Annotated in this window: 44 protein-coding genes and 2 pseudogenes (1 of these 46 running past the window's edge); 23 read left to right on the top strand and 23 right to left on the bottom strand. The window is 69.1% G+C overall.

The annotated features are described in order from the left end of the window. On the top strand, positions 1-4,050 hold the 3' portion of the coding sequence (locus tag AWC17_RS29350) for an ATP-dependent helicase (protein ID WP_085165614.1). It extends 549 nt beyond the left edge of the window; 4,050 of the gene's 4,599 nt are visible here — the last part of the coding sequence; its start codon lies beyond the left edge, outside the window; the stop codon is at positions 4,048-4,050. Between the two features lie 13 nt (positions 4,051-4,063). Then, positions 4,064-4,819, top strand: a complete 756-nt coding sequence (nei2, locus tag AWC17_RS29345; protein WP_085165613.1) for an endonuclease VIII Nei2 — start codon at positions 4,064-4,066, stop codon at positions 4,817-4,819. A gap of 5 nt (positions 4,820-4,824) precedes the next feature. On the opposite strand, the gene AWC17_RS29340 is transcribed toward nei2, so the two are convergent. Then, positions 4,825-5,754, bottom strand: a complete 930-nt coding sequence (locus AWC17_RS29340) for an extracellular catalytic domain type 1 short-chain-length polyhydroxyalkanoate depolymerase (protein WP_046186096.1) — start codon at positions 5,752-5,754, stop codon at positions 4,825-4,827. A gap of 161 nt (positions 5,755-5,915) precedes the next feature. Between AWC17_RS29340 and AWC17_RS29335 the strand changes: the two genes are divergently transcribed. Beyond that, positions 5,916-6,266, top strand: coding sequence for a DUF732 domain-containing protein (locus tag AWC17_RS29335; protein WP_085165611.1), 351 nt, complete (start codon positions 5,916-5,918; stop codon positions 6,264-6,266). 298 nt (positions 6,267-6,564) lie between these two features. Here AWC17_RS29335 and mgtA read toward each other — a convergent pair whose 3' ends face one another. From mgtA to phoU, 3 genes are read right to left on the bottom strand one after another with little or no spacing between them, the layout of a single operon-like run. Beyond that, the gene (gene mgtA / locus AWC17_RS29325; RefSeq protein ID WP_046186099.1) at positions 6,565-9,195 is read right to left on the bottom strand and encodes a magnesium-translocating P-type ATPase; all 2,631 of its coding nucleotides are present in this window, start codon (positions 9,193-9,195) and stop codon (positions 6,565-6,567) included. Next, positions 9,192-10,190 carry a magnesium transporter CorA family protein gene (locus tag AWC17_RS29320; protein ID WP_046186100.1) on the bottom strand — a complete coding sequence of 333 codons (999 nt, stop codon included), beginning with the start codon at positions 10,188-10,190 and terminating at the stop codon, positions 9,192-9,194. The genes mgtA and AWC17_RS29320 overlap by 4 nt, the downstream gene beginning before the upstream one ends. A gap of 36 nt (positions 10,191-10,226) precedes the next feature. Then, positions 10,227-10,892 carry a phosphate signaling complex protein PhoU gene (phoU, locus tag AWC17_RS29315; protein WP_046186101.1) on the bottom strand — a complete coding sequence of 222 codons (666 nt, stop codon included), beginning with the start codon at positions 10,890-10,892 and terminating at the stop codon, positions 10,227-10,229. 283 nt (positions 10,893-11,175) lie between these two features. Between phoU and AWC17_RS29310 the strand changes: the two genes are divergently transcribed. From AWC17_RS29310 to AWC17_RS29300, 3 genes are all read left to right on the top strand, one after another. Further along, positions 11,176-15,453 carry a cation-translocating P-type ATPase gene (locus AWC17_RS29310; protein ID WP_244193543.1) on the top strand — a complete coding sequence of 1,426 codons (4,278 nt, stop codon included), beginning with the start codon at positions 11,176-11,178 and terminating at the stop codon, positions 15,451-15,453. Between the two features lie 145 nt (positions 15,454-15,598). After that, complete coding sequence (locus AWC17_RS29305; protein WP_046186550.1) at positions 15,599-16,216, top strand: DUF5994 family protein; 618 nt, start codon at positions 15,599-15,601, stop codon at positions 16,214-16,216. A gap of 39 nt (positions 16,217-16,255) precedes the next feature. After that, positions 16,256-18,955 (top strand): cation-translocating P-type ATPase, encoded by a 2,700-nt coding sequence (locus tag AWC17_RS29300; protein WP_082123194.1) that lies wholly within the window; start codon positions 16,256-16,258, stop codon positions 18,953-18,955. On the opposite strand, the gene AWC17_RS29295 is transcribed toward AWC17_RS29300, so the two are convergent. Both AWC17_RS29295 and AWC17_RS29290 read right to left on the bottom strand, forming a co-directional pair. Continuing rightward, entirely contained in the window at positions 18,924-20,462 is a 1,539-nt protein-coding gene (locus tag AWC17_RS29295; protein WP_085165607.1) for an FMN-binding glutamate synthase family protein, read from the bottom strand. The genes AWC17_RS29300 and AWC17_RS29295 overlap by 32 nt on opposite strands. After that, entirely contained in the window at positions 20,459-20,863 is a 405-nt protein-coding gene (locus AWC17_RS29290; RefSeq protein ID WP_046187361.1) for a CBS domain-containing protein, read from the bottom strand. Before AWC17_RS29290 ends, AWC17_RS29295 begins: the two co-directional genes overlap by 4 nt. A 108-nt stretch (positions 20,864-20,971) precedes the next feature. Here AWC17_RS29290 and AWC17_RS29285 point away from each other — a divergent pair, with 108 nt between their 5' ends. Then, positions 20,972-23,344, top strand: coding sequence for a heavy metal translocating P-type ATPase (locus AWC17_RS29285; protein ID WP_085165605.1), 2,373 nt, complete (start codon positions 20,972-20,974; stop codon positions 23,342-23,344). On the opposite strand, the gene AWC17_RS29280 is transcribed toward AWC17_RS29285, so the two are convergent. The 7 genes from AWC17_RS29280 to AWC17_RS29250 form a co-directional block, all read right to left on the bottom strand. After that, positions 23,333-24,460, bottom strand: a complete 1,128-nt coding sequence (locus AWC17_RS29280; protein ID WP_046184921.1) for a PPE family protein — start codon at positions 24,458-24,460, stop codon at positions 23,333-23,335. The genes AWC17_RS29285 and AWC17_RS29280 overlap by 12 nt on opposite strands. Before the next feature lie 137 nt (positions 24,461-24,597). Continuing rightward, a complete protein-coding gene (locus AWC17_RS29275) occupies positions 24,598-25,740 on the bottom strand; it encodes a PPE family protein (protein WP_046184913.1) in 1,143 nt (380 codons plus the stop codon). 242 nt (positions 25,741-25,982) lie between these two features. Continuing rightward, entirely contained in the window at positions 25,983-26,339 is a 357-nt protein-coding gene (locus tag AWC17_RS29270; RefSeq protein WP_046184922.1) for a hypothetical protein, read from the bottom strand. Between the two features lie 161 nt (positions 26,340-26,500). Next, on the bottom strand, positions 26,501-26,791 hold the full coding sequence (locus AWC17_RS29265; RefSeq protein ID WP_046184914.1) for a CDGP domain-containing protein: 291 nt from the start codon (positions 26,789-26,791) through the stop codon (positions 26,501-26,503). 100 nt (positions 26,792-26,891) lie between these two features. After that, a complete protein-coding gene (locus AWC17_RS29260; RefSeq protein ID WP_046184915.1) occupies positions 26,892-27,767 on the bottom strand; it encodes a pseudouridine synthase in 876 nt (291 codons plus the stop codon). Next, positions 27,764-29,521 (bottom strand): glycerol-3-phosphate dehydrogenase/oxidase, encoded by a 1,758-nt coding sequence (locus tag AWC17_RS29255; RefSeq protein WP_046184916.1) that lies wholly within the window; start codon positions 29,519-29,521, stop codon positions 27,764-27,766. The genes AWC17_RS29260 and AWC17_RS29255 overlap by 4 nt, the downstream gene beginning before the upstream one ends. A gap of 66 nt (positions 29,522-29,587) precedes the next feature. Further along, the gene (locus AWC17_RS29250; RefSeq protein WP_046184923.1) at positions 29,588-31,003 is read right to left on the bottom strand and encodes an NAD(P)H-quinone dehydrogenase; all 1,416 of its coding nucleotides are present in this window, start codon (positions 31,001-31,003) and stop codon (positions 29,588-29,590) included. Positions 31,004-31,096: 93 nt separating this feature from the next. Here AWC17_RS29250 and AWC17_RS29245 point away from each other — a divergent pair, with 93 nt between their 5' ends. Further along, positions 31,097-31,576 carry a gamma-glutamylcyclotransferase family protein gene (locus AWC17_RS29245; protein WP_046184917.1) on the top strand — a complete coding sequence of 160 codons (480 nt, stop codon included), beginning with the start codon at positions 31,097-31,099 and terminating at the stop codon, positions 31,574-31,576. Positions 31,577-31,601: 25 nt separating this feature from the next. Here AWC17_RS29245 and AWC17_RS29240 read toward each other — a convergent pair whose 3' ends face one another. From AWC17_RS29240 to AWC17_RS29230, 3 genes are read right to left on the bottom strand one after another with little or no spacing between them, the layout of a single operon-like run. Beyond that, positions 31,602-32,780 carry an amidohydrolase gene (locus AWC17_RS29240; protein ID WP_046184918.1) on the bottom strand — a complete coding sequence of 393 codons (1,179 nt, stop codon included), beginning with the start codon at positions 32,778-32,780 and terminating at the stop codon, positions 31,602-31,604. After that, positions 32,777-33,967, bottom strand: coding sequence for a M20 family metallopeptidase (locus tag AWC17_RS29235; protein ID WP_046184919.1), 1,191 nt, complete (start codon positions 33,965-33,967; stop codon positions 32,777-32,779). Before AWC17_RS29235 ends, AWC17_RS29240 begins: the two co-directional genes overlap by 4 nt. A gap of 34 nt (positions 33,968-34,001) precedes the next feature. Continuing rightward, positions 34,002-34,619 carry a cutinase family protein gene (locus AWC17_RS29230; RefSeq protein WP_231614133.1) on the bottom strand — a complete coding sequence of 206 codons (618 nt, stop codon included), beginning with the start codon at positions 34,617-34,619 and terminating at the stop codon, positions 34,002-34,004. A 104-nt stretch (positions 34,620-34,723) separates the two neighbouring features. On the opposite strand from AWC17_RS29230, the gene AWC17_RS29225 reads away from it, so the two are divergent. Further along, a complete protein-coding gene (locus tag AWC17_RS29225) occupies positions 34,724-35,530 on the top strand; it encodes a purine-nucleoside phosphorylase (protein WP_141224852.1) in 807 nt (268 codons plus the stop codon). Between the two features lie 4 nt (positions 35,531-35,534). Further along, complete coding sequence (locus AWC17_RS29220) at positions 35,535-37,118, top strand: phospho-sugar mutase (RefSeq protein WP_085165624.1); 1,584 nt, start codon at positions 35,535-35,537, stop codon at positions 37,116-37,118. 1 nt (position 37,119) lies between these two features. Here AWC17_RS29220 and upp read toward each other — a convergent pair whose 3' ends face one another. Then, on the bottom strand, positions 37,120-37,743 hold the full coding sequence (upp, locus tag AWC17_RS29215; protein ID WP_046185243.1) for a uracil phosphoribosyltransferase: 624 nt from the start codon (positions 37,741-37,743) through the stop codon (positions 37,120-37,122). A gap of 120 nt (positions 37,744-37,863) precedes the next feature. Between upp and AWC17_RS29210 the strand changes: the two genes are divergently transcribed. From AWC17_RS29210 to AWC17_RS29200, 3 genes are all read left to right on the top strand, one after another. Further along, entirely contained in the window at positions 37,864-38,739 is an 876-nt protein-coding gene (locus AWC17_RS29210) for an alkaline phosphatase family protein (protein WP_046185251.1), read from the top strand. Between the two features lie 163 nt (positions 38,740-38,902). Next, on the top strand, positions 38,903-40,189 hold the full coding sequence (gene satS / locus AWC17_RS29205) for a protein export chaperone SatS (protein ID WP_046185244.1): 1,287 nt from the start codon (positions 38,903-38,905) through the stop codon (positions 40,187-40,189). Positions 40,190-40,231: 42 nt separating this feature from the next. Next, complete coding sequence (locus AWC17_RS29200) at positions 40,232-41,215, top strand: VWA domain-containing protein (RefSeq protein ID WP_046185245.1); 984 nt, start codon at positions 40,232-40,234, stop codon at positions 41,213-41,215. Between the two features lie 4 nt (positions 41,216-41,219). On the opposite strand, the gene AWC17_RS29195 is transcribed toward AWC17_RS29200, so the two are convergent. Both AWC17_RS29195 and AWC17_RS29190 read right to left on the bottom strand, forming a co-directional pair. After that, positions 41,220-42,227: a VWA domain-containing protein gene (locus tag AWC17_RS29195; RefSeq protein ID WP_046185252.1), complete on the bottom strand. Its 1,008-nt coding sequence runs from the start codon at positions 42,225-42,227 to the stop codon at positions 41,220-41,222. Between the two features lie 48 nt (positions 42,228-42,275). Then, positions 42,276-43,304 carry a cupin domain-containing protein gene (locus tag AWC17_RS29190; RefSeq protein ID WP_046185246.1) on the bottom strand — a complete coding sequence of 343 codons (1,029 nt, stop codon included), beginning with the start codon at positions 43,302-43,304 and terminating at the stop codon, positions 42,276-42,278. A gap of 153 nt (positions 43,305-43,457) precedes the next feature. Between AWC17_RS29190 and AWC17_RS29185 the strand changes: the two genes are divergently transcribed. Both AWC17_RS29185 and AWC17_RS29180 read left to right on the top strand, forming a co-directional pair. Continuing rightward, complete coding sequence (locus AWC17_RS29185) at positions 43,458-44,129, top strand: GntR family transcriptional regulator (RefSeq protein WP_046185247.1); 672 nt, start codon at positions 43,458-43,460, stop codon at positions 44,127-44,129. A 91-nt stretch (positions 44,130-44,220) separates the two neighbouring features. After that, entirely contained in the window at positions 44,221-44,505 is a 285-nt protein-coding gene (locus AWC17_RS29180) for a GlsB/YeaQ/YmgE family stress response membrane protein (RefSeq protein ID WP_046185248.1), read from the top strand. A gap of 48 nt (positions 44,506-44,553) precedes the next feature. Here AWC17_RS29180 and AWC17_RS29175 read toward each other — a convergent pair whose 3' ends face one another. The 3 genes from AWC17_RS29175 to AWC17_RS29165 are packed head-to-tail and all read right to left on the bottom strand — an operon-like array spanning position 44,554 to position 47,335. Next, positions 44,554-45,645 (bottom strand): adenosine deaminase, encoded by a 1,092-nt coding sequence (locus AWC17_RS29175; protein ID WP_046185249.1) that lies wholly within the window; start codon positions 45,643-45,645, stop codon positions 44,554-44,556. Further along, complete coding sequence (locus tag AWC17_RS29170; protein ID WP_047321976.1) at positions 45,642-46,940, bottom strand: thymidine phosphorylase; 1,299 nt, start codon at positions 46,938-46,940, stop codon at positions 45,642-45,644. Before AWC17_RS29170 ends, AWC17_RS29175 begins: the two co-directional genes overlap by 4 nt. Beyond that, positions 46,937-47,335, bottom strand: coding sequence for a cytidine deaminase (locus AWC17_RS29165; protein ID WP_046186127.1), 399 nt, complete (start codon positions 47,333-47,335; stop codon positions 46,937-46,939). Before AWC17_RS29165 ends, AWC17_RS29170 begins: the two co-directional genes overlap by 4 nt. Before the next feature lie 255 nt (positions 47,336-47,590). Here AWC17_RS29165 and sdhC point away from each other — a divergent pair, with 255 nt between their 5' ends. The 6 genes and pseudogenes from sdhC to AWC17_RS29135 all read left to right on the top strand — a co-directional run bounded on the left by sdhC (position 47,591) and on the right by AWC17_RS29135 (position 52,775). Beyond that, entirely contained in the window at positions 47,591-47,929 is a 339-nt protein-coding gene (sdhC, locus tag AWC17_RS29160) for a succinate dehydrogenase, cytochrome b556 subunit (RefSeq protein ID WP_046186126.1), read from the top strand. Further along, entirely contained in the window at positions 47,926-48,396 is a 471-nt protein-coding gene (locus AWC17_RS29155; protein WP_046186125.1) for a succinate dehydrogenase hydrophobic membrane anchor subunit, read from the top strand. Before sdhC ends, AWC17_RS29155 begins: the two co-directional genes overlap by 4 nt. A 3-nt stretch (positions 48,397-48,399) precedes the next feature. Then, entirely contained in the window at positions 48,400-50,154 is a 1,755-nt protein-coding gene (gene sdhA, locus AWC17_RS29150; RefSeq protein WP_046186124.1) for a succinate dehydrogenase flavoprotein subunit, read from the top strand. Then, complete coding sequence (locus tag AWC17_RS29145; protein WP_046186123.1) at positions 50,154-50,954, top strand: succinate dehydrogenase iron-sulfur subunit; 801 nt, start codon at positions 50,154-50,156, stop codon at positions 50,952-50,954. Before sdhA ends, AWC17_RS29145 begins: the two co-directional genes overlap by 1 nt. 117 nt (positions 50,955-51,071) lie before the next feature. Then, positions 51,072-51,713, top strand: a pseudogene (locus AWC17_RS29140) (carboxymuconolactone decarboxylase family protein); the annotation flags it as partial. Positions 51,714-51,899: 186 nt separating this feature from the next. Further along, the gene (locus AWC17_RS29135; RefSeq protein WP_046186121.1) at positions 51,900-52,775 is read left to right on the top strand and encodes an aspartate/glutamate racemase family protein; all 876 of its coding nucleotides are present in this window, start codon (positions 51,900-51,902) and stop codon (positions 52,773-52,775) included. Positions 52,776-52,799: 24 nt separating this feature from the next. Here the strand turns inward: AWC17_RS29135 and AWC17_RS29130 are convergent, their stop codons facing one another. Continuing rightward, positions 52,800-53,693, bottom strand: coding sequence for a sigma-70 family RNA polymerase sigma factor (locus AWC17_RS29130; RefSeq protein ID WP_085165602.1), 894 nt, complete (start codon positions 53,691-53,693; stop codon positions 52,800-52,802). Positions 53,694-53,770: 77 nt separating this feature from the next. Between AWC17_RS29130 and AWC17_RS29125 the strand changes: the two are divergent. Continuing rightward, positions 53,771-55,108, top strand: a pseudogene (locus AWC17_RS29125) (aspartate aminotransferase family protein); the annotation flags it as partial. Between the two features lie 173 nt (positions 55,109-55,281). Further along, a partial coding sequence (locus tag AWC17_RS29120) for an MMPL/RND family transporter (protein ID WP_085165622.1) occupies positions 55,282-57,671 on the top strand: 2,390 nt, incomplete at its 3' end.

The following is a 57,671-nucleotide window of genomic DNA, read 5'->3' as shown; positions in this document are numbered from 1 at the left end:
GGCAAGCGCGGCGCGCACCTGGCGCTGTCGCTGGAGCGGCTCGACGATTCACGAGAGGGGCCGCCCGCTCAGCGCATCGGGTTGTCGGCGACGGTGCGTCCGCCCGAAGAGCTCGCCCGGTTCCTGTCCGGTCAGCAGCCGACGACCATCGTGGCGCCCCGGGCGGCCAAGACCGTCGAGCTGACGGTGCAGGTGCCGGTGCCCGACATGGCCAACTTGGCCAACAACAGCATCTGGCCCGACGTCGAGGCGCGGCTGGTCGACCTGATCGAAGCGCACAATTCGACCATCGTGTTCGCCAATTCGCGGCGGCTGGCCGAGCGGCTCACCTCGCGGCTCAACGAGATTCACGCCGAACGCTGCGGGGTGGGCCTGTCGAGCGAGACCAACCCGAAGGTGGCGGGCGGGGCGCCCGCACACATCATGGGCAGCGGCCAGACCTACGGCGCCGACCCGATACTGGCGCGCGCCCACCACGGTTCGGTGAGCAAGGAACAGCGCGCCCAGGTCGAAGAGGACCTCAAGCGCGGGCTGCTCAAGGCGGTGGTGGCGACGTCGAGCCTGGAACTGGGCATCGACATGGGCGCGGTCGACCTGGTGATCCAGGTGGAGGCGCCGCCCTCGGTGGCCAGTGGCCTGCAACGCATCGGGCGGGCCGGCCATCAGGTCGGCGAGGTCTCCCAGGGGGTGCTGTTCCCCAAGCACCGCACGGACCTGATCGGCTGCGCGGTGACCGTGCAGCGGATGCTGGCCGGCGAGATCGAAACGATGCGGGTGCCCGCCAACCCGCTGGACATCCTGGCGCAACAGACGGTGGCGGCCGCCGCGCTGGAGCCGCTGGACGCCGACCGGTGGTTCGACACGGTGCGCCGCAGCGCCCCCTTCGCGACGCTGCCCCGCAGCGTGTATGAGGCCACCCTCGACCTGCTCTCGGGCAAGTACCCGTCCACCGAGTTCGCCGAGCTGCGCCCCCGCCTGGTCTACGACCGCGACGCCGGCACGCTGACCGCGCGACCCGGCGCGCAGCGGCTGGCCGTCACCTCCGGCGGCGCCATCCCCGACCGCGGCATGTTCACCGTCTACCTCGCCAGCGAGGCGGAAAAGCCGTCGCGGGTGGGCGAACTGGACGAAGAGATGGTGTACGAGTCCCGACCCGGTGACGTGATCTCGCTGGGCGCCACCAGCTGGCGAATCACCGAGATCACCCACGACCGGGTGCTGGTGATTCCCGCGCCCGGCCAGCCGGCCCGGCTTCCGTTCTGGCGCGGCGACGACGCCGGCCGCCCGGCCGAGCTGGGCGCCGCACTCGGCGCGTTCACCGGAGAGCTGGCCGGGCTGGACCGCGACGCCTTCAACACGCGGTGCGCGGGCCTGGGCTTCGACGCCTACGCGACCGACAACATGTGGGCGCTGCTGGACGAGCAGCGCACCGCCGCCGGGGTGGTTCCCACCGACACCACCCTGCTGGTCGAGCGGTTCCGCGACGAACTGGGCGACTGGCGGGTGATCCTGCACTCGCCGTACGGGCTGCGGGTGAACGGGCCGCTCGCGCTGGCGGTAGGCCGGCGGCTGCGCGAACGCTACGGCCTCGACGAGAAGCCGACCGCCTCCGACGACGGCATTGTGGTGCGATTGCCCGACACTTTTTCCGATTTCGCGTCCGACGCCGGCACCGACACCCCTCCCGGCGCCGAGTTGTTCGTCTTCGACGCCGACGAGATCGATCCCATCGTCACCGCCGAGGTGGGCGGTTCGGCGCTGTTCGCGTCGCGGTTCCGGGAGTGCGCGGCCCGCGCGCTGCTGCTGCCCCGCCGCCACCCCGGCCGCCGGTCGCCGCTGTGGCACCAGCGCCAGCGGGCCGCCCAATTGCTGGACGTGGCCCGCAAATACCCCGACTTCCCGGTGGTGCTGGAGACCATCCGCGAATGCCTGCAGGACGTCTATGACGTCCCCGCCCTGGTCGCGCTGATGGCCGGAATCGCCCAGCGCAAGGTGCGGGTGCTCGAAGCGGAGACGGCGCGGCCGTCCCCCTTCGCGGCGTCCCTGCTGTTCGGCTACGTCGGCGCGTTCATGTACGAGGGCGACACCCCGCTGGCCGAGCGCCGGGCCGCGGCGCTGTCGCTGGACAGCACGCTGCTGGCCGAGCTGCTCGGCCGCGTCGAGCTGCGCGAGCTGCTCGACCCCGACGTCATCGCCGCGACCGGCCGCCAGTTGCAGCACCTCGCGGAGGACCGGGCCGCGCGCGACGCCGAAGGCGTCGCGGACCTGCTGCGGCTGCTGGGTCCGATGACCGAGGAGGAGGTCGCCGCCCGGGCCGGCGGCGCCGAGGTGGGCGGCTGGCTGGAAGGCCTGCTCGCAGCCCGGCGGGCGCTCACCGTGTCGTTCGCCGGCCGCAGGTGGTGGGTGGCCATCGAGGACATCGGCCGGCTGCGCGACGGGGTCGGGGCGCCGGTTCCGCCGGGCGTGCCGGCCGCCTTCACCGAGGCGGTGGCCGACCCCCTGGGCGAGCTGCTGGGCCGCTACGCGCGCACCCACACCCCGTTCACCACGGCCGAAGCCGCCGCCCGGTTCGGGCTGGGGCTGCGGGTGACGGCCGACGTGCTGGGCCGCCTGGCGGCCGACGGCCGGCTGGTGCGCGGCGACTTCGTCGCCGCCGCGGAAGTTTCAGCGACCTCCGGCGCCGCCGGGAGCGAACAGTGGTGCGACGCCGACGTGTTGCGCGTATTGCGGCGACGCTCACTGGCCGCGCTGCGCGCGCAGGTCGAGCCGGTGAGCACCGCCGCCTATGGGCGGTTCCTGCCGGCGTGGCACCACATGTCGTCGCCTCAGTCGGGTATCGACGGGCTGATGTCGGTGATCGACCAGCTGGCCGGCGTCCGACTGCCGGCCTCGGCGATCGAACCGCTGGTGCTGGGCCCCCGGGTCCGGGGCTACTCCCCCGCCATGCTCGACGAGCTGCTCGCCACCGGGGAGGTGACCTGGTCGGGCGCCGGGTCGATTTCGGCCAGCGACGGCTGGGTCGCGCTGCACGTGAGCGATTCCGCGCCTTTGACCCTGACCGGGCCCGCCGAGATCGACTTCACCGACGCCCACCGCGCGATCCTGGACACGCTGGCCGGCGGGGGCGCGTACTTCTTCCGTCAGCTGGCCCAGGGCGGGATCCCCGATGCGGAACTGAAAGCCGCGCTGTGGGAACTGGTTTGGGCCGGGTGGGTCACCGGTGACACGTTCGCCCCGGTGCGCGCCGTGCTCGGCGGCGTGGGCAACCGCAAACGCTCGGCCCCGGCGCACCGGTCCCACCGGCCGCCGCGCCTGAGCCGATACAGCGTCGCGCACGCGCAATCCCGCCCCGCCGACCCCACCGTCGCGGGCCGATGGTCGGCCCTGCCGGCCCCCGAGCCCGATTCCACGGTGCGCGCCCACTACCAGGCGGAGTTGCTGCTGGGCCGCCACGGCGTGCTGACCAGGGGCGCGGTGGCGGCCGAGGGCATCACCGGCGGGTTCGCCACGCTCTACAAGGTGCTGAGCACCTTCGAGGAGGCCGGCCGGTGCCAGCGCGGTTACTTCGTCGAGTCGCTGGGCGGCGCACAGTTCGCCGTCGCGTCGACCGTCGACCGGCTGCGCAGTTACAGCGACGGGATTGACCCGGAGCGACCCGAATACCGGGCGGTCGTGCTGGCCGCCGCCGACCCGGCCAATCCCTACGGCGCCGCCCTGCCGTGGCCCGCGTTCGGCGGAGAGGGCACCGCGGCCGGGGCGCGGCCGGGCCGCAAGGCCGGCGCGCTCGTCGTGCTGGTGGACGGCCACCTGGCCTGGTTCCTCGAGCGCGGCGGGCGGTCACTGCTCACCTTCACCGACGACCCGGCGGCCCACCACGCGGCGGCCGCGGCGCTGGCCGACTTGGTCACTGCCCGGCGGGTGGCGTCGATTCTGGTCGAGCGCATCGACGGCGTGCCGGCGCTGCAGCCGCAGGATGGACCCGGCCGGGTGGGCAACGCGTTGCAGGAAGCGGGCTTCGCCCGCACACCGCGCGGGCTTCGGCTCCGGTAAGGCTGCGGTAACCATGCCCGAAGGTGACACCGTCTGGCACACCGCGGCCATCCTGCGCCAGCAACTGGTCGGGCGCACCCTGACGCGCTGCGAAGTCCGCGTCCCCCGTTACGCAACCGTCGACCTCACCGGGCAGGCGGTCGACGAGGTGCTCAGCCGGGGCAAGCATCTATTCATCCGGGTGGGCCAGGCGAGCATCCACTCGCACCTGAAGATGGACGGCAGCTGGCGGGTCGGCGACCGGCCGGTGCGTGTCGACCACCGGGCGCGAATCGTCCTGGAAGCCGGCGCCGTCCGCGCCGTCGGCGTGGATCTGGGCGTCCTGGAGATCCTGGAGCGCGACCACGACGCGGACGCCGTCGCGCATCTGGGGCCCGATCTGCTGGGCGATGATTGGGACGCCGCGCTCGCCGCCGCCAACCTGGCGGCCCACCCGGACCGGCCACTCGCCCAGACGCTGCTCGACCAGCGGGTGCTGGCCGGGATCGGCAATGTCTATTGCAACGAACTCTGTTTCGTCAGCGGACACCTGCCCACCGCGCCGGTGAGCGCGGTCGCCGACCCGCATCGGCTGGTCTCCCGCGCCCGAGACATGTTGTGGCTGAACCGATCCCGCTGGAACCGCTGTACCACCGGCGATACCCGGACGGGGCGGCAGCTCTGGGTCTACGGGCGAGCCGGGCAGAGTTGCCGTCGCTGCGGCACCAGCATCGACTACGACGGCTCGGGGGAACGGGTCACGTACTGGTGCCCGTCCTGCCAGCGCTGACGCGCCTAGTCCCGGGCGTGCGCCAGGAAGAACTCCGCGATGGCCTCCGACCCGTCGAGCGCGCGGGTGGTGGGCCCGATGATCGCCTTGGGCAGGTACTGCCTGCCGCCCGGCCAGGTGTGCCCGCCGCTGTCGATCTGGTAGAAGATCACCTCGGTGGACGCCGCGCACGCCGTGGAGTCGAAGCGGTGCACGACGGTGCCGTCCCCGACGTTGGGCAGGGCCTGCACCGCCGGATCGCCTTGGCACCCATCGGCCGATCGCCACTTGTTCACCATGCTGTTGGCGGAGATGGAGTGGCTGACCCCGCCGCGACCCCGGACGACCCCGCCCTGGAACGGCACCAGCGGGTCGGCGGTGCCGTGGGCCGCCCAGACCGACACCGGCCGCGACGGATTGCACGCCACACCGACGCCCAGGGTGCCCGCCACGGGTGCGACCGCGGCGAACACATCGGCGCGGTCACATGCCAGCCGGTTGGACATGAAGCCCCCGTTCGACATCCCGGTGACGAAGACGTGTCCCGGGGCGATGCCGTAGTCGTTCTGCAGTTTGCTCACCAGCCCCACCAGAAAGCCGACGTCGTCGACATGGCGGCGATCCGCCGGCGACGCCCCCCGCCCGTCGGCCCAGCTCTTGTCGTAACCGTCGGGATAGACCACCAGCAGGTTGTGGGCGTCGGCGACGGTGTCGAAACCGGTCAACCCCCGTTGCCCGTTCCCGGTACCGCCGCCGCCGTGCAGACTCAGCACCAGACCGACCGGGCTACCCGGCGGCACGTGCAACAGGTAAGTTCGGTCCATGCCGCCGGAACGGAAAGTCCCGGAAGTATCCCGAGCGCTGGCCGCCGACACATGCCGCACACCACAGCCCACCAGACACACCGCCACGCACACCGCCACAAGGGCCAGCGACAACCAACGCACGAACGGCATATCGTCAATACACCGACGGGGCCGACGCCGGAGCAAATTTGGGTGTGGCGATGATCGCAATATCATTGATCCTGCACCGTGCTACGCCGCAACGTGCGAATATTCGGGCAGCCCCCGCTGTCAGCGAGCAACGGCACTTCGATGTCACGGGAGTATCAGAAATGACGAGGACCCAGATACGCAACCCCAGCCTGCTGGTGTTGCTGTTGGCTGCCGGCAGTGTCCCGGCGGCCGGGCTGCTGGGCGTGCTGGGAGCGACCCCGGCGGCCCACGCCACCGCCGCCGATGACGCTTTCCTGACGGCGCTGACGGCCAAGGGCATCAACTACGAGTCGCCCGAGACCGCCATCCGGTCGGGTCGCTTGGTGTGCCAGCAACTCGATTCCGGCCAGGCGCCACAACAGGTGGCAAACGACGTCATGACCAACAGCCACCTCGACGGCTACCACGCGGGCTACTTCGTCGGCGTGAGCATCCGGGCGTACTGCCCGAAGTACGGTGCCCAGGCCTGAAAGTTAACGGCCAGTTGACAGGCTCGTGACAAGTGCGCCCGTAAAATTGGCCTTGAATTAATCTCGAGAACTCGAAGGCCAAATGATTCCTAAACTTTTGGTCGGCGTTGCACTCACCCTCGGCGCTGCTAGCTGGACCGCAGCATCGGCCAACGCCGACCCAAGCCCGTTCAGCACCCTCAGCTGCAGTTGCCAGGAGACGGCTCCGGCGGGCAGCTCGACCCTGACCGACAAGCTCGACTGGGGAATCCAGCAGGGTCTTTACGATCTGCCGGTCGTCCAAGTCGATAGTTAGAGCTCACTTCCGCTTCCGCATCCGCCGCTCGATGTAGTGGTAGCGCGCGGCCCGTCGGCGGATGCGATACGCGCTTCCGCGGGTGCGATGCGGCTGCCCATTAACGCGTATCGGCTCGCTGTAGAAGAGCAGCTTGCCGAGCTCCACCAAGACCAGGTAACTGACGACGAAGGTGCCCAGCACGGCGAAGAACTGCCACGGCAGCGGCGTGAAGCCCAGGGTGCGGGCCAGCGGGGAAATCGTCAGGCCGGCGCCGACGGCGACCACGGTGAGACTGGTGACGGCCAGCAACGCGCTGGGCCGGCTGCGAAAGAACGGCACCATGCGGGTGCGAATAACGAAGATGATGAGCGTCTGCGTCGCAAGCGATTCCACGAACCACCCGGTGCGAAACTCGATGGCGCCGGCGTGCAGCACGCCGAGCATCAATCCGAACGTCAGGAAGTCGAACAGCGAACTGATCGGGCCGAAGATCAGCATGAACCGGCGGATGAACGCGACGTCCCAATGCGACGGCGCCTGCAGCTGTGCCGCGTCGACCCGGTCGGTCGGGATCGCCAGCTGCGAGGTGTCGTAGAGCAGGTTGTTGAGCAGGATCTGGCTGGGCAGCATCGGCAGGAACGGCAACAACGCCGACGCGGCCGCGGCGCTGAACATGTTCCCGAAATTGCTCGACGTGCCCATCAGCACGTACTTGATGGTGTTGGCGAAGATCCGCCGGCCCTCGGCCACCCCGGTTGCCAGCACCCCGAGGTCTTTTTCCAGCAGCACCACGTCGGCCGCGTCCTTGGCCACGTCGGTGGCGCTGTCGACCGAGATCCCCACATCGGCGGCGTGCAAGGCCAGCGCGTCGTTGACACCGTCGCCCAAGAAGCCAACCGATCGCCCCCTGCGCCGCAGCGCGGTGATCAGCCGGGCCTTCTGCTCGGGAGAGATCCGCGCGAAAATGGTGTGGTTCTGCGCGATGTCGGTGAACGCGTCATCGTCCAACAGGTCGAGCTCTGCGCCGGTGATGGTGCCCTTGGATGCCAAACCAAGCTCGCCACATACCTTTTCGGCGACCCGCGGGTTGTCCCCGGTGGCGATCTTCAGCTCGATGCCCAGGTCGGCCAGTTGCGACAGTGATTGCCGCGCAGCGGATTTAGGTTCGTCGGCGAACACCAGGAATCCCGCGAGTGACAGCTCGCATTCGTCCGCACGGGTGAGCGTCGTCAACGCCGGCGCCGGTTTGGCGGCCACGGCCACCACCCGGCGACCCGCGGCGAACAATGCCGCAAGGGTCTCCTCCGCCACCGGCGCGACGGCTCGGCATTGGGCCAGCACCTGTTCGGGCGCGCCCTTGACCACCAGCATCCGATCGCCGTCGTCGTCGACCAGCGCCGACGTTGCCCGGCGTTCGTGGTCGAACGGCAGCATCGCAATCCGGCGCTCGGCACCGGTCACCAATTGGTGCGCCTGCGGGGACTCCCAGAGTGCGGCGTCGAGCGTATTGGCGCTGGCACCACCGGTTTCCGGGTCCACATCGGTGGCCAGCAGCCCCAGGCGGCGGACCGAGTCGCTGTGCGCGCCGGCGGGGTCGATCGTGTCCACCAAACGGAGCCGGCCTTCCGTCAGGGTTCCGGTCTTGTCGGTGATGAGGATGTCGATGTCGCCGAGGTCTTCGATGCACACCAACCGCTTCACGAGCACCTTCGCTTTGGCCAGCTGCCGTGATCCGGTCGCCAGGCCCGTGCTGACGACGGCGGGCAGCAGCTGCGGCGTGATTCCGACCGCGATCGCGAGCGAGAACAGCACCGAGTCGATGATCGGCTTCGCCAACAGCAGGTTGCTGATCAAGATGATCACCATCAGCGCGACGGCGACTTGCAGCAGCAGGTACGAGAACCGGCGCAGCCCGACCTGGAAGCCGGTTTCGGGCTGACGTTCGTCCAAACCCGCCGCGATTCGCCCGAATTCGGCGTTTTTTCCGGTGGCGTACACCACCCCGGTACCCTCGCCGGCGCTCACGATTGTGCCCATGAAGGCCAGGTCGGTCGCGTCGGCCAGGTCGGTCCCGGAAGGCACCGGTTGCGGCGATTTCTCCGATCCGGTCGATTCCCCGGTCAGGATGCTTTCGTTGCATTCCAGACCGCTGACGTCGATCAGCCGGACATCGGCCGGAACGGCCTCCCCGAGCGACAGCCGAATCACGTCGCCCGGCACGAGCGCGGTGACGGCGAGCGCTACGAACTCCCCGTCGCGGCGCACCACGGCGTTGTGGTGCACGCTGGCATGCAGGTCGGCGGCGGCGCGCTCGGCGCGGTATTCGTTGATGAAGCCCAGGCCGATGCTGGCCACCAGGATGATGCCGATGATGACCGCCTGCATGCTGTCGCCCAGAAAGTACGAGACGACGGCGGTGCCCGCCAGCAGGATGAGCACCGCGTTGCGCAGTTGACGACCCAGCACCGCAAGAACATTGACGTGATGGGTCCGCACCGCGTTGGGTCCGTAGCGTGCCAGCCGGGCCGCGGCCTCCGCGCTGGACAACCCGGCGGCCGAGCTGTCCAGCCGGCGCAGGACTTCGTCGACGGGGGCGGCGGCGACCCGCGTCGTGTTCGGGGCCGCAAGTTCCGGTAGCAGGTCAGCGGTCATAGCCAGTCCCGACGTTTGAACATCACGTAGATCACCACCATCAGGACGGCTATCAGGGTGGTACTGGCAAGGAATCCGGCGAGGTGGCCGAATCCCGGGTAGGGCACGTTCTGGCCGTAGAACCCCGTGATGGCGGTGGGGACGGCGATGATGGCCGCCCACCCGGTCAGCTTCTTCATGATGGTGTTGAGCCGGGCGTCTTGCAGGGACAGGTTGGTCTCGAAAATGGTTGTGACCATGTCGCGCAACGACTCCGTCCATTCCGACACGCGAAGCACGTGGTCATAGAGGTCGGCGTACAGCGGGTCCAGTTCCGGGGCCGTGCCGACCTCGTGGCGGTGGTGCTGAATCGAGTTGACGACCTCCCGCATCGGGAGCGCTACCCGCCGCAGGCCCACCAGGTCCCGTCGCATCTGAAATGTCCTGCGCTGAAAGCTCGCCTGGCCGGGCTTGCCGTCGAACAGGTCGTCTTCGATGGCTTCGACACAGTCGTCCAAGGCCTCCACCGCGGCGAAGTGACTGTCCACCACGACGTCGAGCAACCCGTGCACCAGAGCGCCCACCCCGTACTGCTGGGCGCCGATCTCCTCCCAGCGCCCCGCGACCGCAGCGATGTCGAAGTCGGGCGTCAGGCGCACCGTGATCAAACCGCGGGGAAGCACGAAGGCCGAAATCCGCTGCATGGACAGCATTCGCCGCGGCTCGTCGGTGGCTTCCGTTGCGATGTGCACGGCGTAGACGGTGAAGAAGGTGTGCGTCTCGTACGCGGTGGCCTTGACACGTTCGGTCGCCGCCACGGCGTCTTCGACGGCCCACGTGTTGAGGCCGAGTTCGGCGGCCAGTTCGCACAACGCGTCGTGGTCCGGCTCGCACAGATCAACCCAGACCAGGGCGTCGGGCTCGCGGAGGTATTCCGAGATGTCATCGAACGTGAAATCGTCTTGCGGCTTACCGTGGCGCCAGACGCGGCCCTGGACGTTCGGTGTGCCTTGCACGACGCAATCTTCTCAGCCCAGCGCAGCCGGCGCCTCTCAGTAGGTGGATATCTCGTCGGGCGCGGGCAGATCGCCGCTGACCATGAAGATGACGCGGCGCCCGACTTCCACGGCATGGTCGGCAAAGCGCTCGTAAAAGCGGCCCAGCAGCGCCGCGTCCACGGCAACGGGAACGCTGTCCGTCCAGTCCTGATCCAACAGCACCTTGAACAAATGCCGGTAGAGCTCGTCCATCGCATCGTCTTCCTCGCGAAGTCGGGCTGCCCCCTCCGGGTCGTGGGAAATCAACACCTGTTTTGCGCTGTCGCCCAAGGCGATTGCCACCTTGGCCATGTCCGCGAAACACGCGCGGACCTCGTCGGGAAGTACTCGATTCGGGTGCTCCCGCCGGGCGATCTTGGCGATGTGCACGGCCAATGCGCCCATTCGTTCGATGTCGGCGATGATCTGGATGGCGCTGAAGATCGCCCGCAACTCACCGGCGACCGGCTGTTGCAGCGCCAGCAAGGCGAACGCTTGTCGTTCCGCTCGCTCCCGCATCACCACCATTCGCTCATGATCATCGATGACCTGTTCGGCGGCGTCGAGGTCGGCCGATAACAGGGCCTCGGTTGCACCCCTCATGGCTTCGTTGGCCAGGCCGCACATCTCGCCGAGCTGGACGGTCAGCTCGGCCAGCTGGTGGTGATAAGCGGATCGCATAGCGCAACGGTGGCCAATGTGAGCGTTTTTGGCAAGGGACGAAAGCCACCCGAAATGGGCCCCAATGACTTTTTCCCGTGCGCGTCACCGCCCGTTAAGCTGCCGCTGTCACCCTTGCGACACCGAGGACACTCGGACAATCGACCTGAGCCGGGAGCACACGGTGAGCACACGACGCGGCCTGCCCGGCCTGGGCTTGCTGACGGCGCCGTTGCGCGTCGCCGCGGTGGGCACCGAGATCGCCGCCGGCACCGCCCTGTTGGGCGGCCATGTCGCGGTGACCATGGGGAGGTCCCTGGTGCGCGCCACGCCGGACGTTCCGGCGCTCACCCGCGCGGCCGCGGGTGCGGTGCTCGAGGCGGTGGGCGGCCCGCCGGCCAGGCGCGTCAGCGGCAACGGGCCGAGGCGCTGGATCGAGGTGCGCGGCCTGGAAAGCGAACACGGCACGGTGATCGCCGCCGACGTGCTGGCGGCCGTCCGGGCGCTGCCCGGCGTGCAGCAGGCCTACCTCAACCGCACCCTGGCGCGGGTGGTGGTGACCGTGGCTGACGACGGCCCCTCGGCGGCCGAGCTTTGCCGCATCGTCGCCAACGCCGAACGACGCGACCGGAGGAGCGCGGGCAGGCACCTCCCGGCCAGCCTGCCGGGCGACGACGCGCTGCTGATGGGCCGGATGGTCGCGGTCACGGCCGCCTCTGTCGGCCTTGGCCTTTCACTGACCGGCAGCCTGCTACGACTGCCCCGACTGCCGGACTTGGTGGCGGTGCCGCCGACGGTGGCCGACCACCTGCCGCGGCTGCGCCGAGAGCTGGAGCGACGCCTCGGGCCGGAGGGCACCGATGTGTTGTTCGGCATCGTCAACGCCACCACCGCCGCCTTGACGCTGTCGCCGACGGCGGCGGCCGCCGAGGCGGCCACCCGCATCATGCTGGTGGCCGAGGCGTGGAACGGCCGGCTGGCGTGGTCGCGGCACGAACCCGAGTTGGCCGGCCGCCCGGTGCCCGACGACGCGGTCGCGGCACCCATCGGCAACCCGGCTCCGCCGGACGGGCCCGCGGAACGCTACGCCAACCGCGCCGGCATGGCCGGCATCGGCGCCGCCGCCGCGGTCGGCCTGCTCACCCGCAACCCCGACGCGGCCGGCGCCGCCGCGCTGGCCGCCGTCCCCAAACCGCTGCGCACCGTGCGGGAAGCGTTCGGTTGCACGATGAACCGCGGCCTTTCCACCCGCCACGACGCGCTGGTGCTGCGCCCCAGGGTGTTGCGGACGCTCGACCGGATCGACGCGATCATGGTCGACCCGCGGGCGCTGTACACCGACGAATTGACGGTCAGTCGTGTGCTCGGGGTGGAGAATTCGGCGCGCGCCCACGCGTGGGAAGCGGTTCGATCCGCACTCGCCAATGACGGTCTGAAGCCGGGATGGCATCCGCTGGCCGAGATCGCCGGGGCCGGCAGCGTCGGCGAGGCGCTGATCAGCCCGGTCCGCGATCCGTTCGCGGCGGCGGTGCTGACCGAGGCGCGGCGGTCGCGGCCGCGCGTCTATTCCCTCGACGACGACGGATTACGTTCCCTGGCACAGGGTTTCGACCAGCTGTATCCCGCCGGCGAGCCCGGCGGGTCGGTCGACCACGCGGTGGTGGCGGCCGTCGCGGAACTGAAGGCCGCCGGGAACACCGTGGCGCTGTTGACCACGTCGGACATGCGGACCGCGCACCGGTCCGACGTGACGATCGGACTGCTGCGGCCCGGACATTCCCCGCCCTGGGCCGCCGATGTGATCGCGAACGACCTGACCGGCGCGTGGCGCGTGTTGCACGCGCTGCCCGCCGCGCGCGCCGCCACCGACAATGCGGTCCGGTTGTCGGCGTCGGCTTCGGCGCTCGGCGCGTTGATGCTGATTCCCGGCGTGCCCGGGCGCAGTTCGGCATCGGTCAATGTCGGCATGGCCGCGAGCCTGTGGTTCGGCTACCGGGCGGCCGTCAAGACTCTGCGGGATCCGCTGCCGGAGCCCGAAACCAGCCATGACTGGCACGCATTGCCGGTGGCCGACGTGCAGCGGCTGCTGCCCCGCCCGACCGAAGAGGACCGCGAGGAAACGGCCGCGTGGTGGCAGCAGCCGGCACCGGTGCGCGCGCTGCACAACGCGAGCGTGGCGTCGTGGTCAGTCGTCCGCGATTTCGCCGACGAGATGCGCGGTGACCTGGCCGACCCCATCACCCCGCTGCTGGCAACCGGCGCGGTGGCGAGCGCGCTGCTTGGCTCGCCGCTGGATGCGGTGCTGGTGGGCAGCGTGCTGTTGGTCAACGCCGCCTTGTCGGCCGAACAGCAGCTGCACGCCGAACGCACACTGAATCGCCTGCTCGCCGTGCAGGATCCGCCGGCGAGACGGCGGGTGGGTGCGCTGGACGCGCACCGCCGCGAGAAGGTGCCGACCAAGCGGCTGCGGCTGGGCGACATCATCGAAGTCCATGCCGACGAGGTGGTGCCCGCGGATGCCCGGCTGCTGCACGCCTCGAATGTGGAGGTCGACGAGTCGACCCTGACCGGCGAATCGCTGCCGGTGGCCAAGCAGATCGATCCCACGCCGGGCGCCCCGCTGGCCGAACGCACCTGCATGCTCTACGCCGGCACGACGGTGGTCGCGGGCACGGCGGTGGCCGTGGTCACCGCCGTCGGTTCGCGGTCGGAGATGCGCAGGGCGCTGGCGATGGCTCCGAGGAAGATGCAGGAGATCGGTCTGCAGCGGCAGTTGCGCCATATCACCCGCCGGGCCTTGCCGTTCAGTGTGGCCGGCGGTGGTCTGGTGGGACTGCTCAGCGTGGCGCGGGGCACCGGGTTGCGCGAGGCGGTGTCCAGCGCGGTCACGCTCGTCGTCGCCGCCATCCCGGAGGGCTTGCCACTGGTGGCGACTCTGGCCCAGCTGGCCGCCGCGCGCCGGCTCACCGGCGAATCGGTGCTGATCCGCAACCCCCACTCGGTGGAAGCGTTGGCCCGGCTGGACGTGGTGTGCTTCGACAAAACCGGGACGCTGAGCGAAAACCGGCTGAAGGTCAAGGCGGTGCGCCCGATGTCGGGCCACACCCCCGCCGCGGTGCTCGATGCGGCGTTGAGCACCAGCTATGCCAGGCACAGCCACCGAGTCGACCACGCCACCGACGATGCGATTCACCGTGCCGCCGCCGATCCCGCCACTCGCGGCGACGGCTCCGGGCCGCACCGACAGACCCGCGACGCGTTCCTGCCGTTCCAGTCCGGCCGCCCGTTCGCGGCCGCGCTCGTCGGCACCCGGCTGACCATCAAGGGTTCACCCGAGGTGCTCGCGTCGGCGTTGCTGAACGACGACCACCCGTTGACGCAAAAGGTCAACGAGATGGCGGCCAACGGGTTACGGGTACTGGCGGTGGCCGAGCGGCAGCTCAGCGCAAGCGAAGCGGCGGCCGCGGCGGCGGACCCCGACCGCCTGGAGGCCCTGTGCGCCTCCGGGCTCACCCCGATCGGCTTGCTCGGGCTGGCCGACACCCCGCGGCCGGCGGCCCCCGCCCTGCTGAAGGAACTTGGCGAGCGCGGCATCGGCGTTCGTTTGATCACCGGTGATCACCCGGCGACCGCGGCGGTGATCGCCCAGGAGCTGGGGATGGAGGTCGCCGCCGACCAGGTGATCACCGGCAGCGATTGGGAGGCGCTGTCCGCCGACGGACGGGCCGCCGCGGCGGCGTCGCGGGTGGTCTTCGCGCGGATGACGCCGGAAAACAAGATCGATGTGGTGCAGACCCTCGAGCGGGCCGGGCTGGTGACGGCCATGGTCGGCGACGGCGTCAACGACGCCGCCGCGATCCGGGCGGCCAGCGTGGGCATCGGGGTGGCGGCACGTGGCAGTGATGCGGCCCGCACGGCGGCCGACGTGGTGCTGCTCGATGAACGGATCGAGGGGCTGCTCGACGCCCTCGACGAGGGCGAGCAGCTGTGGCGGCGAGTGCAATCGGCGGTGTCGATGCTGTTGGGCGGCAACCTCGGGGAGGTGTGCTTCGCCCTGATCACCACCATCCTGACCGGGCGTTCGGTGCTCAATGCCCGCCAGATGCTGCTGGTCAACATGCTGACCGACGCGCTGCCGGCCGCCGCATTGGCCGTCAGCCCCCAGACGGGCTCCGCCGACGTCGACCGCGACGAGGCGGCGATGTGGCGGGCGATCGGGATCCGCGGGGCCGCGACCACCGTCGGCGCCACGGCGGGCTGGGCGATGGCCAGCGTGACCGGGCCGCCGCGCCGCGCGGCGACGGTCGCGCTGGTCGCGTTGGTCGGTGCGCAACTCACCCAGACTCTGATCGATTCGCGCGCCCCCCTGGTGGTGTTGACGTCGGTCGGCTCGCTGGGCGCACTCGCGGTGGTGATCAGCACCCCGGGACTCAGCCAGCTGTTCGGGTGCACGCCGCTGGACCCGTTGGCCTGGGGTCAGGGACTGCTGGCGGCGGCGGCGGCCAGCGGCCTGTCGGCGGCCGCACCCGATCTGCTGCTGCGCGCGTCGCACAGCGTCCAGCGACGTATGCTGGGCAGCTGATGGTGCGGTTGAAACTTGTTGCCATCACTTGTTGTTCACGTCTGGTAAACCCTGCGTCCACTCCTCTGGGTCGCGGGCCGGTCACGCTGGCCGTACCGTTTGCGGTACGACGGCACTCATCGAAGTAGGCGAGCAGGTGGTTGAGATGGAGCGCGACAATCGGTTGCGGCTCAAGCCATATCGGTCGGTATCGGAACACATTGACGGCGCCTGGTGGCCGGAGTCGACCAACCTGGTCGAGGAACTACCGAAATTGTTGGCGTCGTTGTCCGAACGGATGGGACGGGTCGTGGTGGTGGGCTACCGCCGCAATGGCTGGGACGAGACGCCGGCCCTGATCGAGGTCGCCGGTCACACGGTCGAACTGCTCGGCTTCACCAGCGACGAGCCGACCAGCGTCATCCTGATCGGCGAGAACGGCCGTCACATCACACTGCAGGTGATCCGGCCGGACACCGGCGAAGACGCCGCGCGGCAGGCGCTCGAGCGTGCGGGGATACCCGCTGACGCCGAGGCCGCCCCGGCCAGTCGCTCCACGGTGGCGCGATCCGTGGCCGACGTCGCGGACAAGCTGGCCCGTCATGAGGGCCTTGGCGACGAGCGACGGACCGCTGAGATCAAGCGCTGGAGCGAGGAGGCCGCCCTGCAGTTCGTCGATGCACCGGTGCAGACTTTCGTGCCGATCCTCGTCGAACACATCGTGCGGAACCGGATGATGGAATCGCGCCCGCACGATTATCAGCGACCATCATTGACGGCGTAGGCCGCTAAACCGCTGTCTGCATCGCGAAGTGGCGACCCGATGGGCATCCGGCCGCGGGACTGGCCGGAGCTCGCGGCTCCGGCCTCTGCCGCATTGATCGACCCCGATCCCGCGCTGCTCGACGCCACAGCCGTCGTCGAAAAGCTGCGCACCGACCCGACATTCGGATTGAGCGTGGCGGAAGCCGCCCGCCGGCTTGTCGTGGTGGGCGCAAACGATATCGAGAGCGTTCCGCCGGCGCCGACCTGGCGAAAACTACTGGCGCAGTTTCGCAGCCCCTTGATCTACTTGCTGCTCGCCGCGCTGATCGCCTCGCTCGCGGTCTGGGTCGTCGAGGGGGCCGGCGACTGGCCCGTCGACGCGGTGGTGATCGCGGTCATCCTCGTCCTGAACGCGCTCCTCGGTTACACGCAGGAGGAGCACGCGGAGCGCGCGGTCGGCGCGTTGGCGCGGATGGCCGCCACCTCGGCGACGGTCATCCGCGATGGGGCGCGTCACACCGTGCCCGCGAGCGAGCTGGTGCCAGGCGACGTGCTGCTGCTCGCCGAGGGCGACGCCGTGGCGGCCGATGCCAGGCTGCTCTCGTCCGCGGGGCTGGAGCTGTCCGAGGCCGCATTGACGGGCCTGAGCGAACCCGTGCTCAAAGATGCCCGGACGCTGCCGGAGCCGGCGGCGCTCGGGGACAGGGCCGACATGGTGTTCAAGGGCACCGCGGTCACCAGGGGCACCGGGCGGGCGGTGGTGACCGCCACCGGGATGTCGACCCAGACGGGTCAGATCGCCGGCCTGGTGCGCACCGTCGACAATGAGCCGACACCGCTGCAGCGTGAGGTGGCCCGGGCCAGCCGGCTGCTGGGGATCGCCGTGCTGGTGATCGCGGTGGTGGTGATCGCGACGATCTTTGTGGTCTTCGGCATCCACAGCGCCCACGACGCGGTGACGGCGGTGCTCCTGGGCGTCTCGCTGGCGGTGGCGGCGGTACCGGAAGGCTTGCCCGCCATCATGTCGGTCGTACTGGCTCTGGGAATGCGGCGGATGGCCGGTCTGAACGCCGTCGTCAAGGAGCTGTCTTCCGCCGAGACCCTGGGCTCGGCGTCGGTGGTGTGCTCGGGCAAGACGGGCACCCTCACGACCGGGGAGATGACGATCGTGCGGGTCGTCACCCCCCTGGGCGAGGTGAAGGTCACCAGCGCCGGATATCGGCCCGAGGGTCGTCTCGAGCATGGCGGCGCGCCGCTGGGTGAGGGCGACGACCTGTGGCGCCAGGCCGCCCTGGTGCTCGACGGGGGCGCCGCCGGCTGTGATGCCGCCCTCGACGTGCAGGACGGCCGGTGGACGATCCACGGCGACCCGATCGACGCGGCCTTCCTGGTTGCCCGCGGGAAGCTCGGCGACGGGCCCCGCCCGACTCCGGCTGACGTGACGACGGGTGACCCGGATGAGGTGATCGGCCGCTGCACGCACCTACAGGCCGGTGATCGGCTTGCTCCGCTCGACGCCTCGGCCCGGGCCACGATCCGAAGCGATGCCGAGCGTCTGGCGCTCGACGCCCTGCACACCGTGGCGGTCGCCTGCCGGTCCGACGGGCACCTGGTGTACCTGGGCATGGTGGGGATCACCGATCCACCCCGACCGGAGGCGGCGGCGGCGATCGCCGAGGCGCGCCGCGCCGGCGTCCGGGTCGTGATGATCACCGGCGACCATCCCCGGGTGGCGGCGCGGATCGCCCGGAAGCTGGGTATCGAAGACGGCGAGTCGGCCGTGTCCGGCGCTGAACTCGCGACGCTGGATGACGAGCAGCTGCGGGAAACGGTCCGCCTGCACTCGCAGTACACCCAGGTCGATCCGGCGGACAAACAGCGCATCATCGACGCGCTGCAGGCCGACCACGAGATCGTCGCCGTGACCGGGGAGGGGATCAACGACGCGCCCGCGCTGAAGTCGGCCGACATCGGCATCGCCATGGGCCACACCGGCACCGAAGTCGCCAGGGAAGCGGCGAACATGATCCTCGCCGACGACAACTTCGCGACCATCGTCCAAGCCATTCGCGAGGGCCGGGGCATCTTCTCGAACATCAAGAAGACGCTGCGCTACCTGCTCTCCTCCAACATGGGGGAAATCTTCACCGTCTTCTTCGGCGTCGTGCTGGCCGGGGCGATTGGCTTGTCGCAGGGCCATACCGTCGCGCTGCCGCTGCTGGCCACGCAGATTCTGTGGATCAACCTGCTGACCGACGGTGCCCCGGCCCTGGCGCTGGGCGTAGACCCACACACCGAGGACGTCATGGACCGGCCGCCGCGCTCGGTGTCGGACCGGGTCATCGATGGGCGGATGTGGAACAACATCATCGTGATCGGCGCGGCCGTGGCGGCCGCCACGCTCCTCACGATCCACCTCTACGCACCCGGCGGCCCCCTGCCGTCGTCTTTGGACACCGCCCGGACTGCGGGCTTCACCGTGCTGGTGATCGCCCAGCTGATCAACACCATCAACGCCCGCTCGGAGACCCGGACCGCCTTCCACCGGTTCTTCGCCAACCGGTGGTTGTGGGCGGCGATCGGGTTATCGGCGCTGCTGCAGGTGGCCGTTGTTCAGCTGCCCGTCCTCAACACGGCTTTCACCACCACGCCGCTGTCCCTGAGCCAGTGGCTGGTCTGCATTGCCGTGGCCAGCACGGTCCTGTGGGTGAGCGAGATCCGCAAACTCATCTTGCGCCGCTGGCCATCACGGCCGTGATCGCTGCGATGTCGGCCGGGCCGGGCAGGCCCCAGTCGGGCTGGTAGCCCAACAACTCGTTGACTTGCACCGTCTTCATGTCGATGTCGAGAAGTTCGATGGCTTCCAGCGGCACCAACGCCGGGTGGACGTAGCCACACGTGCGCGCCAGCTGGAGCAGTTCGAAGCGCAAGGTGGCTAGATAGTTGGCGCAGCGCACCGACTTCAGGTCCGGGTCGAGGCCGTGCTGCAGCCACGGCGACTGGGTGGCGACGCCCGAGGGGCAGCGGCCGGTGTGGCAGCGCTGGGCCTGGATACAGCCGATGGAGAACATCGCGGTCCGGCCGACGTTGATCATGTCGCAGCCGGTGGCCAACGCCAGCAGCGCGTTCTCCGGGATGCCCAGCTTGCCGGACCCGATGAACACCACGTCGTGGTGCAACCCGTGCTCGGCGAAGGCCCGGTAGACCCGCGGGAGCGCCCACTTGAAGGGCAGGGCGACGTGGTCGCTGAAGACCAGCGGGGCCGCGCCGGTGCCGCCCTCGCCGCCGTCGACGGTCACGAAGTCGACGCCGGTACCGGTGCGGGCCATGCGCGCGGCCAGGTCACACCAGAACCGTTCTTCCCCGACTGCCGACTTGATGCCCACCGGCAGACCCGTCTCGGCGGCGACGGTCTCCACCAGCTGCAGCAGCCCGTCGACGTCACGGAACGCGGAATGGCCGGCGGGACTCTTGCAGTCCACCCCGGCCGGCACGCCGCGGATGGCGGCGATTTCGGGGGTGACCTTGGCGCCCGGCAGCACGCCGCCCAGGCCGGGCTTGGCGCCCTGGCTGAGCTTGATCTCGATGGCGCGGATCGCCGGCGTGGCGGCCACCCGGTCGATCAGCCGGGGAAGGCTGAAGCGGCCGTCCTCGTCGCGGCAACCGAAGTAGCCGGTGCCGATCTGCCAGACCAGGTCGCCGCCATTGAGGTGGTACGGCGACACCCCGCCCTCCCCGGTGGTGTGCAGGGCGCCGGCCATCCTCGCGCCCTTGTTGAGGGCGGTGATGGCCGCGCCGCCGAGCGCGCCGAAGCTCATCCCGGAGATGTTGACCACCGACGACGGCCGGAAGGCCCTGGCGCGGCCGCGCGCGCCGCCGAGCACCTTCGCCGCCGGCAACGGCACGGCCGGATCGGGATGCTCGGGTTCGCCGACCGGCGCCGCAACGGGAAACGCCGCGTGCTTGATGATGGGATAGTTGTGCACCCGTTCCAGGTCGTTGTCGGTGCCGAAGCCGAAGTACCGGTCGGCCAACTTCGACGACGTGTACACCCAGCGACGCTGGTCGCGGCTGAACGGCCGTTCCGCGTCGTTGTCGGTGACGATGTACTGACGCAGCTCCGGGCCCACCGCTTCCAGCAGGAACCGCAGGTGCCCGATGATCGGGTAGTTGCGCAGGATGGTGTGACGGCGCTGCAGCAGGTCCCACCCCGTCAGGCCGGCCAGGCTCGCGCCGACCAACGTGGCCACCGCCCGCGATTTCAAGAATCGAAATCCGTGTAGACGCCCAGCAGGTCGCGGGCCGAGACGATGCCGACCAGCGCGCCGTCGCGCTCCACCAGCACGTGGCGGATGTAGCGGTCCATCATCCGGGCGGCGACCTGGTCGACCGAGGCTTCGGCGTCACACCACACCAGCTTGGTGCTGGCCAGGTCGGAGACCTTGGCGGTGGCGAGATTTCGTCCGGCGGCTACCGCCCGCACGATGTCGCGCTCGCTGACCAGCGCGGCGGGCCGCGGGTCGTCGCCGATCACAACGGCCCCCACGTCGCAGGTCACCATGGCCCTGGCGGCGTCGGCGATGGTGGCGTCAGCGGGGACGCGGGCCACGGGGTCGCCGGCGATGGCGCAGATCGGGAGGGACCCCGGCGGAGATATGTCAGTCACGTCCACCATGCTCGCCAGAAGGTGACGGGCCTTGCTAGTGACCTGAGTCCTCAATCCGCGTCCATCCGGCCCTAGCCATCGCCGGAGCGTCGCGCCAGGCTGGCAGGCATGGCTGCTGCGGCACGCGAGCGGTGGGCGCGGCCCGCTCAGTGGGTCGAGCCGGTCCTTGTCGCGGTGACCGTCGTCGCGTTGGCGGCCGGCGGGATCGCCTGGCTGGCCGGCGTGACCACGGTTGCCGACGGCTGCTGGATTGCGGGCACCGTGGTGGCGGTGATCCCCGCGGTGGTGTGGGTGCTGGCCGCGTTGCGCCGGGGCCGATTCGGGGTCGATGTGATCGCGGTGTTCTCGCTGGTCGGCACGCTGCTGGTGGGCGAGTATCTCGCGGGCGCGTTGATCGCGGTGATGCTGGCCGGTGGCCGGGCGCTGGAGGCGGCGGCCGCGCGCCGCGCCTCCCACGATCTGCGGGCGCTGCTCGAACACGCGCCGCGATTCGCCCGCCGCCGTGTCGGTTCAGCGGTGAACACGATCGCGCTGGATGAGGTGGCGGTCGACGATCGATTGGTGGTCGGCCCGGGTGAGGTGGTGCCCGTGGACGGGCGCATCACCGGGGTGGTCGCCGTGCTGGATGAGTCGGTCCTGACCGGCGAACCGCTGCAGGTGGAACGCGGCGTGGGCGAAAGCGTGCGCAGCGGCGTGGTCAACGCGGGCAGCGCATTCGAGATAGACGCCACCGCCACCGCGGCCGACAGCACGTACGCGCAGATCGTGCAACTGGCCGCGGAGGCCGGAGCGGAGAACGCCCCGGTCGTGCGGCTGGCCGACCGGTACGCGGCGTGGTTCTTGCCGTTGACCCTGTTGGTGGCCGGTGCGGCATGGCTGGTCAGCGGGTCACCGGTGCGGGCGGTGGCGGTGCTGGTGGTGGCGACCCCGTGCCCGCTGTTGCTTGCGGCACCCGTCGCGATCGTGTCCGGGCTGTCGCGGGCGTCGCGTCGCGGTGTGGTGGTCCGCGGCGGCGGTGCTTTGGAAAACCTCGGCCACGCAACGACTTTGGTGATGGACAAGACCGGCACCCTGACCATGGGGCAGCCCGTCGTCATCGACGTCGCGGCCGCGCCCGGCCGCGACGCGATCGAGATCCTCCGGCTGGCGGCTTCGGTGGATCAGCTGTCTCCGCATGTGCTGGCCGAAGCGATCGTCACCGCGGCGCGGGCCCGCGGTCTGCGGCTGTCGCTACCCACCGAGGTCATCGAGGAACCCGGCCGCGGCGTCGCCGCCACCCTCGACGGCCGTCGGGTTCACGTCGGCAAACTCTCGCACGACACCGTGCACACGGAATGGGCACGCGCGGTGGTGAATCGCGCCCTGCTCGACGGCGCCGCGGTCGCGTGGGTCTGCGTCGACGGGCGGCCGGCGGGCGCGGTGTTGCTGCGCGACCCGCTGCGTCGCCACGCGCCGCGCACCCTGCGCCGGTTACGGGAGGCCGGGCTGAACCGGTTGGTCATGCTGACCGGAGACCGTTCCGAGCCCGCCCGCGAGGTCGGGGCCGTGCTGGGTTTGGACGAGGTGTACGCGGAACAGAGCCCGGCCGACAAGGTGGCCGCCGTGCGCGCCGAGAAGGACCGCGCGGTGACCGTGATGGTCGGCGACGGGGTCAACGACGCACCCGCGTTGGCCGCGGCCAGCGTCGGCGTGGCCATGGGCGCCCGCGGTTCCACCGCGTCCTCGGAGGCCGCCAGCATCGTGTTGACCACCGATCGACTGGAGCGGCTCGCCGATGCGATGGACATCGCCCGCTGGTCGCGGCGCATCGCCGTGCAGAGCGCGGTCGTGGGCATGGCCCTGTCGCTGGCCGCGATGGCCGTCGCCGCCATCGGGTGGCTCCCACCGGCCGTGGGCGCGCTGGTGCAGGAGGGCATCGACGTCACCGTGATCCTGAACGCCCTGCGCGCCCTGCGCGGCAATCCGGACATCGAGGTCGACCTCCCCGCGCCGACCGAACAGCTGTTGCGGCGCTTCGACGCAGAACACGACGAACTGCGCGACGGCGTGGATCTGTTGCGCGACGCCGCCGACCGGTTGGCCGCCGCGGCCGATCAGCCGGCCCTGGCGGCGATCGGCCGCGCCCACGCCGTGCTCACCGAGCGGATCATCCCGCACGAGCGCGCCGAGGAGACGCAGCTCTATCCCGCCCTGGCCCACCCGCTGGGCACCAGCGAAGCGACCGCCCCGATGAGCCGCACCCACGCGGAAATCCAACGACTCTGCGACCGGATCGGCGCCCACCTGGCCTTGGCCCAAAGCAGCGCAGCGATCGGCCCCGATCAGGTCGACGACCTGCTCGCGTGCCTCTACGGGCTGCATGCCCTGCTACGCCTGCATTTCCTGCAGGAGGAGGAAAGCTACTTCACCCTGGCCGGGGACGAACCCGGCCCGCCAAAGCCGGATGGCCGCCAGGCCTTGGCGCACAAGCTATCCCGCTGACGGCGGTCGTTTCATGACCGTGCCGGGAAGCTCCGCGCCGTATTCGATGTCGTTGTAGTCGCGCCCGTCGCCCCCACGACTTCCCTTGCCGCCCAGCGGCGGCCGCACCGGTGCCATCGGAATCGCCGGCGGCTGCGACGCCCCCGGCGGAAGGGCGGACACCGCCGAGGCGAGCTGCACCGGCGGCTGCGAGCCCGGCAGCATCCCCACCACCGCGGGCGGCATGCTCAGCTTGCCCACCAACACGGAAACACCCATCGCCCCCCGAGGCGCCAGCGTCCCGGCGCCGAGTGCGTTCGCGAAGCTTGCCTCGGCCGACGCCAACGCCGCCGAACCCTCCGACATGCCCAGGCCGATGTCGGCGCCAACACCGTGAAGTGCGTGGGCCGCATGGAGTTGCGCGGTGTAGCTGAGCAGGTTGAAGGGAAATCCGCTGGCGGCGATGACTTGACTGCTCCACGTGCTGGCGAAACCGAACCAGCCCTTGTTGGGGTCGAAGGAAGTGGTCTGCGCCGCCAACGAGAGAGCGGCCACGGTACGGGTGGTGCCGGCGGCAGCGGGCACCATCGTGGCCTGGGTGGCTATGCCCGTCGGGTTGGCAACCGGTGGGGGTGAGGCGAATTGAGACAGCTTGACGGCGTTCAGTGAGGTGGCGCCGTAGCGATACATCGCCGTGGAGTTGTTCACCCACATGGCGTTGTATTCGGCTTCGGTTTCGGCGATGGCCGGAGCGTTGATCCCGAAGAAGTTGGTGGCCAGCAACAGCGCCAACCGCGCCCGGTTGGCGGCGACCACGGAGGGATGCACCACCGTCCAGTGCGTCAATTCGAATGCGGCCGTGACGGTTTCAACCGATACGGCGACTTCCTGGCATTGCGCGGCGGTGGTGCGCAGCCAGGCGAGGTAGGGCTCGAACGCCTGGGCCATCGCCGTCGACGAGGGACCGGTCCAGGTCCCGGCCAGCGACGCCAGCTCCGCGGCATAGCTGCTTGCGGCTTCCTCCAATTCGGCGCTCAGCTCCTGCCAGGCGCCGGCGGCGTCGATCATTGACCAGGCACCGGGTCCAGAGTGGATCAGCGCCGAAGTGATCTCGGGCGGCAGCAGCCCAAAATCGATCACGTTTCGCCCAACGAGATAGCAGGAACGGGGGACGCGTGAACCGCCGCGCTTGCGCGACAAGGCATTTGCGCCGCGATTGACCTATCCGGCGGCGAGATTCGGCTTCCGGAGTGGTGAGGGACCGTCATCGGCTCTCATCCCCCGCTTGGCGGTCGTTGTATCACCTTCTTCGGGAGTTCCGCCCCGTAGTCAAGGTCCTCGAACTTCTGCTGCTTCCGTTTGCGCCAACCGCTGCCCGCCGAGTTGGCCGCCGGCGCCATCATCGGCATCACCGGCATCCCGGTCAGCGCGGCGTCGGCCGGCAGGGGCGACGCCGCGGATGCGAGTTGCACCGGCGTTTGCGTCGCGGGCAGCAGCCCCACCACCGCGGGCGGCGCGGTCAGTTTGCCCAGCGAAACCCCGACACCCATCGCCGCCGCGGGTGCGCCCCCCGGCGCGGCTTGTAGGGCGCTGGCCAGTCTGGTCACCGACGACGCCAACGCCCTCTCGCCCTCCGAGAGCCCCAGGCCGATGTCGCTGCCCACGCCTTGCAGCGCCTGGGCCGAGCTGTTCTGCGCCAGGTAGCTGAGCAGGTTGATGGGGAACCCGGACGACATGAACTGGTTCCCCCAGGTGTTCGCAAAGTTGAACCAACCGGCGTTGGGGTCGAAGCCGGCCGTATTGAGCGCGTTGAGCGTCGAACTCACGCTCGAGGCGGTCGGACTGAGCGCGGCGTTACTGATCAGCGAGTTGGCTTGGTTGGCCGTCCCAGTCGGGTTGGTGATGGACAGCGGCGAATTGAATTGCGACAGCGACGTGGTCGCTTGTGACGACGCCGCCTGGTACCGGGTCATCGCCGCCGAATTGTTCGCCCACATGGTCTGGTATTCGTCCTGGGCCGCGGCGATCGCCGCCGTGTTCTGCCCGAACCGGTTGGTGGCCAGCAGTTGCGCGAGCAGCGTCCGGTTGGCGGCCACCACTGCGGGAGGGACCACCGCCGCGCGGACGGCGGTGAACGCCACCGCGGCGGACTCTGCCGAGGTGGCCATTTGCTGGGCCTGCTGCGCGGTCTCGCGCAGCCAGATGAGGTAGGGCTGCACGGCCTGCAGCATCGCCATCGAGGACGGGCCGTCCCACGACTCGATCAACGACGACAACACGGACGCATACACGGCGACCGAGTTCTCCAACTCGACGCCCAGACTCTGCCACGCACCGGCAGCCTCGATCAGCGAAGCCGCTCCAGGGCCGGAGTGGATAAGCGTCGAGGTCACCTCGGGCGGCGCGAATAAGTCCATCACATCTCACATTGTCTACGCCGGGTACGCGGCCGGAAAATTTCGTTTACCAGGATGCAAAGAGACCGGAAACATTACGCATTGCCCCCCCAGGGTGCCGCCAAGTTCCTTCCCCGTCGAGTCCCGGTTGTGACGAACGATATACCCGTGACGTTAGGGTGACCAAAGTATTTACCGGTTTCGGCGCCTCGAAGATAGCAGGCGGCGCCGGCCCAGAGATGCTCCAGACCTGGAAAATGCCACTACAGGCCGGGCAAGCAGATGGGGGCTCCGTAGCAGGGGGGCGGGCCTAGCGGGCGCCGTGGAGCGTCTCCCTCCCACACGAACTGGCCGACGTTGCCCATGCCCCCGACGGGGACCCAGTACCAGTGGTGGCAGACGCCCATGTCCCAGCGGACATCTGGCATGGGCAACGGTTGGCCCGGGCACCAGTCGTGCGGGACCGTGAAGTTGTCTAGGGGCACTGGGCGGTTGAATTGCGGCGCAAAACTGCGCTCCGCCTGGGCGGTGCCCGCGGCCAGCCCCATAACGGCCACCGCCACGCCGCCTGACAGCAGCGCCCCGGTGATGACCTTCCTGACCTTGTGATCGTGCGACATTGCCTCGCGCCTTTCCTCGACGCTGTGATGCTGGGGCTCAGTATCCGCTCGCACCGGCCCCCTCACATGGGAAGTGGACTACGCGAATCAGCAGACAACGAACGGTTCGCTACCGATCCCAGAAACGCCTTCACCAACCCGTTCCACGGAGGGGTTCCGGCTCAGCCGTCGATGTGCGTCGGAGGGTCGGCGAAGGCGAGGTCCGCAGGGCGGTGGTCGGGACCCATCACATCGCAGTGCTTGTCGGGCACCAGGTAGGAACTGGCGCCATTGGGAACCAAGCGGGTAATTGCCACGCAACGTTGCCAGGTGCCGTCAGGCTGAACGGGTCCATCGCACTTGCTGAGAACGGGTCCTCCGTACTGGCAGCCGGCGCCGGCCGGCGGCGCCGAGTCGATCAGCCCTGCGGCCATCAGCAGGGCAGCCAATCCTCCGACGATGCCGCGCTTCATGGTCGCCTCCCGTCACATCGCCGCTGGGGCGTTGCCGAGTGCCTGGGATGGCAAATGCCGTCGACAGCCCGGCCAGCAACCAATGACGCTACCGCTTATGTCACTGGTTTTCGCAGCCTTTGAGGTCGTGATCCGAAACGAATTCGCGGCGCGCGCCCGTCACCGGATCGTCGAACTCGATGCGCTGCGCCAGCAGCCGCAGCGGCGTGCCGAAGTCATCGGGCGGCACATCAATAATGTTGGGGTACAACGGATCACCGTCGATCGGCACCCCCAGTGCGGCCATGTGCACGCGCAGCTGGTGGGTGCGGCCGGTGCGCGGGGTCAGCCGGTACAGGCCGTCCGGGGAGAGAAGTTCCACCAGCGTCTCCGCGTTGGGCGCACCCGGTTCGCAGACGGCCTGTAAAACGCCCCGCCGCTTGACGATCCGGCTGCGCACCACGCGGGGCAACACCAGGGCCGGATCCACGGCGGCGCGCGCCAGGTACGTCTTGCGGACCAACCCACGGGCGAACAGCGTCTGGTATGCGCCGCGCACCTCGCGGCGCGTAGTGAACAGCAGCACCCCGGCAGTCAGCCGGTCAAGCCGATGGGCCGGGCTCAGCTCCGGCAGACCCAGTTCCCGGCGCAGCCGCACCAGCGCGGTCTGCGCCACGTGCCGCCCGCGGGGCATGGTGGCCAGAAAGTGCGGCTTGTCGACGACCACGATGTCCGCGTCGCGATGAAGCACCGGGATGTCAAAAGGGACGGGCACCTCTTCGGGCAGTTCGCGGTAGAGGTAGACGCTGGCACCGGCGGCCAGCACGGTCGCCTCGTCGACCACCGCTCCGCCGGCGTCGACCACCTCCCCGGCCAGCACCTTCAACCGCGCCGACGCGCCGAACCGGGCGGTGAGCTCAGCCAGGACCGGTCCGCCACGCAGCCGCACCCGCGCCGGGCCGAGCCCGTCTCGCACCGGGAGTGGGGCCGGCCTCAATTGAGCGGTACCGGCTCGAGGATCTCGGCGCGCGCCTCCGGGGCGCTCGCCCGCAACTCGTCGGCCGACACGTCGTCGGGCTGGGCCTGCGACAGGATCTCGGCCTCCACGCGCGCACAGTAGTTAGCCACCTCACGCTCGACGTCCGCCGCGGTCCAACCCAGCACCGGGGCGACCACGTCGGCAACCTCGCGGGCGCAGTCGACGCCGCGGTGCGAGTACTCGATGGAGATGCGCATCCGGCGGGCCAGGATGTCCTCCAGATGCAGCGCGCCCTCGGCGGTGACGGCGTACAGGGCCTCCACCTTCAGGTAGCCCGGCGCCTCCTTGATCGGGCTGAGCAGGTCGGCGTTTCCGGCCGCCAGGCCGAGCACGTCGCCGATCAGCGAACCGTAGCGGTCCAGCAGATGACGCACCCGGTACGGATGCAAACCCTGCAGCGCCGCAACGTGTTCGGCCTGATTGACCAGCGCGAAGTAACCGTCGGCGCCCAGCAGGCTGACCTTTTCGGTGATCGACGGCGCCACCCGGGCCGGGACGAACTGGGCCGCGGCGTCGATCGCGTCGGCGGCCATCACCCGATAGGTGGTGTACTTGCCGCCGGCGATGGCCACCAGGCCCGGCGCGGGCACCGCCACGGCGTGCTCCCGCGACAGCTTGGAGGTCTCCTCGCTCTCCCCGGCCAGCAGCGGCCGCAGCCCGGCGTACACGCCGTCGATGTCGGCGTGCGTGAGCGGGATGGCGAGCACGGTGTTGACCGTCTGCAGGATGTAGTCGATGTCGGCCTTGGTGGCCGCGGGGTGGGCCAGGTCCAGGTTCCAGTCGGTGTCGGTGGTGCCGATGATCCAGTGGGTGCCCCACGGGATGACGAACATCACCGATTTCTCGGTGCGCAGGATGATGGCGACGTCGCTGACGATGCGGTCGCGCGGCACCACCACGTGCACGCCCTTGGACGCGCGCACCTGAAATCGCCCGCGCTGCTTCGACAGCGCCTGAATCTCGTCGGTCCACACCCCGGTGGCATTGACGACGACGTGGCCGCGAACTTCGGTGACGGCGCCGTTCTCGGAGTCGCGGACCCGCACGCCGGTCACCCGGTCGCCCTCGCGCAGCATCGCCACCACCTGGGTGGACGTCCGCACCACCGCGCCGTAGTGGGCGGCGGTGCGGGCGACGGTCATGGTGTGCCGGGCGTCGTCGACGACGGTGTCGTAGTAGCGGATGCCGCCGATCAACGCGCTGCGCTTAAGGCCCGGGCTCAACCGCAATGCACCCGCCCGGGTCAGATGCTTTTGCGCGGGAACGGATTTGGCACCGCCCATCCGGTCGTAAAGGAAGATGCCCGCGGCGATGTAGGGACGCTCCCACACTCGATTGGTAAGTGGAAACAAGAACGGCATCGGCTTGACCAGATGCGGCGCCAGGGTGGTCAGCGACAGCTCCCGCTCGTAGAGCGCCTCGCGCACCAGCCCGAATTCCAGCTGCTCGAGATAGCGCAACCCGCCGTGGAACATCTTCGACGAGCGGCTCGACGTGCCCGACGCGAAATCGCGCGCCTCGACCAGCGCCACCTTGAGCCCGCGGGTGGCGGCGTCCAGCGCGCAGCCGGAGCCCACCACGCCGCCGCCGATGACGACGACGTCGAACTGCTCGGCGCCGAGCCGCTCCCACGCCAACGCGCGCTGCTGAGGTCCCAACGTGGAAGCCGCCCAGGTCTGTGCGCTTTCGGGCGCCTGGATGGGGTTGCTCACGGCAGAGGACTCCTCACCGGGAAACTCCTGTCGGTTACTCGCCAGTAGGACGATGTCGAACCAAGGCTAGTCCAGATCGTCGTGTGCCATCAGCCGACGAGCGGCCTCGGTGATCGAGCCGGACAACGACGGGTAAACGGCGAGCGTCTGGGCCAGCTCGGTGACGGTGATGCGGTTTTGGACGGCCACGGCGATCGGCAGGATCAGTTCGGAGGCGATCGGGGCCACCACCACGCCGCCGATGACCACGCCGGTGGATTTGCGGCAGAACATCTTCACGAAACCCTGTCGCAGCCCGGACATCTTGGCCCGTGCGTTGGTTCGCAGCGGGAGCATGATCGTGCGGGCCGACACCGAACCGTCGTCGATCATCGTTTGCGGTACGCCAACGGCCGCGATCTCGGGCCTGGTGAACACGGTCGCCGCCACCGTCCGCAACCGGATCGGGCTGACGCCCTCGCCCAGCGCGTGATACATCGCGATCCGCCCCTGCATGGCGGCCACCGAGGCCAGCGGCAACAGGCCGGTGCAGTCACCGGCGGCGTAGATGCCGGCCACCGAGGTCCGCGACACCCGGTCCACGGTCAGATAGCCGCCGCGGCCCAGCTCGATGCCGACCCGATCCAGGCCGAGCCCGCCGGTGTTGGGGACCGACCCGATGGTCATCAGGGCATGGCTGCCCTCGACGGTGCGCCCGTCGGCCAGGGTGACCAGCACGCCGTCGTCGGTGCGGGTGACGGACTGGGCGCGGGCGTTCTTGACCAACTCGACGCCGCGCTCGGAGAACGCCTCTTCCAGCACCAACGCGGCGTCGGCGTCCTCGTAGGGCAGCACCCGGTCCCGGCTGGCGACCACGGTCACCGGCACGCCCAGCTCGGTGTAGGCGTGCACGAACTCGGCGCCGGTGACGCCCGACCCGACCACGATGAGGTGTTCGGGCAGCGCCTCCAGGTTGTACAGCTGCCGCCAGGTCAGGATGCGCTCGCCGTCGGGCTGGGCCGACGGCAGGACCCGCGGGCTGGCGCCGGTCGCAATCAGCACGACGTCGGCCTCGTACTCGCCGGTGGTGCCGTCTGCGGCGGTCGCTTTGATGCGGTGACAGGCCAGCCCGGGCGTGGGGTCGATCAGCTCACCGTGACCGGCGACCACGTGCACGCCCATGCTGAGCAGCTGTTCGGTGATATCGGCCGACTGCTCTGTGGCGAGTTGCTTCACTCGGGCATGGATCCGCGGCAGCGAGATCTTGGCGTCGTCGATGTCGATGTCGAACCCCAGCCGCGGCGCCCGGCGCAACTCGGTCCGCAGCCAGGTCGAGGCGATGAACGTCTTGGACGGCACGCAGTCGTCCAGCACCGCCGCGCCGCCGATGCCGTCGGAGTCGATGACGGTGACGTGTGTGGTGTCGGGGTGCGAGGTGGCGGCCACCAGCGCGGCTTCGTAACCGGCCGGGCCTCCACCGAGGATCACGATGCGGGTCGCCACAGCCCCCAACCTAGCCGGGGTGGGCGGCACCATGCAGCACGGCGAAAGCCTCGGAAGCAGACCGCTCGTGCGTGTGACGTCTAAGATTTCCCCGTGCCGCTCTACGCCGCCTACGGGTCGAACATGGATCCTGAGCAGATGCTCAAGCGCGCACCCCATTCGCCGATGGCCGGAACGGGCTGGCTGCACGGCTGGCGCTTGACGTTCGGGGGCGAGGACATCGGCTGGGAAGGCGCGCTGGCCACCGTCGTCGAAGATCCGAATTCCAAGGTGTTCGTCGTCCTGTACGACATGACCCCGGCCGACGAGAACAACCTCGACCGGTGGGAGGGCTCGGAGTTCGGGGTCCACAAGAAGATCCGGTGCCGGGTGGAGCGCATCTCGTCGGACACCAGCACCGACCCCGTGCTGGCGTGGCTGTACGTGCTCGACGCCTGGGAGGGCGGCCTGCCGTCGGCGCGGTATCTGGGCGTGATGGCCGATGCGGCCGAAATCGCCGGAGCACCAAGCGATTACGTGCACAACCTACGGACTCGACCGGCCCACAACGTCGGTCCGGGAACCGGCTCCTAGGGCTTCCCCGCGAGCGGTACGGGCGCTACGGCAACGAGAACGCGGCCGACTGCTCGACGATGTTGACCATCACGCGCAGCCCGATCGCCAACGCCCGCTCGTCGAGGTCGAACGTCGGCTGGTGTAGATCCAGCTGCGGCCCCTGGCCCGGCCAGACGCCCAAGCGCGCCATCGCGCCGGGAATCTCCTCGAGGTACCAGGAGAAGTCCTCGCCCCCGCCGGACTGGCGGGTATCGGCCAGCGCGTCGGGGCCGATGGCCTCGATCGCGTGGGTGAGGATGCGCGTCGAAACGTCCTCGTTGACCACCGGCGGCACACCGCGCCGGTACTGCAGCGTGTGGTCGATGTCCAGCGGGGCCAGCAGCGCCGACACCGTCTCGCGGATGATCTCCTCGAGGCCCACCCAGGTCTGGCGGCTCGCGGTGCGGACCGTGCCGCCCAGCACCCCGCTCTGCGGAATGGCGTTGGCGGCCACCCCCGCGTTCACCGCGCCCCACACCAGCACGGTGCCATTGCGCGGGTCGATGCGGCGGGACAGCACACCGGGCAGCCCGGTGATCAGCGTGCCGAGCCCGTAGACCAAGTCGGCGGTCAGGTGTGGACGGGACGTGTGCCCGCCCGGGGAATGCAGCGTGATCTCGATCTGGTCGGCCGCCGACGTGATGGGGCCGTGCCGGACCGCGATCTGGCCGACCTCGAGCCGGGGGTCGCAGTGCAGGGCGAAGATCCGCGACACCCCGGTGATCGCGCCCGCGGCGATGGCGTCGATCGCGCCGCCGGGCATCAGCTCCTCGGCGGCCTGGAAGATCAGCCGCACCCCGACCGGCAGCTCCGGCACCGACGCCAGCGTCAGCGCGGTGCCGAGCAGGATCGCCGTGTGGGCGTCATGCCCGCAGGCGTGCGCGACGTTGGGCATGGTCGAGGTGTAGGGCGCGCCAGTCCGCTCGGCCATGGGCAGCGCGTCCATGTCGGCCCGCAGCGCGATCCGCGGCACGTGTTCGGGGCCGAGATCGCAGACCAGTCCGGTGCCGCCGGGCAGCACCTTGGGGTTGAGCCCCGCGTCGGCCAACCGCTCCGCGACGAACTGGGTGGTGGCGTACTCCTGCCGACCCAGCTCCGGGTAGCGGTGGATGTGCCGGCGCCACTCGACCAGGTCTTCGTGGTGTGCGGCCAGCCAGGAGGTGGCGGCGTCGGCGAGGCTCATGCGTGCGCCCCGCGGTGTCTGAGCTCTTGGGCCGCCAGCACGCGGTCGCGTTCGGCGGGCGTCTGGGCCAGCTGAACCACCGTGCGGGCCAGCATGATTGCGCCCTCGGTGACGGCGCGGTCCCCGCTGGGACTGGCGGCGGCGGCGGTGAACGCGCGCTGGTGCACCGTGGCGCCGCCGGCGTCGACCCCGACGATCGGATGGATCCCCGGCAGCACCTGGGTCACGTTGCCCATGTCGGTGCTGCCCATGGGCAACGTCGCTTCGAACTCGCGAGCCACCGGGTCGCGCCCGAGCCGGCGCATCTCCTCGCGGAAGGCGTCGGCCAACCATTCGTCGGGCGTGAGTTCGTCGTAAGCGGGTGCCGGATTGTCGATTTCGTATTCGCAGCCGGTGGCCAGCGCACCAGCGGCGAAGCACGCGTACATCCTGCCCTCCAGCTGTTTCAGCGAATCCGACTCGTATGCCCGCATCGCATACTGCAGCGTCGCGTGCCCGGGGATGACGTTGACCGCCTGCCCGCCGTCGGTGACGATCCCGTGCATCAGTTGGCCCGGGGCCAGTTGCTGCCGCAACAGCCCGACGGCCACTTGCGCGACGGTCACGGCGTCGGCGGCATTGATCCCCTGATGCGGCGCGACGGCAGCATGGGATTCCTTGCCACGGTAGTGCACCGTCGCTTCCGACAGTGCCAGCGAGCGGGCCGCGGCGATGTCGGCGGGGCCGGGATGCAGCATCACGGCCGCCGCGATGTCGTCGAACACCCCGGCCTTGAGCAGTAGCGCCTTGCCGCCGCCCGCCTCCTCGGCCGGGGTACCGATCAGTGCCACCCGCAGGCCCAGCTCGTCGGCGACCTCGGCCAGCGCCAGCGCGGTGCCCACCGCCGACGCGGCGATGATGTTGTGGCCACAGGCGTGCCCGATCTCGGGCAGCGCGTCGTACTCGGCGCATACCCCTACGGTCAGCGGCCCGCTGCCGAAGTCGGCGCGAAAGGCGGTGTCCAGGCCCCCGGCGGACGCGGTGATCTCGAAACCGCGTTCGGCGACCAGCGCCTGGGCCTTGGCGCAGCTGCGATGCTCGCCGAACGCCAGCTCGGGCTCGGCGTGGATGGCGTGGGACAGCTCAACGAGTTCGGAGCCACGTCGCCGCACGACATCCTCGACGTTGTCCAATGCGGTGGTGGGCATTCTCGCAGTATCCCACCGCAGCCTTGGGGCTGGGCTACACCAGTCCGGCGATGAATCCCGCCGCCTGTCCGGGGTAGGGCGGCACACCGTAATCGTGGTGGGCATCCCGGTCCCGACCGCCGACGACGCACACCGGGTCACCGGCACCGCAGATGTCGATGGCGCGGCCGGCGAACTGACCCGTCGTCGAAAGGGGCGTGTTGAAGCGGTTGCCGGGATTGCCGAAAACCGCAACCGCCGCAACCTTGTTGGCCAGGCCCGGGTCGAGCGCCGGAGCCGATCCGAAGTTGCCGATGCGCTCGCCCAGCGGCGGCACCCCGGCCAGCATCGAAACCGCGGCGGCGCCCTGCGAGAAGCCGCCGAGGACCAGCTTCGTAGCCGGGCACTGGTCGGCCATCTGGGCAATGTGGTCGCGCGCGTCGTTGGCGGCGTCGGCGGTTTGCAGGAAGTTGTAGCTGGCCGGATAGTTCACCGCGTACGCGTCGACGCTGCGCGAGCCGAGGTCGGGCCGCAGGGCGGCAAGCAGCGCATCCCCGGCGACCCCCAGGCCGGGCGGCTCGGCAGTGCCGCGGGCAAAGATGAGTTGAACGTCGGGACATCCGTCGGCCCGCGCCGGCGCCACCGGACCGCTGGCGATCCAAAGCACCGACACCGCAACGGCGACGGCCAGGCCGACAACCGGCCAGCTACGAAGAATCATGCGGCAAATCTTCACATATTCCGGCGCGCCTCGTCGCAGGGCTAAGGTCGATGGCTGTGGCCGAACCCCTGCCCGACCCCGGCGAACTGGCGCGGCGGGCGGCACAGGCCATCGGCGAGCGCACCGGCGTACCCGAGCATGACGTCGCCATCGTGCTCGGATCGGGATGGCGCCCGGCGGCCGACGCGCTCGGCTCCCCGACCGCCGTGCTGCCCCAGGCCGACGTGCCCGGCTTCGCCCCGCCGACCGCCGTCGGGCATACCGGCGAGCTGATGTCGACACGCATCGGCGAGCACCGGGTGCTGGTGCTGGTCGGTCGAATACACGCCTACGAGGGCCACGACCTGTGCCACGTGGTGCACCCGGTGCGGGCGGCCTGCGCGGCGGGGGCGCGCATCGTCGTGCTCACCAATGCGGCCGGCGGGCTGCGGCCCGATATGACGGTCGGCCAGCCGGTGCTGATCAGCGACCACCTCAACCTGACCGCGCGTTCGCCGTTGCTCGGCCCGCAATTCGTGGACCTGACCGACGCCTACGCGCCGCGGCTGCGGGACCTCGCCCGCCAGGGCGACCCGGCCCTGACCGAGGGCGTCTACGCCGGCCTGCCGGGGCCGCACTACGAGACGCCGGCCGAGGTGCGCATGCTGCGGATGCTGGGCGCTGACCTGGTGGGCATGTCCACCGTGCACGAGACCATTGCGGCGCGGGCGGCCGGCGCCGAGGTGCTGGGGGTGTCGCTGGTGACCAACCTGGCCGCCGGGATCAGCGGCGAGCCGCTGAGCCACGCCGAGGTGCTCGCAGCCGGTGCCGCGTCGGCGAGCCGGATGGGTGCGCTACTGGCCGACGTCGTCGCCCGGTTCTGATCAGATGACGCCCGAGGAGTGGATCGCGCACGATCCCGACCCGGCGACGGCCGCCGAGCTCGCCGCGTGCGGTCCCGACGAAATCGCCGCGCGCTTCGCCCACCCGCTCACGTTCGGCACCGCGGGCCTGCGCGGCCCGGTGCGCGGCGGGCCGGATGCCATGAACGTCGCGGTGGTGTCGCGCGCCACCTGGGCGGTGGCACAGGTGCTCAGCGGGCGCGGCCTGGCCGGCTCGACTGTGATCGTCGGGCGCGACTCCCGGCACGGCTCCGCCATTTTCGCCACCGTCACCGCCGAAGTACTTGCCGCTCAGGGTTTTTCGGTACAGCTACTGCCGGGATCGGTCCCCACGCCGGTCGTCGCGTTCGCCGTGCGCCACACCGGCGCCGCCGCGGGGATACAGATCACCGCGTCGCACAACCCGCCGACCGACAACGGCTACAAGGTCTACGCCGACGGCGGCATCCAGATCATCTCCCCCACCGACCGTGAGATCGAGGCCGCGATGGCCGCCGCTCCCCCGGCCGACGAAATAGGCCGGGCGCCCGTGGCGCCCGCTGTCACCGATCTGGTCGAGCGCTACATCGCGCGTGCCGCCGGCGTGCGGCGCGCCACCGGTTCGGTACGGGTGGCCCTGACACCGTTGCACGGGGTGGGCGGAGTCGTTGCCGTGGAAGCATTGCAGCGCGCCGGCTTCGGGCAGGTGCACACCGTAGGGGCCCAGTTCGCGCCGGACCCCGACTTCCCCACCGTCGCCTTCCCCAATCCCGAGGAGCCCGGCGCCGCGGACGCGCTGCTCGCCCTGGCCGCGGACGTCACGGCCGACGTCGCGATCGCGCTGGATCCCGACGCCGACCGATGCGCGGTCGGCATCCCCACCGGGTCGGGATGGCGGATGCTGTCCGGAGACGAAACCGGTTGGCTGCTGGGCGATTACATCTTGAGTCGGATCGCCGATCCCCGCGCGGCGGTGGTGGCCAGCACCGTGGTGTCGTCGCGGATGCTGGCGGCGATCGCGCGTCACCACGGAGCCACCCACGTCGAGACCCTCACCGGCTTCAAGTGGCTGGCGCGCGCCGACGCCAACGTGCCCGGCGGCACCCTGGTGTACGCCTACGAGGAGGCGATCGGGCACTGCGTCGACCCGGATGCCGTGCGCGACAAAGACGGCATCAGCGCCGCGGTGCTGGTGTGCGATCTGGTGGCCGCGCTGCGAGAGCGGGGCCGTTCGGTGTCCGATGCGCTCGACGAGCTCGCCCGGCGGCACGGTGTGCACGACGTCGCGGCGGTGTCGCGCCGTGTTGCCGACACTGCCGAAGCAGCCGAACTGATGCGGCGGCTGCGGGTGACGCCCCCGGAAACGCTGGCCGGGTTCACCGCGACCCGCACCGACATCACCGACGCGCTGATCTTCACCGGGGGTGTTGACGACACGTCGGTCAGGCTGGTGGTGCGGCCGTCCGGGACCGAGCCGAAGCTGAAGTGCTACATCGAGGTTCGCTGCGCGGTGACCGGCGGCCTGCCCGATGCCCGGCGGCGCGCCGGCGCGTTGCGCGACGAGCTGGTGGCCGAGGCGCAGAGCTGGTGAGCTAGCGGGGCCCGAATTGGCGGTCGCCCGCATCGCCGAGACCCGGCACGATATAGGCGTTCTCGTTGAGCCCGTCATCGACCGCCACGGTGAAAAGACGCGCTGCGGGCGCCGTTTTCTCAAGTGCGGCAACGCCTTCGGGCGCAGCCACCGCGCACAACACCGTGATATCGGTTGCGCCGCGCTCCAGCAGCAGGCCGACGGTGTGGCTCAACGACCCGCCCGTGGCCAGCATCGGATCCAAGACCAGCACCGGCAGGCCGGTCAGGTCGTCGGGCAGCGACTCGAAATACCCACTCGCCCGATGGGTTTCCTCGTTGCGGGCCACGCCGACGAATCCGACCCGGGCCTGCGGCAAGAGCGCAAGCGCCTGATCGACCATGCCCAACCCGGCCCGCAACACCGGCACCAGCAGGGGTGGCTTGGCCAGCCGCACACCCTGGGTCTCGGCCAGCGGTGTGCGGATCGGGAAGGTCTCTCGGGGCGCGTCGCGGGTGGCCTCGTAGACCAGCATCGCGGTCAGATCATGCAACGCCGCCCGGAAACCCTTGTTGTCGGTGCGTTCGTCGCGCATAGTCGTCAGCCGGGCCACCGCCAGCGGGTGATCGACAACGCGCACCTCCACGGTGTTCGACCCTATATAACGATCCGGCCGCATTTCGTTAACGCCCCGCTGAAACCGCCCGCGTCGGCGCCGCCGGCATGCCGCGTGCACCCATATGCTCCCGTAGTGCTGAGCGGATTCATGGGTTCAACAGGGCTGACGGGCAGAGCATTTCGAGTCCTTGGGGCGCTGGGCGCGGTGGCCTTGGTGGGGCTGGCGGCCAGCCCGCTGACTCCGCGGGTAGGCCTTGCGGCAGCGGCCATTCCGCAGCCCGCGCACATCGTGATCGTGGTGGAGGAGAACCGCTCCGAGGCCAACATCATCGGCAACAAGTCGGCGCCCTTCATCACCGCGCTGGCCGCGGGTGGCGCCAATATGGTCCAGTCGTTCGCCGAAACACACCCCAGCGAGCCGAATTACCTGGCGCTGTTCGCCGGCAACACGTTCGGGGTCACCACGGACCAGTGCCCGGTCAACGGCGGCGCCGCCCCCAATCTCGGTTCCGAATTGCTGGCCGCGGGCTACACGTTCGTCGGCTTCGCCGAAGGCCTGCCCGCGGTCGGCTCGCCGGCGTGCAGCGCCGGCAAGTACGCGCGCAAGCACGTGCCCTGGGCCAACTTCACCAACGTGCCACCGGCGAACTCGCTGCCGTTCTCGGCCTTCCCGATGGGCAACTACGCCAGCCTGCCCACCGTGTCGTTCGTCATCCCCAACAACGACAACAACATGCACGACGGCTCCATCGCGCAGGCGGACGCCTGGCTGAACCGGCAGCTGTCGGGCTACGCCAACTGGGCGGCGGCCAACAACAGCCTGCTGATCGTGACGTTCGACGAGGACGACAACGGGAGCCGCAACCAGATCCCCACGGTGTTCTACGGCGCGCACGTCCGGCCGGGCAATTACAGCGAACAGATCAATCACTACAACGTGCTCTCCACGATCGAGCAGATGTACGGGCTGCCCAAAACCGGCTACGCGGCCAGCGCGCCGCCCATCACCGATATCTGGGGCTAGGTACGACGGCCCGGCTCCTTGCTCGCGCCGTCCCGGCGCTCGCCGTCGCCGGGGTAGGTACGACGGCCCGGCTCCTTGCTCGCGCCGTCCCGGCGCTCGCCGTCGCCGGGCTAGCCGCGCCCGACGGCAGGCACCTTCCCCGGCCGTCGCTATTGTGTGCCGCATGGCTGCTGACCTCGTGCCCATCCGCCTGAGCCTGTCCGATGGTGACCGCTACACCGTGTGGGCGCCCCGCTGGCGCGACGCCGGCGACGAGTGGGAGGCGTTCCTGGGCAAGGACGAGGACCTGTACGTCTTCTCCTCCGTCGCCGACCTGGTCGCGTTCGTGCGCTCGGATACCGACAACGACCTGGTCGACCACCCGGCGTGGAAGGACCTGACCTCGGCGCACGCGCACAAGTTCGATCCGGCCGAGGACAAGCAGTTCGATCTGGTCGCGGTCGAGGAGCTGGTGTCGGAGAAGCCGACCGAGGAGTCGGTGACCGCGCTGGCGGGCGCGCTGGCGCTCGTCTCGTCCATCGGGTCGGTGTGCGAGCTGGCGGCGGTGTCCAAGTTCTTCAACGGCAACCCCACCCTGGGCACCGTGTCGGGCGGGATCGACCACTTCACCGGCAAGGCCGGCCTCAAACGCTGGAACGCGATCGGCGAGATCATCGGGCGCAGCTGGGACGACGTGCTCAGCGCGATCGACGGCATCGTCAGCACCCCCGAGGTCGACGCCAAGCTGTCGGCCAAGGCCGCCGACGAGCTGGCCGAAGAGCCCGAGGAAGAAGAGGCGGACGAGCCGGACGTCGAGGTCACCGAGGAAGAAGCCGATGCGGAGGCCGACGAGTCCGTGGAGACCGACGTCGAGGAAGTCGAGGAACCCCGCGCGACCGGCGACACCGTGATCCTGGGCAGCGACGAGGATTTCTGGCTGCAAGTCGGCATCGACCCGATTCGGATCATGACGAGTTCGGGCACCTTCTACACGCTGCGGTGCTACCTGGACGACCGCCCGATCTTCCTGGGCCGCAACGGGCGCATCAGCGTGTTCAGCTCCGAGCGGGCGCTGGCCCGCTACCTCGCCGACGAGCACGACCACGACCTGGCCGACTTGAGCACCTACGACGACATCCGCACCGCCGCCACCGACGGTTCGCTGGAGGTCAAGGTCACCGAGGACAACATCTACGTGCTCAGCGGGCTGGCCGACGACATCGCCGACGGGCCGGACGCCGTGGACCGCGACCAGCTGGACCTGGCCGTCGAGCTGCTCCGCGACATCGGCGACTATTCCGAGGAGGGCACGGTCGACAAGGCGCTCGAGACGGGCCGCCCCCTGGGCAAGCTGGTGGCCTACGTGCTCGAGCCCGGCTCGGTCGGCAAGCCCTCGGCCCCGTACGCCCCGGCGGTACGGGAATGGGAGAACCTGGAGCAATTCGTCGACGGGCGGCTCAGGCGCGAATAGCCCTGCGTTTGACGGGCCCCCGCGTCTCATCTTTACTGGCGGGTGTCGCTTCCCGGGATCGGCCCGTTACCGCTGTACGGCTTCCAACGCCCGGGCATGCTGTTGTTCGGCTTGCTCCCGCTGGCTCTGCTCGCGGTCTACATCCTGGTCCAGGCTCGCCGCCTGCGCCGGCTGCGCCGGTACACCGAGGCGAACGTGCCGCAGTCGCGGACGCGGCACCTTCCGATCGCCGTGTCGCTGCTCAGCCTGATCCTGTTGACCATCGCGCTGGCCACCCCCACCCACGACATGCGCATCCCGCGCAACCGGGCCGTCATCGTGCTCGTCATCGACATGTCGCAGTCCATGCGGGCCACCGACGTCCCGCCCAACCGGCTCAAGGCCGCCGAGGAGGCCGCCAGCCAGTTCGCCAGTCAGCTGACGCCGGGCATCAACCTCGGGCTGGTCGGCTTCGCGGGCACGCCGTACCTGCTGGTGCCGCCGACCCCGCAGCACCAGGCGACGATCGACGCGCTCAAGAAGCTCGACTTCGCCGACAGCACGGCCACCGGCGAGGCCATCTTCACCGCCCTGCACGCGGTGAGCGCCACCGCCATCAGCGGTGGCGACACCCCGCCGCCGGCCCGCATCGTGCTGCTCTCCGACGGCGGGGAGAACAAGCCGTCCAACCCCAGCGATCCGCATGACGGGGTCTACACCGCGGCACGACTGGCCCGGGACGAGGGGGTGCCCATCTCGACGATCTCGTTCGGCACCAAGACGGGTGAGATCGTGATGGACGGGCAGCGGGTCGCCGTCCCGGTCTCGACGGACCAGATGAAGATGGTCGCCAAGCTGTCCGGCGGGCAGTCCTACACCGCCAGCAACATCGCCGAGCTCAACAAGAGCTACAACGCCATCGAGAAGGACATCGGCTACCGCATCGTGCCGGGGCCGGGCAGCGCCGGATGGTTGCGCCTGGGCGTCCTCACCGCCTTGATCGCGACGGCGCTGGCGCTGTTGATCAACCGGCGGCTGCCGATCTGACCGCTCAGGCGGGCAGCCGGCGGTTCAGGAACAGGCCGGCCAGGATGGCGCCCGCCATGGCGACGGCACCCAGCAGCATCCAGGCCAGGCTGGCGTCGCCCTTGACGGTTTCGTAGCCGATCTGGCGCTGCAGGGTCGCGTAGACGTTCTTCAGCGACTCCAGGCTGTCGGCGTGGAACGACTGGCCGTCGGTGATCTCGCAGATCTTCTGCAGCGTCTGATCGTCGACGGGAACCGGGATGGTGGCGCCCTCGTACTCGACGGTGCCGTACGGCGTGCCGAAGGAGATCGTCGAGATCTGCACGCCCTCGGCCTTGGCCGCCCTGGCGGCGGTGAACGCGCCCTGCGGGGCGTTGGGGTCCAGCGGCACGTTCTCGGCGCCGTCGGACTCCAGCACGATGCGCGCCGGCGGCGGGCCGTCGCCGCCGCCCATCACCGAGCCGACCGTCGCTATGGCCTGCAGCGCGGTGAACAGGCCTTCACCCGTCGCGGTCTTGGGGGCCGGTTTCAGGTTGTCGATCGCCGCCTTCACCGCCGCGCGGTTGGTCGTCGGGGACACCAGTAGCGACGCGTTGGCCGCGAACTCCACCAGGCCCAGGTTGATGGCCGGCGTCAGCTCGTCGGCGAATTGCTTGCCGGCCACCTTGGCGGCGGTCAGCCGGTCGGGGGGGACGTCGGTGGAGGCCATGGACTCCGACACGTCGATGACCAGCATGACGACTGCGCGGTTGAGCGGGATCCGGACGTCAGACGTCGGCCCGGCCATCGCGGTGGTCAGCAACACCAGCGACGCGGCCAGCAGGATCGTCGGCACGTGCCGCCACCGGCTGGGATGCGCGGGCGCGACCCGCTCCAGCACCTCCATGTTGGCGAACCGCAGCACGCGGCGGCGGCGGGCGAACTGCTGCACGACGTAGATGCCCAGGACCAGCAGAACGACCAGCAGGACCAGGAAGAACCACGCGTTCTGGAAGCCGGTGACCGAGACGGGGCCCAGCAGGGGCAACTTCATGTCCAGCCACACTATTCGCCAAGTGTGGACCGTGCACGGCCCGCCGGGTCAGCCGGCGACGAGGTCGCGGCGCTGCGTGAACTTGATGTCGAGGCTGCGGAGGTGGGTCTGCAGCCCGGCGTCCTGGATCGGGATCAGGTGTGCGGGCTGGTCGGTCTCGTTGTAGTGGGCGTGCCACATGCCCGGCGGGGTGGTGAAGGCGCCGCCCGCCCGCCAGTCCACCCGGATGGGGTCGATGATGTCGCCTCGCTCGTCGAGGCGGGTGCCCAGCAGGGTGTAGCAGCCGCGGGCCGGCGCGTCGAGGATCAGGTCCAGGGCGACCGACTGGTGCCGGTGCGGGCGCTGCACCTGGTTCGGGGGCAGCACGCCGAACATGGCCCACAGCACGTGGGTGATGGTCAGCGTCTGCGCTTGGTTGGCGTTGGCCAGGAGCACGCTGACCCGGCTCTTGTCGTTGGCGCCCGGGCGCGACGCGATCTCCTCCAGCTTGGCCACCGCGTCCGAACGGCGGAATTTGGTCGCGCGGAACCGCGGGCGGGTGGCGTCGGCGCCCAGGTAGCGCATCAGCGGCTCGTCGTGCACCCAGTACATCGCCGTGTCGGCGGCCGCGTAGAACACTGAATGCATGCCCGCGGGCAGGGTCAGGAAGTCGCCCTTCTCCCACTGGACCAGCTGGCCGTTGACCGCCGCGAAGCCCCGCCCATAGAGCGCGTAATACAGCTGGGACGTGGCGTTGGGGCTGGTGTCGATCTGCTCGCCCGGGCGGATGCGCAGGAAGTTGGCCAGCAACGCGGGGCTGGTCGCCGCGCCGGTCTCGATACGCAGCTCCTTGGACAGATCCAGCGGGATCACACCGGTGGGCTGATCCGCGTAGACATCCGGATCGAACCGGGTAATCGGCACCTGCGCGACGTGTCCCGAACCGATGGGGTTGGCCGCCTTGGAGTACTCGAAGTACTCGGCGTCCTCGGCCCAGTCCTGAAAACGACCTTCGAACCCGTATTCGGCCACGTTGACCATCGGCGCGGGAATCGTCGGGTCCAGATTCGGGGTCAGGGCTTGTTCCGTGACGGGCATTTCGCGTCTCCTTCGAACTGCTCGAGCGCCTCTTGAGTGCATCTCATGTTTGTTTCGTATTTATCTTGTATCTCAGTTGCCAGGCTGTCAAGGCCGGGTTGGTGTACCGTCACCACACTGCTGGGATACGACTTAGCTACCAGGAAGGCTGCAGTGGCAACGAGTGAGCCGCGGCCGGGCACGGCCAAGGACCGCGCGCTGGATTACGTCAAGATGCAGGTGCTCTCCGGCGGATTCCCGGGCGGGGAGCTGATCAGCGAGGGCGACGTCGCCACGGCGCTGGGGATGTCGCGCACCCCGGTGCGCGAGGCGTTTCTGCGGCTGGAGGCCGAGGGCCTGCTGCGCCTGTACCCGCAGCGCGGCGCCCTGGTCGTTCCCGTTTCGCCCGACGAGGTCCGGTCGGTGATGGAGGCGCGGCTGGTTTTGGAGCAGTTCGCCGCGACCAAGGTGGTGGGCCGCGGGCCCGCCGCGTGCGCCGCGGTCTTCGAGCGACTGTCGGGTGAGCTGCAACGGCAGCGTGCCGCCGTCGACCGCACCGATTGGCCCGAGTTCCTCGATGCCGACCGCGCCTTCCACGCCATCACGCTGACCGAGTCGGGCAACGCCATTTTGTCGGGTTTCTATGGGTCACTGCGGGATCGGCAGATGAGGATGATCGGCGAATCGGCGCTGCGCGACCCCGACCGGGTGACGACGATCCTGCACGAGCACCGCGACATCGCCGAGGCGCTGCGCGACGGTGACCGCGAGCGAGCGCTGCGCGCGGTGCAGACCCATCTGGCGAGCACGGTGCGCGCCATCGGTCTGGCGGCGGACCTGATTTGAGTCCACGCGAATTGCGTTAGAAGTCGGTCGATTCGGGGAAGTCCGTCAAAGATGGTGCCCACCCCGGGCGCCGCTACGACAGGAGCTCGAAGTGATCACATCCATAATCCTCGCCATCGTCGTGGGGGCGATCATCGGTTTGGTCGCCCGTCTCGTGATGCCGGGAAAGCAGAACGTCGGCATGATCATGACCGTCGTGATCGGCGCCGTGGGCGGCTTGATCGGCTCGGCGGTGGCCAGCGCACTCGGATACCACAATGCCAACGGTGGGGTGGCGTGGATTCCGTTCTTCATCGGGGTGGGCGCCGCCATCGTGCTCATCGCCATCTACGAATCGCTGACCGGCCGTCGTACCGGCACCCGGCTGCCCCGTTAGCCACTTGGCCGAAAGCTGCGCCGCTCACCCGGTTTCGGGCGGGCGGTGTCAGCCTGCGATCAGGACCGCGTAGCGCGGCTTGATCACGTCGTCGATGATGGCCAGCCGCTCGTCGAACGGAAGGAACGCCGACTTCATCGCGTTGATGGTGAACCGCTCGAGGTCGCTCCAGCCGTAGCCGAAAGCCTCGACCAGGCGGCACATTTCGAGGCTCATCGTGGTATCACTCATCAGGCGGTTGTCGGTGTTGACGGTCACCCGAAACCGGGTGCGGGCCAGCAGGTCGAACGGATGGTCCGCGATGCTCTTCACGGCGCCCGTCTGCACGTTGGAGCTGGGGCACAGCTCCAGCGGAATTCGCTTGTCCCGCAGGATCGACGCCAGCCGGCCAAGTTGGACGCGGCCGTCGCCGAGGACGTCGATGTCGTCGACGATGCGCACCCCGTGGCCCAGGCGGTCAGCGCCGCAGAACGCGATCGCCTCGTGGATCGACGGCAGCCCGAACGCCTCGCCCGCGTGAATCGTGAAGCGCGCGTTGTGGTCTCGCATGTATTCGAAGGCGTCCAGATGCCGCGTCGGCGGGTTGCCAGCCTCGGCGCCGGCAATGTCGAAGCCCACAACTCCCTTGTCCCGGAACCGGATTGCCAGCTCGGCGATCTCCCGGGACACCGCGGCGTGCCGCATGGCGGTGACCAGCAGCCGCACCACGATCGGCCGGCCCGCGGCGGCGCAGGCTTTCTCGCCGTCCGCGAACCCGGCCAGCACCGCGTCCACGATCTGGTCGAAGGACAGCCGCCGGTCGATGTGCAGCTCGGGCGCGAATCGGATCTCGGCGTAGACAACCGAATCGGCGGCCAGGTCTTCCACGCACTCGTAGGCGACGCGATGCAGCGCGTCGGGTGTCTGCATCACCGCCACGGTGTGCGAGAACGGCTCCAGGTAGCGCTCGAGCGAGCCGCTGTGCGACTGGGTGCGAAACCAGGTGGCCAGCTCGTCGACGTCGGTGGTGGGTAGCCCGTCGTAGCCGATCTGGCCGGCGATGTCCACCACGGTGGACGGGCGCAGCCCCCCGTCGAGGTGATCGTGGAGCAGCGCCTTGGGCGCCTTCTTGATCTGCTCGAGGCCCAGTGGTGTGGTCACTTGACGATCCGATCGATGATCAGGGGCCGCGAAACCGGTGGGGTGTCGCCGACACTCCAGCCGCCGTCCAGCTCGGCCAGCGCGGCGCCGAAGCGCTCCGGAGTGTCGGTGTACAAGGTGAACAACGGCGCGCCGGGCGCAACCGGCTCGCCGGGGCGGCGGTGAATCCGGATGCCGGCGCCGGCCTGCACCCGCTCGCCCGGACGGGACCTGCCCGCACCGAGCCGCCAAGCCGCCAGCCCCACTGCCATCGCGTCGATATCGCCCATTGTGCCGCCCCGGGCGGCGGTCACGGTGTCGGAATGCGCACCGATCGGCAACGGAACCGACAAATCGCCGCCCTGCGCGGCGACGAGCCGGCGAAATCGGTCCATCGCGGTGCCGTCGCGCAACGTCTCGGCGGGGTCGCGGCCGTCGACCCCCGCCAGCTCGAGCATCTCTTCGGCCAGCCGCAGCGTCAGCTCGACCACGTCGGGCGGCCCGCCGCCGCCCAGCACGTCCAGCGACTCGGCGACCTCCAGTGCGTTGCCGACCGTCGCGCCCAGCGGGCGGTTCATGTCGGTCAACAGCGCGCGGGTGGGCACCCCGTACGCCTCTCCCAGCTCGACCATGGTGTGGGCCAGTTCGCGGCACCGCTCCGCGGAGCTCAGCAGCGCGCCCGAGCCGACCTTCACGTCGAGCACCAGCGCGCCCGTCCCCTCGGCCAGCTTCTTGCTCATCACCGAGCTGGCGATCAGCGGCAGCGACTCGACGGTGGCGGTGACGTCGCGGAGCGCGTACAGCTTGGCGTCGGCCCGCGCGAGCTCGCCGGCGGCGAAGATGGCCGCGCCGACATCGCGAAGTTGATCGCGCACCCGCCGGTTCGACAGCGCGGCGGTGAACCCGGCGATCGACTCGAGCTTGTCCAGGGTGCCGCCGGTGTGCCCGAGCCCCCGTCCCGACGCCTGGGGCACCGCCGCGCCGCAGGCCGCGACCACGGCCACCAGCGGCAGGGTGATCTTGTCCCCCACGCCGCCGGTGGAGTGCTTGTCCACGGTGGGCAACGGCAGGTCGCTGAAGTCCAGCCGTTCGCCGGACGCCAGCATCGCCGCGGTCCAGCTGGCGGTCTCGCCGCGGTCCATGCCGCGCAGAAAGATCGCCATCAGCAGCGCCGACATCTGTTCCTCGGCGACCCGGCCGTGGGTGTAGGCGTCGATGACCCACTCGATGGCGGCATCGGACAGCCGGCCCCCGTCGCGCTTGGTCCGGATCACCGTCGGCGCGTCGAATGCCGCGTCGAATGCGTAGTCGCTCAACGGGGTTCCCGTGGCAGGTCGGCGCCGAAGGCGTCGGGCAGTAGCTCGCCGAGGCGGCGGGGCCCGTCCGGATGGTCGATCAGCAGTTCGGGGCCACCGTGCTCCAGGAGCACCTGCCGGCATCGCCCACACGGCATCAGCGGGGCCCCCTGGCCGTCGACGCAGGCCAGCGCGATCAGCCGGCCGCCGCCGCTCGCGTATAGGGCGCACACCACACCGCATTCGGCGCAGAGACTAAGGCCATATGAGATGTTTTCCACATTGCAGCCGGTGACCACGCGGCCGTCGTCGACCAGCGCGGCGGCCCCCACCGGGAACCGCGAGTAGGGCGCATAGGCCCCCGCTGCAGCACTGATTGCCTTGTGGCGCAGTGCTTTCCAATCGACATCAGGCATACCCGACCCCGTTCAAAACCCCGTTCACCGATGGGCACGTACGACTGCCACCCTAGCGCTGACACGACACTTCGCTTGGCGGGCTGTTCGGCGCAGGCGGTCTCCCGGCCGGGTTAGGCTGAACTGCCCGGCTCGATGTCAGAAGGCGGTGAGGACTGGGTGACCACACAGGCGACAACCGCGGATCCGGCAACAGAATCTGCCCGCTCGCGCAAGCGGCGACCACCCCGAACCCTGTATCGGGGCGACCCGGGCATGTGGGCGTGGGTGTTGCACCGCATCAGCGGCGCGACGATCTTCTTCTTTCTGTTCGTCCACGTGCTGGACGCCGCGATGCTGCGGGTGAGCCCGCAGACCTACAACGCGGTGATCCACGACTACCAGACCCCGGTAGTCGGCCTGATGGAGTACGGGTTGGTGGCCGCGGTGCTCTTTCACGGGCTGAACGGGATCCGGGTCATCCTCATCGACTTCTGGTCCGAGGGCCCCCGCTACCAGAAGGTGATGTTCTGGATCGTCGGCATCGTCTTCCTGCTGCTCATGGTTCCGGCCGGCGTCGTCACGGGCATCCACATCTGGGAGCACCTCCGATGAGCTCCCCCGACCTGCAGCTCGGCCCAGGTCAGATAGCCCCGGTGCACCAGCGCAGCCACGACCGGCCGGCCAGCCTCGACAACCCGCGCTCGCCGCGGCGCCGGGCCGGCATCCCCAACTTCGAGAAGTTCGCGTGGCTGTTCATGCGGTTCTCCGGCGTCGCGCTGATCGTCCTGGCCGTCGGGCACCTGTTCATCATGCTGATGTGGGACAACGGCGTTTACCGCATCGACTTCAACTACGTGGCGCAGCGCTGGGCTTCGCCCTTCTGGCAGTTCTGGGATCTGGCGCTGCTCTGGCTGGCGCAGCTGCACGGCGGCAACGGCCTGCGCACCATCATCGACGACTACAGCCGCAAGGACAGCACCCGGTTCTGGCTCAACAGCCTGCTGCTGTTGTCGATGGGGTTCACGCTGGCGCTCGGCACCTATGTGCTGGTGACATTCGACCCGAATATCGGAGGCTGACCGGTGATCCAGCAACACCGATACGACGTCGTCATCGTCGGCGCCGGCGGTGCCGGCATGCGCGCGGCGGTGGAAGCCGGTCCGCGCGTCCGGACCGCGGTGTTGACCAAGCTGTACCCCACCCGCAGCCACACCGGCGCCGCCCAGGGCGGGATGTGCGCGGCGCTGGCCAACGTCGAGGACGACAACTGGGAATGGCACACCTTCGACACCGTCAAGGGCGGCGACTACCTCGCCGACCAGGACGCGGTGGAGATCATGTGCAAGGAAGCCATCGACGCGGTGCTCGACCTGGAGAAGATGGGGATGCCGTTCAACCGCACCCCCGAGGGCCGCATCGACCAGCGCCTGTTCGGCGGGCACACCCGCGAACACGGTAAGGCCCCGGTGCGCCGGGCGTGTTACGCGGCGGACCGCACCGGCCACATGATCCTGCAGACCCTCTACCAGAACTGCGTCAAGCACGACGTGCAGTTCTTCAACGAGTTCTACGCCCTGGACCTGGTTTTGACTCAGACCCCGAGCGGGCCGGTGGCCACCGGCGTGGTGGCCTACGAGCTGGCCACCGGCGACATCCACGTTTTCCACGCCAAGGCGGTGGTGATCGCCACCGGCGGTTCGGGCCGGATGTACAAGACGACGTCCAACGCGCACACGCTGACCGGCGACGGCATCGGCATCGTGTTCCGCAAGGGACTTCCGTTGGAGGACATGGAGTTTCATCAGTTTCATCCCACGGGCCTGGCCGGGCTGGGCATCTTGATCTCCGAAGCCGTGCGCGGCGAGGGCGGGCGGCTGCTCAACGGCGAGGGCGAGCGCTTCATGGAGCGCTACGCCCCGACGATCGTCGACCTGGCACCGCGCGACGTCGTCGCCCGATCGATGGTGCTGGAGGTGCTGGAGGGCCGCGGCGCCGGCCCGCAAAAGGACTACGTCTACATCGACGTGCGCCACCTCGGCGAGGACGTGCTAGAGGCCAAGCTGCCCGACATCACCGAGTTCGCCCGCACCTACCTGGGCGTCGACCCCGTGCACGAGCTGGTCCCGGTGTACCCGACGTGTCACTACGTGATGGGCGGCATCCCCACCACCGTCACCGGACAGGTGTTGCGGGACAACGTTTCCACCGTGCCGGGCCTGTATGCGGCCGGTGAGTGTGCGTGCGTGTCGGTGCACGGCGCCAACCGGCTGGGCACCAATTCGCTGTTGGACATCAACGTCTTCGGCCGCCGCGCCGGCATCGCCGCCGCGGATTACGCCGACGGGCACGACTTCATCGACATGCCGCCGAACCCGGCGGCGATGGTGGTGGGCTGGGTCGGCGACATCCTGTCCGAACAGGGCAACGAGCGGGTGGCCGACATCCGCGGCGCGCTGCAGCAGTCGATGGACAACAACGCCGCGGTGTTCCGCACCGAGGAGACGCTCAAGCAGGCGCTGACGGACATCCACGCGCTCAAGGAGCGCTACTCCCGAATCCGCGTGCACGACAAGGGGAAGCGCTTCAACAGCGACCTGCTGGAGGCCATCGAGCTGGGCTTCCTGCTGGAGCTGGCCGAGGTCACGGTGGTCGGCGCGCTGAACCGCAAGGAGTCCCGCGGCGGGCATGCCCGGGAGGACTACCCGAACCGCGACGACGTCAACTACATGCGCCACACCATGGCCTACAAGCAGGGCACCGACCTACTGAGCGACATCGCGCTGGACTTCAAGCCCGTCGCGCAGACCCGCTACGAACCGAAGGAACGGAAGTACTGATGTCCGACAGCATCGACGTCGAGGTGGACCGGGGACCGGCGCCGCCCTTGCCGCCCATCCCTGAGGGCGCGGTGATGGTGACCCTCAAGATCGCCCGGTTCAACCCCGACAACCCCGACGCTTTCGCGGAAACCGGTGGCTGGCAAAGCTTTCGGGTACCGTGCTTGCCCAGCGACCGGTTGCTCAACCTGCTGATCTACATCAAGAGCTACCTGGACGGGACGCTGACCTTCCGGCGCTCCTGCGCCCACGGGGTGTGCGGCTCGGACGCCATGCGCATCAACGGCGTCAACCGGCTGGCCTGCCAGGTGCTGATGCGCGACCTGCTGCCCGAGAAGAAGGGCAAGCAGCTCACCATCACGGTGGAACCGATCCGTGGCCTGCCGGTCGAAAAGGACCTGGTGGTCAACATGGAGCCGTTCTTCGACGCCTACCGCGCGGTCAAACCCTACCTGGTCACCAGCGGGAATCCGCCGACGCGGGAACGCATTCAGAGCCCCACCGACCGCGCCCGCTACGACGACACGACCAAGTGCATCCTGTGCGCGGCCTGCACCACCAGTTGCCCGGTGTTCTGGCACGAGGGCAGCTACTACGGCCCGGCGGCGATCGTCAACGCGCACCGCTTCATCTTCGACAGCCGCGACGAGGCCGCCGCCGAGCGCCTCGACATCCTCAACGAGGTGGACGGCGTGTGGCGATGCCGCACCACGTTCAACTGCACCGAGTGCTGCCCGCGTGGCATCCAGATCACCAAGGCGATCCAAGAGGTCAAGCGCGCGCTGATGTTCACGCGCTAGGGCGGTACAGCAACATCCGTCACACGAGTACCGCGCCGCCACCACCACAAGATCCTCGAACTCGATATCGCATGTGATATCGCTTTCGAAAGTCGGCTGATGGTCTCCGAAAGCCCGTCACACTTTCGCGCCCCGTCTCGTCTGCTGGGTATGACACAGAAAACCCGCATCGAGCCCCTGTCCCCCAAGCGCGCCGGGATGCTGACCCGCGCGATGTACCGGATCGCCAAGCGGCGCTACGGCCAGGTTCCCGAACCCTTCGCCGTGGCCGCCCACCATCGCAAGCTGATGGTCGCCGGGGCCGTGCACGAGACGATGATCGACCGGGCATCGAAGACGCTGCCGGTCAGCGTGCGTGAGCTGGCGGTGTTGTGGACCGCGCGCAGCATCGGCTGTTCCTGGTGCGTCGACTTCGGTTCCATGCTGCAGCGCCTGGACGGACTCGACATCGAGCGACTCAAAGAAATCGACAACTACGCCACCTCAACGGCATTCACCGACGACGAGCGCGCCGCGATCCGCTACGCCGACGCGATGACCACCGATCCGCACACCGTCACCGACGAGCAGGTCGCCGACCTGCGGGCCCGGTTCGGCGATGCCGGCGTGTTCGAGCTGACCTATCAGATCGGGGTGGAGAACATGCGGGCCCGGATGAACACCGCGCTGGGCATCACCGAACAGGGCTTCAATTCCGGGGACGCCTGCCGCATTCCGTGGGCCGACGAACGCGGCGATCGTCCCTTGCGGCGGACGTAGGGCCGCGCCGCCGGAAGGAACGTTCCCCCAATCGACGGACTCGCAGATCGTCCGATATGGGGAAGGACAACTCCTCCACCGTAGGAGCCAAATGGTGGAAAGACACCGCCCGAGCTGACGGGGGATAGTCGTCGTGTGCCCGAAAAGCGGACAACGCATCCAACGCGACCGGACTCGGAGATCGACATGGACCAACTGATTAGCCCGGCGTCGGATCAGTGGGCGCCGCAACGGCGGCTGGGTGTCGTGGATGGGCTGGGCCCCCATACCACCGCCCGGTTCTACGCGATGCTGTGCGAGAACCATCGGGCGCTGACGGGTGGTTCCTCTCCGGACGTGATGGTGCACAGCATCTCAGTGCAGCGGCGCCTTATGGAAGCGTTCTCGGCCGGCTCATTTCGACCCGGGCACCAGGAAGCGCTGCAGCATCTCGTGTCCCGGACATGTCGATCCCTCGCCGGAAGCGGCGCGGACGTGATCGCCGTCGCATGCAACGCCACCACCATCGACCCCGCGATAGTCGCGCCGACATGCATCGGGATGGTCGAAGCGACGTGTCGGACGCTGCGACGCCTAAACGTCCGCCGTGTCGGCCTTCTCGCGTCGAGCATCATGGTGTCGTCCGCGGCCTACGAGCGCGGCCTGGGCGAGGCGGGCATCACCGTCGTGGCACCGGCCCCACGCGATCAGGAGATCGTCGACCAGTTCATCGAGTTACAGCAATGGTCCCCGACTCGGGTCCCGGTCCCGGGAGAATTCCTTCGGGTCATCACCAAGCTCGGCGACGACGTGGATGCGCTGTTACTGGACTGCGCTGAGCTCCACGGCGTGGTCGACACCGAGATGGCAGGTAAACCTGTCATCGACAGCGTGCGCGCGCTCGTCGAGGAATCTTGTCGAGCGCTGCTGGATCCTGTCCCTGACACCACCGCGACGGCGGACGTCGTTCGATGCGTGGCCGCAGCGAATTCCGTTGCCGGGGCCCGACTGCCCAGCCGCTGGTCGCCATCGCGTTGGCGGCCCCGCCGGCCGCTGCGGTCAGCGTCCTTGGTGCCGCGGTGATTCGCGTCGTCATGCGACTCGGCCTCAGGACCGCCGCAGCGGAGAGCCGGTGAACTTGTCCGGGTTGGCGATATCCCATAGCGCGCAGACCTTTCCGTCGCGCACGGTGATCGCGAGAATCCGCGGCCGCATTTCCCAATGCCCGTCATCGCCGGGGCTGCCCGCCGTGTAGGCGCCCAATTCGCCATTGACCAGCCCTAGCTGGTTGGCCGTGAAGAAGGCCGGGCCGTAACGACGGGCCAGACCGAACATGAACCGGGCCACCTTGTCCGCCCCGTTGATGATGTGAACCGCCGTGGGCGCCTTGCCATTTGAATCGCCGGTGAAGACCACGTCCGGATGCAGCAGCGCCACCACGGCCTCCAGGTCGCCGGCGGACATGGCGGCCATCAACCGGCCGACCACTTCGTCGTGCGACGGATCGGGCTTTGGTGGCGGCTGCGCGGCGACCGCCTTGCGGGCCCGCGACGCCAGCTGCCGGGCGCCGGCCTCGCTGGTGCCCAGCACGTCGGCGATTTCGGCGAAGGGCACCGCGAACCCTTCGTGCAGCACGAACGCGACCCGCTGATCCGGCGACAACCGCTCCAGCACCACCATCGCCGCGAACCGGGCGTCCTCGCGGGCCACCACGGCGGACAGCGGATCCGCACGGTCGAGGCCGGTCACCACCGGCTCCGGTAGCCAGTTGCCGGTGTAGGTCTCGCGCCGGTGCGCGGCCGAGCGCAGCTTGTCCAGGCCGAGCCGGCTCACCACGGTGGTCAGCCAGGCCCGCAGGTCGGTGATCTCGGCATGCTGCCCGTCCCAGCGCAGCCACGCTTCCTGCACGATGTCCTCGGCGTCGGCCACCGTGCCGGTGAGCCGGTAGGCGACCGACATGAGATGCGGCCGCAGGGACTCGAATTCGCTGACCTGCTGCACTGAGGCGAGCCTAGCGCGGTGACGGCGAGCGCCGGAACGGCGCGAGTAAGGCGCCGGGCCATGAAAGCCAGCGCGCTACGCTCACGGTCAACATGACAGAACACCTGTGGCTGCACTTCGCCCGGCACGGCCCCGACATCACGCCGCCGATCATCGTCCGCGGCGACGGCGTGACCATCTTCGACGACCGCGGCAAGAGCTACCTCGACGCGCTGTCCGGGCTGTTCACGGTGCAGGTCGGCCACGGCCGCACCGAACTCGCTGAGGTCGCCGCGCGGCAGGCGAGCACGCTGGCCTACTTCCCGCTGTGGGGGTACGCCACCCCGACCGCGGTGGAACTCGCCGAGCGCCTCGCGCGCTACGCACCGGGCGACCTGAACCGGGTGTTCTTCACCACCGGTGGGACCGAGGCCGTCGAGACCGCGTGGAAACTGGCCAAGCAGTACTTCAAGCTGACCGGCAAACCCGGTAAGCACAAGGTGATTTCGCGGTCGATCGCCTACCACGGCACCACCCAGGGCGCCCTGGCCATTACGGGCCTGCCGTCGTACAAGGCGCCGTTCGAACCGGTGACGCCGGGCGGCTTCCGGGTGCCCAACACGAACTTCTACCGTGCGCCGGAGCCATTCGCCAACGACGCCAAGGCCTTCGGGCAATGGGCCGCCGACCGGATCGCCGAGGCGATCGAGTTCGAGGGTCCGGCGACCGTCGCCGCGGTGTTCCTGGAACCGGTGCAGAACGCGGGCGGCGCCATCCCCCCTCCGCCCGGCTATTTCGAACGGGTGCGCCGCATCTGCGACGAGTACGACGTGCTGCTGGTTTCCGACGAGGTGATCTGCGCCTTCGGCCGGATCGGGTCGATGTTCGCCTGCGAGGACTTCGGCTACGTGCCCGACATGATCACCTGCGCCAAGGGCCTGACGTCGGGCTACTCACCGCTGGGCGCGATGATCGCCAGCGAGAGGTTGTTCGAGCCGTTCAACGACGGCAAAACCGTGTTCCCGCACGGCTACACCTTTGGCGGCCATCCGGTGTCGACCGCCGTGGGGCTGGCCAACCTCGACATCTTCGAGCGCGAGGGGCTCAACGACCGCGTCAAGCAACACGCGTCCGCCTTCCGCGCCACCCTGGAGAAGCTGTACGACCTGCCCATCGTCGGGGACGTGCGCGGCGAGGGCTACTTCTACGGCATCGAACTGGTCAAGGACAAGGCGGCCAAGGAAACCTTCAGCGATGCCGAATGCGAACGACTGCTGCACGGCTACGTCTCGCCCGCGCTCTTCGCCGCCGGCCTCTATTGCCGCGCCGACGACCGCGGCGACCCCGTCATCCAGGTGGCGCCCCCGCTGATCAGCGGTCAGGCCGAGTTCGACACCATCGAATCCATCCTGCGCACCGTGCTCCGCGAGGTGTAGTCGCCCGCTGGCGAATGCCGGCAAACATAACGATTAGCTGAAATACAAGTTGCCGTTGCCCATCGGAGGTGTACGTTCGCCGCGATGGGCGCTCTCAGCCGAACCTCTTAAAGGAGCCGCGGCAGGGTGAAGACCGGACCGAAAGCCCTGATCTTCTGCCAGGTGGCATCCGCATGAGCCAAACAGAGGCCGGGCCGGCTTGCGACGCGCCGTTTCTGCCGCGGATGATCACCCGCTTTGCGGTGCCGATCGTCCTGTTATGGCTGGGGCTCACCGCGATCCTCAATATCGCCATCCCGCAGCTGGAAGTGGTCGGCAAAGCGCACTCGGTCTCGTTGAGCCCGAAAGACGCGGCTGCGGTTCAGGCGATCAAGCACGTGGGTCAGGTGTTCCATGAGTTTGATTCCAACGCCCGGGTGACGATCCTGCTGGAAGCCGACAAGCCACTGGGTAACGATGCGCACCGGTTCTACAACGAGCTGATGCGCAAGCTTTCGGCGGACACCCAGCACGTCGCGCACATCCAGGACTTCTGGAGTGATCCGCTGACCGCGGGGGGATCGCAAAGCCCGGACGACAAGGCCGCGTACGTCGTGGTGTACCTCGTCGGCAACAACGAAACGCAGGCATACAACTCGGTTCACGCCGTGCGGCATATCGTGAATGGCACACCGGCGCCGCGTGGGGTCAAGGCATATGTCACCGGTCCGTACGCGCTGATCGCCGATCAAACGGAGGCTGGAGACAAGAGCGTCGCCAAGGTCACCCTGATCACCAGCTCGGTGATCGCGGGGATGTTGCTCTTCATCTACCGATCCGTGGTCACCATGGTGCTCGTCCTGGCGATGGTCGGAATCGAGCTGGGGGCAATTCGCGGGGTCGTCGCGTTTCTGGCTTCTCACAACGTTTTCGGTCTTTCGACCTTCGCAACAAACTTGCTCACCCTGCTGGCCATTGCCGCCAGCACGGACTACGCGATATTCATGCTCGGCCGTTACCACGAGGCGCGCTATGCGGGCGAAGATCGGAAACCCGCGTTCTTCACCATGTTTCACGGGACCGCCCATGTGATTCTGGGCTCGGGCTTGACCATCGCCGGCGCCATGTATTGCCTGAGCCTTGCCCGACTGCCGTATTTCAAGACGCTCGGCGCTCCCTGTGCCACCGGCATGTTGGTTGCGGTCCTCGCCGCACTCACACTCGGGCCGGCCGTGCTGACCGTTGCCAGCTTCTTCAAGCTCTTGGACCCCAAACGAAGGCTGAACACTCGGCGGTGGCGGCGGGTGGGAACCGCAATCGTTCGCTGGCCCGGCCCGGTGCTCGCCGCAACGTGCGTGGTGGCGTCCATTGGCCTGCTGGCCCTGCCGAATTACAAGACAACTTACGATCTGCGCAAATTCATGTCCGCCAGCATGCCTTCCAACGTCGGGGACGCGGCCGCGGGTCGACACTTTTCGCAGGCCCGGCTGAACCCCGAGGTGCTGTTGATCGAATCCGATCACGACATGCGCGATCCGGTGGACATGCTGGTGTTGGACAAGGTGGCAAAAGCCATCTTTCACACCCCCGGCATCGCACAGGTGACATCAATGACCCGGCCGCTGGGAACGTCCATCAAACATACTTCGATTCCATACATCATCAGCATGCAGGGCGTGATGAATGCCGAGAACATGGAATTCATGAAGGACCGACTGAACGACATGGTGGTCCAAGAGCAGGCCATGGACGTGTCGATCGCCACGATGAAGCACATGTATGACCTGATGGGACAAATCGTCGACAATACCGTCGACATGGATCACCTCACCCATGACATGTCGGACATCACCGACTCAATAAGGGATCACCTTTCGGATCTCTCGGATTTCCTTCGACCGATCGGCAGCTATTTCTACTGGGAGAGACATTGTTTCGATATCCCTGCCTGCTGGGCGATTCGATCGGTATTCGATACGTTCGATAACGTCGATCAGCTGGCCGAGAAATTGAGGTTTCTTGCCAAGGATCTGGACGTCCTGATCCGACTCTTGCCCGAGATGCGCGCGCAGATGCTGCCGTTGATTTCGACGATGACCATCGTGCGAGACATGCTGGTGGTCTGGCACGGCACACTTGCGACTCTCGACAGGGAGCAGGACATGAACAACAAAGACCCCGGCGCCATGGGCCGGGTCTTTGACGCCGCCCAGGTCGATGATTCGTTCTATGTGCCCCAGGCGGCCTTTGACAATCCAGGTTTCAAGCGCGGCCTGAGGATGTTCTTGTCGCCAGATGGGAAGGCGGCCCGCTTCATCATCTCCCTTGAGGGAGATCCCGCGACGCCCGAGGGCATCGCTCGCGTCGAGCCGATCCAGCAGGCGGCAAGAGAGGCCATCAAGGGAACTCCGGTGCAGGGCGCCGCGATCTCCATGGGCGGCGTCGCCGCGACGTTCAGAGACCTACACCAGGGCGCCACATACGATCTGCTGATCGCCGGAGTGGCTGCGATCAGTCTCATTCTGATCATCATGATGATCGTCACCCGAAGCGTGATTGCCGCCGCGGTCATCGTCGGAACGGT

Source organism: Mycobacterium nebraskense (assembly GCF_002102255.1).
GTDB classification, from domain to species: domain Bacteria; phylum Actinomycetota; class Actinomycetes; order Mycobacteriales; family Mycobacteriaceae; genus Mycobacterium; species Mycobacterium nebraskense.
This window is presented reverse-complemented; position numbering and strand designations above follow the sequence as displayed.

Coding starts and splice junctions, on each gene's coding strand:
- nei2 (WP_085165613.1), top strand. CDS start 4,064: ATGCCCGAAGGTGACACCGTCTGGCACACCGCGGCCATCCTGCGCCAG.
- AWC17_RS29340 (WP_046186096.1), bottom strand. CDS start 5,754: ATGCCGTTCGTGCGTTGGTTGTCGCTGGCCCTTGTGGCGGTGTGCGTG.
- AWC17_RS29335 (WP_085165611.1), top strand. CDS start 5,916: ATGACGAGGACCCAGATACGCAACCCCAGCCTGCTGGTGTTGCTGTTG.
- mgtA (WP_046186099.1), bottom strand. CDS start 9,195: ATGACCGCTGACCTGCTACCGGAACTTGCGGCCCCGAACACGACGCGG.
- phoU (WP_046186101.1), bottom strand. CDS start 10,892: ATGCGATCCGCTTATCACCACCAGCTGGCCGAGCTGACCGTCCAGCTC.
- AWC17_RS29310 (WP_244193543.1), top strand. CDS start 11,176: ATGGGGAGGTCCCTGGTGCGCGCCACGCCGGACGTTCCGGCGCTCACC.
- AWC17_RS29305 (WP_046186550.1), top strand. CDS start 15,599: ATGGAGCGCGACAATCGGTTGCGGCTCAAGCCATATCGGTCGGTATCG.
- AWC17_RS29300 (WP_082123194.1), top strand. CDS start 16,256: ATGGGCATCCGGCCGCGGGACTGGCCGGAGCTCGCGGCTCCGGCCTCT.
- AWC17_RS29285 (WP_085165605.1), top strand. CDS start 20,972: ATGGCTGCTGCGGCACGCGAGCGGTGGGCGCGGCCCGCTCAGTGGGTC.
- AWC17_RS29275 (WP_046184913.1), bottom strand. CDS start 25,740: ATGGACTTATTCGCGCCGCCCGAGGTGACCTCGACGCTTATCCACTCC.
- AWC17_RS29270 (WP_046184922.1), bottom strand. CDS start 26,339: ATGTCGCACGATCACAAGGTCAGGAAGGTCATCACCGGGGCGCTGCTG.
- AWC17_RS29265 (WP_046184914.1), bottom strand. CDS start 26,791: ATGAAGCGCGGCATCGTCGGAGGATTGGCTGCCCTGCTGATGGCCGCA.
- AWC17_RS29240 (WP_046184918.1), bottom strand. CDS start 32,780: ATGAGCCTCGCCGACGCCGCCACCTCCTGGCTGGCCGCACACCACGAA.
- AWC17_RS29235 (WP_046184919.1), bottom strand. CDS start 33,967: ATGCCCACCACCGCATTGGACAACGTCGAGGATGTCGTGCGGCGACGT.
- AWC17_RS29220 (WP_085165624.1), top strand. CDS start 35,535: ATGACGCCCGAGGAGTGGATCGCGCACGATCCCGACCCGGCGACGGCC.
- AWC17_RS29210 (WP_046185251.1), top strand. CDS start 37,864: ATGGGTTCAACAGGGCTGACGGGCAGAGCATTTCGAGTCCTTGGGGCG.
- satS (WP_046185244.1), top strand. CDS start 38,903: ATGGCTGCTGACCTCGTGCCCATCCGCCTGAGCCTGTCCGATGGTGAC.
- AWC17_RS29195 (WP_046185252.1), bottom strand. CDS start 42,227: ATGAAGTTGCCCCTGCTGGGCCCCGTCTCGGTCACCGGCTTCCAGAAC.
- AWC17_RS29190 (WP_046185246.1), bottom strand. CDS start 43,304: ATGCCCGTCACGGAACAAGCCCTGACCCCGAATCTGGACCCGACGATT.
- AWC17_RS29165 (WP_046186127.1), bottom strand. CDS start 47,335: ATGCCTGATGTCGATTGGAAAGCACTGCGCCACAAGGCAATCAGTGCT.
- sdhC (WP_046186126.1), top strand. CDS start 47,591: ATGTGGGCGTGGGTGTTGCACCGCATCAGCGGCGCGACGATCTTCTTC.
- AWC17_RS29155 (WP_046186125.1), top strand. CDS start 47,926: ATGAGCTCCCCCGACCTGCAGCTCGGCCCAGGTCAGATAGCCCCGGTG.
- AWC17_RS29145 (WP_046186123.1), top strand. CDS start 50,154: ATGTCCGACAGCATCGACGTCGAGGTGGACCGGGGACCGGCGCCGCCC.
- AWC17_RS29135 (WP_046186121.1), top strand. CDS start 51,900: ATGGACCAACTGATTAGCCCGGCGTCGGATCAGTGGGCGCCGCAACGG.